Raw genomic sequence first — 56417 nt, 5'->3', positions numbered from 1 at the left:
TGCTGCGTACGGTCCGGGAGGTGCGGGATCGCACCGGCGCGCCGGTGCTGTGCATGACCTACTGGAATCCCGTGGACCGGTACGGGGCCGAACGCTTCGCCGCGGACCTCGCGGCTGCCGGTGGCGCGGGCTGCATCCTGCCGGACCTGCCGGTCGAGGAATCCCTCGCCTGGCGTACGGCGGCGAAGGCGCACGGCCTGGCGACGGTCTTCGTGGTCGCGCCGAGCAGTCAGAACGAGCGTCTTGCGACCATCACGGCGGCCGGATCCGGTTTCGTCTACGCCGCTTCGCTCATGGGTGTGACCGGTGCCCGGGCCAAGGTGGGCGCTCAGGCGGCGGATCTCGTCCGCCGTGCCCGCCTTCTGACCGACCTGCCGGTCTGTGTGGGCCTGGGTGTCTCGGACGCCGAACAGGCCGCCGAGGTGGCCGCCTTCGCCGACGGTGTCATCGTCGGCTCGGCGTTCGTCCAGTGCCTGCTGGACGCAGGCACGGACACGGCGGCGGGACTCAAGGCACTTCGCGAGCTCGCGGGCGAGCTCGCGACGGGGATGCGTCGCCGCTGACGGCGCACCCGTTCCCGGCCTCACCGGCAGGGGCAGACCAGGTCCGGGCCGAGCCCGGGCCGTGACTCCTCGGCGGTGATCTGCGGGAGTGCGAACCGCCAGAACCGGTCGACCACCGCTGGGGAGAGCCAGCCGGGCTGACGTCGGCCGAGTACCTCGAGGCCCGTGGTCGCCGCCGCGATGGAGAGAGCGGCGTCCTGCGGGTCGAGCCCCGGCGTCAGCAACCCCTCGGCCTCGGCCTGCGCCAGGAGCCGGCGAATGCATGCGAACCATTCACGGCGAAGGTCGAGGCCGGCTCGCTGTGGCGTCTCACAATTCAGTCGGAATCCCGCACGAGCGACGACGTTGTCCCGTATTTCCCCGGCCAGCGCCAGGGAAATGTCGAGCAGTCGCTGCATGGCATTCATACTCGGCTTCTGCGCGGCGAGCGCCACGCGCCGCAGGGTGACGGCGGCGGTCGTCTCGACCGTTAAGGCCATGGCGGACTTGCTCGCGAAGTGGAAAGTCAGCGCCCCCCGCGTGACTCCCGCCCCGGCACTGATGTCTGCCAGTTTCGCCTGGTCGTAGCCCTGCTCGTCGAACGCCTCGGCAGCCGCTCGGACCAGCGACTCGCGGGTCCGGACGGCGCGTTGCTGTTTCATGTCGCGGCTCCTCGAATCGAACGGGATCTGCTGCAAACGTGCTGCGGTCGAACCTAGTGCTCCGCTCTTACGAACGGGAGGTCCACAGAAAGAGGTTGGAGAGAAAGATCCGCTGGACAGGCGCGCGGTTGATTCCCCCGACGCGGTCGTGCTTCCATGGATTCGGTTTCCAATTCCGCCCCGGAAGCCTCCGCCGGCCCGGGATTCACTTCCGAATTCCGTCGCCCGCTCAGGAGTCGTCGTTGCCGGGTTCCGCCCGCCACCCTCCTGATCCCCGACTCCCGCAGCCGCGCTGTCTCCCCCGGACGCGCGGCTGCGGGCCAGGAGTCCCCGGAGGCCGGGCGATGCGTTGAGGCCCCCCGGCCCGACCGCAAGAATCTGAACTGCTGGTACGTAAAAGTGGCCCGCACTCCGGCGGATCTGCGCCCTCCATGCCACCCTGACGCCTGTCTCCAACCCGCTGCAGGGATGCCATCTGCCTGCATACTTCGTTGCACATAGGTCCCCTGAGGCCGCGTCAGGCAGTGGCTTCGGCATCGAACAATCGGTGCCAACAGGTAGCTAGCGTACGTGCACGCTGGTATGTTTGTTGGCGAGAGCGAAAGAGGATCAGCAGAAGTACGGCCCTCTTCCGCCCTTCTTCTGTCGACCCATCGCGCCACCACGCGTCAAGGCCTGTGCCCAGGAGGTCCCGTGGAGCCCGAAGATAGAGCCGAGGAAGCGGGGCTCGAATGATCACCCCCGAAGTACAGCTGCTGCGGTGGCCCGCCCAGCAGGACCTGCGCGAGGAGTACCGCTCCCTCGGCGTCCCCCGAATCCTGGTGGTCGAGGCCGGCCTTGGGGCGCCGATCTGCGACGACATCTACGAGGACTGGGTGCGGCAACCGATTCCGACCCACGACCTTCAGGCACGCGCCGACGCGCTGGCCGAGCGCTTCCGCCGCAACCACCTGCCGCAGCTCGACGAGAACGGAGTGCTGCGCCTTGGGGAGGACTCCGTGATGCTCTCCCCGTTACAGGCCGAGCTGCTGTCGATGCTCGTCACGCGCTTCGGGCAGGTCGTTCCGCGTGAGGCGCTCCGGTTCCGGCTCGGCCAGGAGGAGGGGTCCATGACCCGCAACGCCCTCGACCTGCACATGATGCGTATCCGCCAGCGCATCAGCCCGCTGGGGCTGTCCGTCCGTACGGTGTGGGGCCGCGGGTACATCCTCGACGCCGGCCAGGACCTGGAGTAGCGCACCAGGTCCTCACCGGCCACGGCGCGGAGGGGATCCACGGACGCCGCCGGCTCTGAGGAAAATGCGTACCCTGCGGTACCTTATTTCCGGTGGCCTGTGACATTCGGCGGACGAAGGAGGCGCGATGGGGAAGCAGGAGCGTGGCACCCGCACACGCCAGACCATCCTCACCGCCGCGGCGGAGGTCTTCGAACAGCGCGGCTACGAGGCCACGACGGTCACCGAGATCCTGCGCAACACCAATGTGACCAAGGGTGCCCTGTACTTCCACTTCTCCGGCAAGGAGGAGCTGGCCCAGGGCCTGCTACAGGAGCAGGACGAGGCCGCCCTGGTGCCCGAAAGGGCCTGCAGGACCCAGCAGCTGGTGGACACTCTGCTGGTCTACGCGCACCGGCTGCAGACCGATGCGCTGGTCCGTGCCCGTGCGCGGCTGGCCATGGACCAGGTGTCACCCGCGCTGGACCGCCGGGAACCATACCTGCGGTGGCGCACCATCATGCTCCGTCTGCTGGAGCAGGCGCAGGCCCAGGGCGAGCTGCTGGCGACCGTCGACCCGGCTGGAACCGCCGAGGTGCTGGTCGGGGGCTTCACCGGCGTGCAGTCGATGTCACTGATCCTCACCAGCTACGAGGACCTGATGACCCGTACCTGTGCGCTGCTCAGGCACCTGCTTCCGAGCATCGCGACGGCCCCGGTCCTGGTGTCCCTCGACCTCTCGGGCACCCGCGGGGCAGAGGTTTTCGCCGAGACCCAGGACTGACCACCGCGTGAGTGTGCGGACCGCACGCGCACGCCCGTTCCGGCCGTGTGCCTGCTTCATCCCGCAGTCACGCAACCGCCTCTGAGAGCCAGTCGCCCGGCGCCATGCCCCTGAGCTTGTCGAGCACGGGTCCGTCGACGCCGTCGCCGCAGACGGGACACCCCTGCGGGTCGCGGTCCCATGTGGTGAGGCGCTCGAGACGGCCGGTCTCGTAGTGGATGTCGATCTGCTGTCCGAGCGCCAGTGGCTCGGCGTGCCGGGTGACCATGCGGACGGCTTCGGCGACGACCAGAGATGCGATCAGGGCCACGTGGGGGGCGAAAGCGGGAACGGCTGAGGCGTGGGCGGTGTCGATGCTCGCCGAAGCCTCCAGCCGGCTGAGATAGCGCGGGTCCATGCGCATGTGGTGGCGGTGGAGGCATTCGAGGCATCCGGTCGTCCCGGGAAGGACAGAGAACATCCCCCCGCTGGTGATGAAGGAGCCACCGCAGACGTAGGGCACGCCTTCGGCCACACAGCCCGCGTTGAGGTATCGCTGTGTCAGCAAGGGACGTTCGTCGATGGCGCCAATCGCGATGTCGGCTCCGTGCACGAGCTCGGCCACCTCGTCCGCGGACCGGATCTGCTGCTGCACCGCGGTGAAGGGGACATGGGGGTTGGTCTCGGCCGCAAGGCGCGCGGCCACCTCCGTCCGCAGCGCCCCGACGTCGCTCTCCTTGTGCAGGAACTGCCGGTTCAGGTCGGTCCGCTCGACCCGGCCGTGGTCCACTGCCGTGATGCTGCCGAATCCGGTCGCGAGCAGCAGCGGAAGAGCGAGGGATCCCTCGCCGCCGAGGCCGAACAGGACCACGCGTGCGTCACGCAGCCGGTCCTGCTCCGCGCCTCGTCGCTCGGAGGCCGTGGCGTAGGAGCTGAGGTAGTCGACGTTCCCGAGGTAGCGATCCAGTTCGCCGCGCTCGTCGTAGGGCGTGGCGATCGCGTCCTCCAGGACGCCTTGCCGGTCGAGGTACTGCACCGCGTCGATGACGCCCTCGACCGTGAGCTCCGGGAAGGATTCGCAGACCCGTCGGATCACCTCGTTCAGTGGCGATTCGCCGTTGAGCGCGGCCACGAGGGTCCAAAGGTGCTGTTTCGGGTCGGTCACTTCCATGGACGGCCCGAATCGGGCGCCGATGCGGAACTGGATGTCGTCGATCCGGGTAACCGGGTAGATCCTCTTGACGCGGACTCTCGAATCCAGTGACAGCATTTCTGGGCTTCCTTACGCAGGGAGTGAAGAGGTGTGCGGCCCCGGCGTCCCTGTTCCTGGCCGGCCATTCGGTTACCGCTCGGTATTCGGCCGGGTGGGGTCCGAATACCGGAATGCGGCTCACCGGCTAAGGTCGGCAGGACGGCTCCGGTTTCTCAGGTGTCCTCCAGGCTCCAGCCCGCCAGCCAGGCTGTGCCCGTGATGGTCCGCCGCCCGAGTTCCCGTGCCCTGGCCCGCGCCGCTTCCGCCTCGTCGGCCAGGAGGAACGCGACGACGTCAACGCGTCCGGGATGCGACCTGATCCGCAGGTGCTCCACTCGGTCGGTCGTCTCGGCCTGGGCCCACATCGCCTGGGCGAGTTGGTCGGGATCCGGCTGCTCACCGGCGGGGCCGGACAGGTGCAGGGTGATCATGTGCATAGGTGCTCTCCGTAGCGGCCACTAGTCGAGGGAGGTCCGTCCCTGCCCCCACTGAGGCTGAGAGTGAGAGCACAACGCGCGGACTATCTCGGCGCTGCGCCCCACCCCAGACCGGTGCCGGGGGACGAGGTGTCGCTGGCGGTTGTTCCGCTGGCCGGAGCCGCCGCTGAGACGGGACCTGCACAGAGCACGGTCGCAATACCGAGCGCTGCGAGGAGGTTCAGGACAATGCAGATTTTCTTGGGCACGACAGACTCCCCCGAGACTGGATGGGAACAGGGATTTCGGAGTCTTCATCCCGTTTGGGAGGCGACTTCGAAGTGATCCCTAGCCTGTCCGCCGTTGCCGAACGGTGTCACCGGGTTCTGGCTGTCACCATGTGGCCTGACACCTTGGGGACAGGACTTGACGAAGTCTCCTGTCGTTTCGTTGAGCGTCTTGACGAGATCTTGACGCGTCCACTCCCGAAACCCTTGATCGAGTTGCCTATTCGTGTAAAAATCGCTGCACAGCGGGGTAGGTGTGCCCCCATCAGGGGGAGCTGATGCTGCAGTTCTTGGGGCTGTCTGCCCGCGCCGAGGCCGTCTACCGCAGCATGCTCGGCCATCCCGACCACGGCGTCGCGGATCTGGCGGCGGACACCGGACTCCCCGAGGACGACATCCGATGCGCGCTCGACGAACTGGGCGATCTGGAACTGCTGAGACCCTCGTCGCGTGCCGGAGGGGGCGTCAGACCGGTCAGCCCCGAGGTGGGCCTGGCCGCGCTGCTCGCCGCCGCAGAAGCAGATGCCGCCGCTCGGCAGGCGCAGATCGAAGCGACCCGGGCCGAGATCGCCGCCATCGCGGCCCAGCACGAGCGCACGCGCGACTGGGACGGCGCGCTCCGGCTGGAAGGGATCGACGCCGTCCGCAGCAGGCTGGAGGAAATCCAGCGCCTGACCGAGACCGAGATCCTCTCGCTGAACCCCGGTGGCGCCGACCGGCCCGACGCCCGTGACGCCTCCGGTCCCCTGAACGAGCAGGCGCTCAAGCGGGGCGTGGTGATCCGTTCGGTGTCCCGCGAAAGCTTCCGCAACGACCCCGACACCCTGGCCTACGCCGAGTGGTTGACCAGGCTCGGCGGCCAGATGCGCACGGTCCCCTCCGTCCCTATCCCGCTGATCGTCGTCGACCGCAAGCTCGCCATCCTGCCCCTGGACGTCAGTGATCCGCGCATCGGCGCGCTCGAGGTCCACAGTCCGTCCGTGGTCGCCGTCGTTCATGCACTGTTCGAGAGTGTCTGGGCCGTCGCCACACCCTTCGGCGAGACCGCCCCGATCGACGAGCACGGGTGCAACCCGATGGAGAGGGCTCTGCTCGACCTGATCAGCACCGGGTGCACCGACGACGCGGCGGCCCGGAAACTCGGAGTCTCGCTGCGCACCGTGCGCAGGATCATGTCCGGCCTGATGTTCCGCCTGGACGCCTCGAGTCGATTCCAGGCCGGCATCAACGCGGCGAAGCGCGGATGGCTCTAAGCCCTGCCCCGCGAGGCATTCATTGCTGATCATTAATTTCGCACTCTGCATTGTGTATGTACGACAGGAAGGTCCGCTCGCATGGCGCGAGATCTGCCTTCCCGGACTGTGTAATTCTAAAATCGGCGCTAACCTGACGCCATGTCGCGAGATGACTTGAGCAAAGAGATCATCATTCAGGCCGCTATTGAGCTGCTGGACGCCGAAGGATTGGAAGGCTTGTCCATGCGCCGCCTCGGCGACCGGCTCGATGCCGCCGCCACAGCCATGTATTGGTATGTCACGAGCAAGAGTCATCTTCTCATACTGGCGAGCAACGAGGTATGGGGCGAGGTGGTACTCCCCGATCTTGATCGGGTCGATTGGCGAACGGCGGCGGCAGACATGGCCGGCGGCCTCCACCGCATGGTCAGCCAGCATCCCTGGCTCGTGACCGCCTTCGCATCCCAGCCTGTCTACGGAGAGAACAAGGCCCGCCACGACGACCGCATTCTCGCGGTCTACGAGAAGGCCGGATTCGTCGGCGCGGAGGTCGACGACGCAGCGACCACGGTCTTCATGTTCGTTCTCGGCCATGCTCTCGGCGGATCCACCTCCGATTCCCTGAATCGTCAGCTCAGTCGCGGGAGTGGAAACTCCCAGTCTCGGGTCCAGCAATCGTTGGAGGAAGCCAAAGAAGTCGCTCTGCGTTTTCCCCGGCTGCGGGAACGCTTGGAAGGGGCCACCGAGACCGGCTACGGGTCTGCGCCCGGGCGTAGCTTCGAGTTCGGCCTCAGGGCGGTCCTGGACGGACTCGAGCACAGAATCAGAACCCGACCGCTCCCACCGTCGAACCACGCCGTCCCGGTGGCTCTGAACACTCTCCAAGCCTGCACTCCCTGCCCTTGAGGGTGCCGTTTGCCTGCACTCCATCGACGTTAGGCCGGACCGCTATCGGCCAGTTATCGAAGTTCCAAATAATAGCCTGCGCGTGTCAGGGATACCCGTTCTGGTCTGCGAGAATCCGGAAACTGAGGGGGTAGCGGCCCCCGGGTCCAAGGGGGACGCGTGCGAGCGGGGACGCGCGCCAGTCGCTGGTGACCACCGTCGTCCTGCACACATGACGCCATGCCACGGCCGACCAGTTCCTCTTGCTGAACCTGCAGGTCCAGCAGCGCATCTGACGCCAGATCGAGTACACAGGCGCACGCCGATGCGCCGCCATGGCCCTTGTCCGGGCTGCCCGCCCCGGCAGGCAGCGCTTCCCACCATCACTCGTGAGAACGGATCAGTCATGTCTTCTTTCAGAAGCGCAGGGCCCGTTGACGCCACCATCCATCTTGGGGCCGGCAGCGCGGAGATCACCGTGTCGAACCAGGGCGAGACCTCCGTCGAAGTCCGCCCGTCCACCGCCGGGAACGCGGACGACATCCGTGTTGCCGAGGCAACTCAGGTCAAGTACGCCGGCGGCCGGCTGACGGTCAGGACACCGCTCTTCGATCTGCGTGGCTCTGTCTCGCTCAAAGTCTCGCTCCCCCAAGGTTCCAGGCTTGAGGCGGACGTGACGGCGGGCCACTTGACCAGCACCGGCGTCCTTGGGGACTGCGAGGTCCGCACCGGCACCGGAAACGTCCGCATCGCCCAGGGCAACGCCGTCCGGGTCCTGACCCAGCACGGGAACATAGACGTCGGCCGGGCCCTGGGCCAGGTGGAGGTCAGCGCCGGATCGGGCCACCTGCGGATCGACTCGGTGGACGGCAACGCCCGGCTGACGAACACCAACGGTGACACTCAGGTCGGACTCGCCGCCGGCGACGTTGAGGTGCAGGGAACCAACGGGAACATCACCATCGGCCGTGCCGGGGCCTGCGTCGTGGCGACGACCTCCAGCGGGCACGTGAAGGTCAGGGAAGTGGTCCGCGGCACCATCGACCTGCGCAGTAACCTCGGCAATCTTGAGATCGGCGTCCGCGAGGGCAGCTCTGCCCATTTGGACGTGCACACGCAGTTGGGGAGAATCCACAACGCTCTCGAAGGCCTGGACCTCCCGGACTCGGACCTGAACGACGTTCGGATCACCGGGTCGACGAACCTCGGCGACGTCATGGTCCAGCGGGCGCCCAGCGGCTCCTGACCGGACGCCCCCTGCCGCGACACGGCCCTGTGTCCTGTCCTGGCAACAGGACAGGACACAGGGCCGTCCTTCACTGGCTCCCTCAGCAACAGTGAGTGGAAGGATGCCGTTCGGTTTTCCTCTCGCTGGCCCGTTCAGCAACAGTCAGGCTGCTCGGCCAGGCGGGCGGACAAGTCACGCAGTGCGTTGCCGCAGCTCCACCACATTGGACTTGGAGCCGGCCCCGGTCACCTTCGGGCCGACGCCGTAGTAGCGGATGTTGCCGATGCGGGTGATCTCCTGAAGCCAGCCTTCGACGGCGAGCTCTCGCACGTCCCGGGCGAACTGGGACCGGTTCATGCCGAGGTAGGCAGCGATCTTCATCGCCGGGCTCATCACTGCACCGTAGTCCGGGTGCACCTCCACCAGCAGGTAGAAGTTCATGATCCGCAACTGGGGAGCAGACATGCTGAGCCATTCGCCGACCCGGTCAGGGGGCAAGGCCAGCTCGGCCAAGGAGCGGAAAGTGAAGTCATCGTTCATCAGGATGCCCTTCGCTCCTGGATCGTCGGAAGGTTCGGCGGCGGTGCGGCCTGCGCATCCCTGCGCTGCTGTTCACCGCCGGCCCTGCTGGCGAGATGCGGCGTCGGCTTGTAGTAGACGATCCGTCCGTGCCGCTCGGCCTCGACGAGCAGATCCAGCTTGGCGAGCTTGCGGATGGAGCCCGCGACGGTCCGCGGGGTGACTCCCAGGAACTGGGCGATCTCCGCGCGCATCCACCGCAGCGGACCAGTGGAACGCTTTCCGTGGGCTGCCACGACATGCAGCAGGAGGATGTCCCGATCAGTTGGCGTGAGCCCTGACCTCTTGTCGAGCAGCTTCAGCCACAACCCGTCGCTCTGCGGGGTGTAGGCCCCGTCGAAGAGGTACGTCTCCTGGAGCGCCCTGAAGGTCGTGGTCACCTCCACGAGCTCTCCGGTGTCCGCGTTCACCAGCTGCGCGGTCTGCGGCTTCATCTTGCCCATCGCCACCTCCTTTCTGTGGCTCGTACAGCAACAGGTTCGAGCGAGGGTTTCACATCGCTGGCTCACGCAGCAACAGTCCGTGCATCAGTGGGGTGGAGCCCGCTTCCCCCGTTGGCGTCAGCCCCAACGGACCTCCGCACAAGGACTAATACAAATGCTGGCACGAAGCGGGTCGTGGGGGCGAGGAGGAAGGGTCTCTTGGATCCTCAGACTGGCTCGTGGAGCAACAGTGACCTGTTGTCAGCATCCTCTCGAGCGGTCGTTGATTTCCCCTTAAGCGGCTGCTTCCTTCCTCTCAACGGGTCTGTGACTTCCCGTCACCGGCCCCGTAGGAGAACACGTACGGCTGTTGATCGCCCCTTGAGTTGCCCTTGGTTCCTCATAGACCCAGGCGCCCCAAGGGCTTTCCAGCACCCCCTCTTGTACCCGTAAGGGAGGTGCCGGGTGGTCGTCGTTCCGGGTCTGATCCTGGTCCTGGACTGACCTGTCTTTCGCCGCGATCCTCTGTCAGTTCTCGTGAGCCACACGCGAGGGCAGGCGACGGCGATCGGGGGGTTGCTCCTCAGCCCCCTTCGACAGCAACCCGCTGCATCTGGGCACGGTGCTGTGCCGGGCCGCCCTCGGCCCGGCACGGCGCCGTGCGTGGCGTAAGGGGGTCTGGGGGAAGCCGCAAGGCTCCCCCAGGTAGGGCGGGTCCAGCGCCGCCTGGGCGCTGGCGGGGGTCCGGGGGCGGCGCCCCCGGGAGGGTGCGAGTACGCTCGGCCCGCACCACCTGTTGCGGGGAGAGCGAGGGGGCCGGTCCGCCGAGCGGACACGCAGCTCAGCGCTCGACCGGTCACGAACTCGCGCCGCAGACCGCGGTCATGACCAGGTCCCATCATCGAACGGGGGGTCGCACACTGCGGTGGTCGTCGTAAGCCTGCGGTTTCCGGGCGTGGATTACGCGCTTTCGAAGCTGTCGGCAGCGTCGCGTTGGCTTTCCAGCCCGGCGAGGACGGCGCGCAGGCCGAACGCGAAGGTGTCGTCCGGCGCCGCGCCGTAGTCGGCGGCGGCCGTTTCCAGGCGCGCGCGCAACCGCGGGAAGGAGGAAGCGACCTCGCGGGCCTTCGCCATGCCTTCACGCATCGACTGGGCGGCGTTGTCGCCCTCACGGTCGAGCTTGCGGGTGAGGGAGGCAGCGGCGGCCGTCCCAACGGCGTTTCCGAGCACGAAGGTGAAGACGGCGGCCGCCGCCTGGTCTGCGCGCGCGCCGGTGAATCCTGCCGCCTCGTAGAGGGCGAGGTTGTGGTCGTCGTGCCGGGCCTTTCCGGGGCCGGCCATCAGCAAGGAGCCGAATGCCTGCACGAGCCAGGGGTGGCGGGTGAGCATCGCGTGTAGGCCGTCTGCCATGTCGGTGGCGGCCGGCCGCCAGTCGTCGGGGCTGCATCGTTGCAGGTCGGGCAGTGCGATCTCGTTCCACACGTGGTCCCCGGCCAGTGCGATGAGGTCGTCCTTGCTGCCCACGTGCCAGTAGACGGCGGTGGCCGCGGCGCCCAGCCGCTTGCCCAGGGCGCGCATGTTCAGGCCTTCCATGCCTTCGGCGTCCAGTAGTTCGACGGCGGCGTGGACGATCTGTTCGCGGGTCAGGGTGTCGCGGGGCATGCGCTCAACATAGCGGACTTGAACATAGTTCAGGAAGGGACTTGCACTGTGTTCAAGTACTGCCGTACCGTTCTACTTGAACACAGTGCAAGTGCAGTCTCCGCAGGGGCGCCGCGCGACCGAGCTCGACGCCGCACACATAGCGCGAACAGGGGAACGGAATGTCCCAGGACAAGCTGTCCGATGTCGTCCAGGCCACGGCCGCCAAGTTCGGCATCCCGGGCGTCGCCGTCGGCATCTGGGCCGACGGCCAGGAGATCTTCGCCGCCCACGGTATGACCAGCCTCGACAACCCACTGCCCGTCGACCAGCACACGCTGTTCCAGATCGGCTCGATCACCAAGTCGTTCACCGCGACCGCGCTGATGCGCCTGGTCGCGGACGGGCGGGTCGAGCTGGAGGCGCCGGTGCGCCGATACGTGCCCGAGCTCGAACTGGCAGACGAGCAGGCCGCTACGGAGATCACCGTCTTGAACCTGCTCAACCACACCGCTGGGCTGGAGTGGAACCTCCTCGTCGACACCGGTGACGGGGACGACGCCCTGGCCCAGTTCGTGGCGAAGTTCCCCGAGCTGAGGCAGATCGCGCCCCCCGGGACCCGGTCCTCCTACAGCCAGGCGGGATACAACCTGGTCGGGCGAATCCTGGAGAAGGTCACGGGTCTGACGTACGAGCAGGCCGTCTCCGCTCTCGTACTCGAGCCCGCGGGCCTGTCCAACAGCTTCTTCGCCCCCGAGGACGTCCGCGCCCGCCGGTTCGCGGAAGGGCACAACCGCGCTGAGGACGGGACGCTCTCCGTCGCACAGGAATGGCAGGTGCCACGCTGTCAGAACCCGGGCGGGGGCCTGAACTCCACGGTGTCGGACCTGCTTCGCTGGGCCCAGGTCCACCTCGCCGACGGTCGCACACCGAGCGGTGCCCAGGTGCTGCCCGCCGAGGCGGTGCGGCACATGCGGGTCCCGACCGTCGCGCTGCAGGCCAGCTCGCTCGGCGACGCTTTGGGCATCTGCTGGTTCCTGCGCGACGTGGACGGCGTTCACACGTTCGGGCACGGCGGGTCGGCGAACGGCCAGTTCGCCGAGTTCCTCATCGTGCCCGACCGGAACTTCGCCATCGTCGTGACGTCCAATGCCGGCCCGGACGGCACCACGTGCAACCAGGCCATCGTCCGCTGGGCGCTGGAGAACTACCTTGGCATTCTCGACCGGGACCCCGAGCCGATCCCGTACGACGCGGCGCGCGCCCAGGAGATCGTGGGCGGGTACGACATCGATGTCATGACGCTCACCATCGCGACGGACGGGAACGGGCTGACACTCGCGGCCGCGATCAAGCCGGAGATCCGTGCGGCCTCGACGGACGAGATGCCCGCGGACTACGAGCCGGCCGCCATGGGCTTGCTCCCCGGCGACGGGGACGAGTACATCATCACCGAGGGCGGCCTCACGGGGCAGCGCGGCTTCTTCAGCCGCGACGAGAACGGCGCGGTCGTCGCGATCGACCTGGCCGGGCGGGTGTTCAACCGGGTGCCGGCTGCCTCCGAATGACGGGTGTGGCGGCGCCGCGCGGGTGCAACACCCGCACGAGCGTGAATCGCCCCCGCTGAGGCAGCGGTAGCTTCGTCGAACATCCCAACCAGGAGGCCGAGTGAACACCCGCAAGCCCGAAACCATCCACACCGACCGGCTGTCGTTAATTCCCCTGCGGGTCGAGCACGCCGACGAGATGGCCACGGTGCTGTCCGACCCCGAACTGCACACCTTCACCGGCGGCGCCCCGGACACGGCCCAGGCTTTGCGCGTCCGCTACGAACGCTGGACGGCCGGCTCAGCCCGCCCCACCGAATCCTGGTGCAACTGGGTGATCCGGCTCCGCGAGACGGCCTGTCTGACCGGCTACGTCCAGGCCACGATCATCGAGGACGACCGGGGAGCCACCGCGGAGATCGCATGGGTCGTGGGAACTGCCTGGCAGCGGCGAGGCATCGCCACCGAGGCGGCCCAAGGACTCGTCAACTGGCTCAGGGAACAGCCGGTGCACACCGTCAGCGCCCACATCCACCCGGACAACAAGGCATCCGCCGCCGTGGCCGCCGCAGCCGGCCTCGCTCCCACCGACCAATGGCACGACGGGGAGATCAGATGGCAACTGACGGTCAGCTGACCACGCACCGCCACGAACCTTGACGAGGCGGGGACGGCAAGAAGGGAAAGCCGCCTCGGCCCGGCCGGGCCTGTCGGAAGGGCACACCCCTTCTGCTCCACGGCGAGCGTCGCCCGTCAGGCGACCTCGCCCTGGCCGCCAACGAGTGGAAGACCGCGCTCGGCATGCAAGCCCTCCCGAGCCCGATGCCGCCAGGTCAATACCCCCGGTGCCCCGGTCAGCGGACGTCGAAGTCGCCCTCGTCCCATTCGAAGTCCTGGGCGACGAAGCCTCCGTACGGGCCGCCGTTGAAGTAGTCGGCCAACGCCTGGCCGATGACGACGCGGACCTCATCCTCGTTGTCGGCCAGGGCCAGGGCGGCGGCCTGCTCGCCGGTCAAGGTGACGTGGACGTCGCGGGAGCGGACCGCGTCCGAACCGCGGATGTTGAAGGTGGTGGCCCGGCCGACGCGCGCGGTGTGGCCGGAGAAGGCGCCAAGCTGTGCCAGCTGCCTGGCCTTGCGCCCGCGGCCGCGGTCGGTGGTCTGCACGCGGACCGCGTCGTTGGCCAGCCGGTCGGCCGAGGTGGTCGGGCGCGGGAGCGGTGGCCGGCCCTGGCGGGCTCGGGCGGCGTTCTCCTTCTCCCAGCGCCGCTCGGCGGCGCGGGAAAGCTCCGGGGGTGTGCGGGTCCCCTTGATCCAGCGTTCCACCGTGCGCTGGCTGACGCCGTAGGCGACGGCCATGGCCCTGGTGGAGCCGCCGAACATCTTGTCCCTCACCTGCGCGGCCTGCGTGGTGGTGTGCACCGGGGCCTTGCGTGAAGGGAACAGCGCCTCGCGGACCCGGCCGAACATGCCCCTGCCCGCCATCAGAACTCACCGTCTTCCGCGATGCCGCCCTCGGCCTGGGCGAGAAGGCCGCCGTCGGTGCCGTACTGGTGGACCAGACGGGACGGATGCTCACGGCGCTCCATCACCGCCACCGCCGCAGCCAGCGGGAAGGAGGACTCGTGCTTGTGAGAGCCGGGGGCGATACCCAGGCGCAGCGCGCCGGGCACTGGGGAGCCGTCCTCCTTGACCGGCAGCAGCTCGATCGGTGACGGGGCGTCGGCGGCGTAGAGGTAGGAGTCGACGTTGACCGCGATCGGGGCCCGGCCGGTCAGCTGGAGCGTCTTGCGCAGCCGGCGGTGCGCGGCGATGCGGGCGGCGGCGATGATGTGGAACCGGATCTCCGGCCGGTACGCCCAGGAGGCGGCGACCTTCTCCAGCCACGTCTGGTCGTCCAGGTGGCGTGCGGAGTCGGCCCACTTGCCGATCCCGCCCTTGTAGACGTTCTTGTACAGCCCGGCCAGCGTCAGCGCGTCAGCCAACTCGGGGTCGGAGCCGATGTCCTTGTGGAGGGCGTAGATGGCGAGGAACGCCTCGGGGCCGAGGCCGTCGACCAGGCCGAGGACGGCGTAGGCGCGCTTGTACCCCGCCCGTACGCGGCCCGTCCACTCCTTCAACATCGGCGCCGTGTGCACGGACAGGTAGGCATCGGTGATCGTGCCCGGGTTGAAGCCGTAGGTGCTGGCCATGTAGGCGACGGTGGGGGTGGCGTACCAGCCCGGTCCGGTCGGCGGCATCCCGTGGAACGTCGCCGGGTGCGGCAGCAACTCGTCCACGGGCGTGGCGGTGAAATCGCACCACCACAGTCCGGCGATCTTCTCGTCCCACACCGGCTGCTTTACCAGCTTGAGCGGGCCGACCGGCAGGCGCAGGGACTCGGTGACGGACAGATAGGAGGCGCACACGTCGACCGCGACCGCGAACGGCTTCTTCGCCTCGTCCTCGGTGAGCGGCCGGGCCCACCACTTGTAGTCCTCCTCCTCACACACCACCCCACCCTGGGACAGCAGCTGACGGGTCAGCGGGTGCCGCGCCCCGGCCGCCGGCGCGACGCACAGGTCGCCCGCCGGGAGCGCGCCGTCGCGCAGATGCGAGGTCCACTCCCCCGTCGTCTCGTCCCGCACCCACTCGATCCGGGGACGGACCGCGTCCAGGAGCAGCATCGCGGTCGACGCCGTGCTCGCGCCCGGGGCGACGCCCAGGTCCGCGGTGAAGGCGCGGATCCGGCGCGCCAAAGTGAGCCCGTCCAAGCTGCCGTCGGGTCCGGTGGCGAGTGGCGCGGCCAGGGCGCTGGTGGCCTGCTGACGGGCGTCGCCCTGCCCCAGCCAGGGCGCGACCAGCACGCCCAGCGAAGTGCGGGGGCCGCCGGCCGAGCCCTTGCGGCGGAACGCGCGGAACGTCGGGCCGATCTGGTCGGAGACCTCCATCCCGACGCTCGCGGCAGCCTTCGCGAGCCTGACCTGCAGCGCCGTCAGGGCCCTGTCCGTGGACGGCAGCGTGGTCGGCAGGCCGAGCTGGGCGAGCGCGCCGGCGGTCAGCACCACCATGCCGTCGCCGCCCCGGCCCGCGGCGTGGAGCCGCTCGATCCGCAGCGGCAGGCCGGTGCCCAACCAGGTGAACAGGTCGGTCAACTTCGGTCCGGCCGGAGCCGGGACCTGCGGCACGTCCAGCACCCAGCCGTCCGCCGCGACGTCCAGGGCGACCGCGGGCCACCACCGAGCAGCGGACTCGCCGGGGCGTTGCGTGGCTGGCCGACCGCTGGTGCGGGCCGGAGTAGGACGCCGGGAGGGCGTATCGGCCCGCGTGTTGGGGCGGGGCGGCTGCGCGTGAGCGGGGGCGGGAGCTGCGACAGGCGCAGCCGGGGGCTGGGGTGCGGCCGTGACGACCGGGACGGGCCGCATCGGGTCGGCGGCGCGGTCTGGAGCGGAAGTCGCCGTCGACGCGGGGGCCGGGGCGGGCGACTCCGCGGGGGCTGGCGTGGCGGAGTAGCGCTGGGCCAGGCCCTCCAACAGTCGCCGGTAGGCGGTCAGTCGGTCGCCGGTCGGCTCGGTGCGGCCGGCTTCCCAGGACTCCAATGTCGCGGTGCGGGTGCCCAGAGCCTGTGCCACTGCGGCGACAGTCAGCCCTGCGGCCTCCCGCAGGCGAACTCGCTCGGTAGGGACGGGCAGTACGGTCCCGGTCTTCACGGCGGCCAGCAGCGCGTCGACGCCGGCGAACATGTCGTCGTCGCTACCGGGCATCAGGCTCCCCTTCTGGCATGGTGGTCGCGGGCAGCCGGTTCACGGCCTCCAGGGCGGCGATGGCGTCGCCGATCGCCACTTGGGCGCGACGCAGTCGCTCCAGCAGCTCCTCGCCTGTCGGCTGCGGCAGTGCCGCCACGAAGGTGCCCTCGCCTTGGGAAATCCGGAGCACGCCTTCGTCGCGCAGATCGTTGGTCGCCCTGCGGACGGTGTTCAGAGAGGCCCCATAACACTCCCTGAGTGCGCCCAGATCGGGGAGTTGCTCCCCAACCGCCCACTCGCCGGCGGCGATCCGCCGGCGGAGGTCGGTGTAGATGTCCCGATACAACGCCATGGAGCCAAGACTAGCACTCTATCGCAATCTATTGCAAGTCATGAATGTATCGGGCCGTGCACGCCAAACGGAAGCCTTCTCGCCTCCGTGACTTTGCACGGTAGATGGCCACGCTCCAGGGTTGATGGCCAAGGCTTCCAAGCTGCCTGCCCGGCCTGAGCACCTCACCCGGCCAGCACCCGACACTGCCCGGAGTCCCGGTTCCCGCCTGTCGCGGCGGTACCACGTACCACGTGGAATGGGGCCGTTCCTTAGCCCACCGATGCCATCATGAACGTCGTGACGTATGACATAGCCGTCGCGGACAGCGGTAATACCCGGGCGCTCGGCGCCCCGTGGAACCGGTGGAAGGTCGAGGGTTGTGTCGCGTGGAATGTTCGCCATCAGGCCAGCACCGCCTGCACCGAGGGCCGGATCGTCGCCAGGGCATCGAGCTCACGGGCGATCCTGGTCAGTTCGGCGACCGGACCGGGTCCTGCGGTTCGCAGAAAGCGTCCCAGGGCCGACAGGGCCAAGGAGTCCCCGACTTGGTGTCGCAAGCGCATGGCGTCTACAACCGACCTCGCCCGGCCGTACACCTGGACTGTCTCACCAGGGGCGACCTCAAACGGTTCGACACCAATCATGAAGGTCTCCGCCGCGTACTGAGAGACGACCGTGGGCGGATAGGAGATCTTCGGGCGGTGCGAGCCACGAGGCACCGCGATATGGACAGCCGAGGGGACGTCGTCGATCAGATCGTGCAACGCCAGAGCGGACTCGCCGCACACCACCGCCGACGGGGCACGACGCGCGACAGCCACCAAGTCGAGATGAGCGGCCTCAGGGGCGGACGCGAGACGATAGACGCCTCTGGACAGCTCCTCGATCTCGCCGTCGGCAACCAGCGTCGCGAGATCCCTTGATGCCAGCCCAGCCCTGCGTGCCTGGGCGGTCGTGAATGTCGGCGGCAGGGCGCTCAACCGTGATTCGAGCCTGCCAGACGCATCCATGTATCAAATTCTACCCACCTCCAAGCAACATGGGTAGGAATCGATACATCGCAGTGCTTGGGTGCACCCTGACCGGTTCCCCAGACGGCCTCCTCGCCCCCGCCGGCGCCGGCGCCGGCGCCGGCGCCGGCGCGCCGTCCGCCTCTGACGGTCGCGCGCTCACCACCACCAGAGGCGACGTCAGGGTGCGGTTGTGGGACCCAGTCACCGGCCAGCCCCACGGCAAACCCCTGATCGGCCACAGCAACAGCATTCGGTCGGTGATGTTCTCCCCCGACAGCCGCCTGCTCGCCACCGCGAGCAGCGACGGGACGGCGCGACTATGGCCCCTTGCCACTCAACCCCATCCGGGTCGCCGCGGCTCAGGCCCTGCCCGGCCGTCCACGACGACGCCGACGACCGCGGCCGGCCCCCTGGGGCCCCCGGCGCGGCCCCGCCTGCACCTCGTCACTGGCGCGGGGGCCGGTGTGAGCGCCAGGTGGCGAACAGGCCCATGCCCACGCTGGTGACGGCGGTGAAAGCGCCGGGGCCGGCCAGGGTGAACACGGCGGCGGCCAGGGCGATCAGGACCAGCAGGGCCACCAGGTCCAGCACCCGCTCGTGGGTCGGGGCCGGCGGGACGGGGTTGGCCGGGCGGACGGCAGTGTCGTCCGAGATCCGGGGGGCTGGCGACGGCGCGACGGTCGCGGCAGCGGAAGCCGCCGCGGTCTGCTGGGTGGGGTCGTTGGTGTCCATGCCCACCAGTGCAGCCCCGATCCGGCGGCGACCCACCACCACACGAACGATCCCGCGCGAGACCGATCGGCACTGGCCAGGACCGTACGCCACAGCGGATCGGCCGAACAACGCTCGCATCCGATGCTGTTCGGCCGTTTTCGGTGCCTGCCGTTCTCGGGGCTTCTACGGTGATCCTCACACACTGTCAGGGGGACACTCGTGGCCGACCCGACCACCGACCCGCAGCAGCCGGTCCCGGCCAGCTATGCGCAGGAGCTCGCCGTCTTCGCGGGGGAACTGCGCCAGCTGCGGATCACCTGCGGCAACCCTTCGCTGCGCGAGGTGGAGAAGGCCGCGCCGAAAGCGCGGCCGCTGTCGGCCTCCGCAGTCAGCGAGGCCCTGGCGGGCAAACGCCTGCCACGCCTGGACTTCCTGATCGCCCTGGTCCAGACCCTGCTCATGCTTGAGGACGGCCACCCCGTAAGCCGTGACGACGCACGGGTGAAGCAGTTCCGCACCCGCTGGCAGGAACTCGAACGCTCACGCGTCGACGCCCGCCTAATGCCTGTGCCGCGCCCCCGGCTCGTACCCGACGCCACCGAGCCGCGTCGGACCGACCCCGACGAAGAACACGCCCCTCGGCAGCCCGATCCCCTGTCCCCCATGCCGGATCCCACGTTGGGGACGTATTCGGCGAACCGCATCCTGAAGGCCCACTCCGACGAGGTCCTTTCGGTGGCGTTTTCCCCCGACGGGCACCTCCTCGCCACCGCCGGCAACGACGGGACGGTGCGGCTGTGGAACCCGGCCACCGGCCAACCCGCTCGCAAACCCCTCATCGGCCACAACGGCATCGTCCGGTCGGTGGCGTTCTCCCCCGACGGGCACCTGCTCGCCGCCACCGCAGGCAACACCGGAGTTCGGCTGTGGGACCCAGCCACAGGCCAAGCCGTCGGCCAACCCCTCATCTGCCACATCGGCCCCGTCTGGTCGGTGGCGTTCTCCCCCGACGGGCACCTGCTCGCCACCGCCGGCAGCGAAGGCACGCGGCTGTGGGACCCCGTCACCGGCCACGCCCACGGCCAACCCCTCAACGGCCACACCGGTCCAGTCTGGTCGGCGGCCTTCTCGCCCGACGGGCACCTCCTCGCCACCACGAGCCATGACCTCACGGTGCGGTTGTGGGACGCCGTCACCGGCCAACCCCACGGCCAACCCCTCAACGGCCACACCCACCCCGTCTGGTCGGCGGCCTTTTCCCCGCACGGGCACCTGCTCGCCACCGCCGGCAGCGAAGGCACGCGGCTGTGGGACCCCGTCACCGGCCAACCCGTCAGCGAACCCCTCAACGGCCACACCGGCCCCGTCTACGCGGTGGCGTTCTCCCCCGACGGGCACCTGCTCGCCACCGCCGGCAGCGACGGCACGGTGCGGGTGTGGGACCCGGCCACCGGCCAACCCGTTGGCGAAGCCCTAACCGGCCACACCGGCGGCGTCCGCTCGGTGGCCTTCTCCCCCGACGCCCGCCTCCTCGCCACCGCCGGCGACGACCACACGGTGCGGCTGTGGCGACGGGAGACGGGTGCCGTACCCGAGCCCGGGGCTCTTATCCAGGGCACCGAGGGCTCCGCCGTCTCTGAGGATTTCGCCTCGTTGCAGAAGGAACGCGACGGGCTTGTACTTCAGGTCGCGCGCCTGCACGCCGCGGCAGAGCTGACGCAGGATCGTATAGAAGCGCTGGTCAGTTCCCTGTATACGAGGCTGCCGTCGTACGGGCTCCCCCTCATCGGCCACATCGGCACCGTCTTCTCGGTGGCGTTCTCCCCCGACGGCCGCCTCCTCGCCACCGCCGGCAACGACTGCACGGTACGGCTGTGGGACCCGGCCACCGGCCGACCCCACAGCCAGCCCCTCACCGGACACACCAACAGTGTCTGGTCGGTGGCGTTCTCCCCCGACAACCGCCTCCTCGCCACCGCCGGCGCCGACTGCACGGTACGGTTGTGGGACCCGGCCACCGGACAACCCATCCGCGAACCCCTCACTGGCCACTCCGGCACCGTCTTCTCGGTGGCGTTCTCCCCCGACAACCGCCTCCTCGCCGCCGCCGTAGGCGACGGCACGGTGTGGCTGTGGGACCCGGTCACCGGACAACCCACCCGTGAACCCCTCAGCGGCCACTACGGTGGCGTCGCGTCGCTGGCGTTCTCCCCCGACGGCCGCCTCCTCGCCACCGCAGGTGCCGACGGCGCCGAGGGCACGGTGCGGCTATGGAACCCGGCGACCGGCCGACCCCACGGTCAACCCCTCAGCCGCCACATCGGTGGCGTCTGGTCGGTGGCGTTCTCCCCCGACGGCCGCCTCCTCGCCACTGCAGGCGCCGACGGCACGGTGTGGCTGTGTGACCCAGCCACCGGCCAACCCATCCGCGAACCCCTCACCGGCCACTCCGGCGGCGCCCCATCAGTGGCGTTCTCCCCCGACAACCGCCTCCTCGCCGTCGCAAGCAGGGACGGGACGGCGGCCTTCGCCTCCGACGGTCGCGCGCTCACTACCACCGATGGCGACGTCAGGGTGCGGTTGTGGGACCCGGTCACCGGCCACCCCCACGGCAAAGCCCTGATCGGCCACAGCAACAGCGTCCGGTCAGTGGTGTTCTCCCCCGACAACCGCCTGCTCGCCACAGCGAGCATGGACGGGACGGCGCGACTATGGCCGCTTGCCACCCTGCTGCCCGACCCCAGCGTGGCGACGACCCTCTGACCTGAGCCAGGCGGGACACCAAGTCAACCTGCGCGCGATCACCTTGACCATGATGGGGACGGTCGAAATTGGGTCTGGCAGGAGTTCCGTGAAGGATCTTGGATCCGCCGCTTGACCTGATGCCGTCCACTCGGGGGGCGCCTGGTTGGATGTGCGCATGGTGGACTGGTCGACCCTTGACGACGCGTGCGGCTCCGCGGAGCACGTGCCCGGTCTCTTGGACCGCTTCGAGGCCGATCCGAGCGGTGTGTGGTCCGAGCTGATGGATCACTTGTGCCCGCAGCTGGACACCGCTTTCACCGCCAGCTTCGCAGCTCTCCCGCGACTGTCCGAGATGGCGGCAGCGTGCAGCACAGACGATCAGGGCTGGGTGCTGCTGGCAGCCGGAGCGATCGCAGCTTGCTCTCCCAGCCTGTCGGAGGCCGACAGCCCGCTGACGGTCTTCGCCACGTCGATCGCAGTGCTGCGTGATCTCGCTGATCGTCGCCTGAGCCAGTCGGCCGAGCCCGAGGAGTACGTGAACCTGCTTCAGGCCCTTCTCTCCTTCGAAGGAGTCGAGGTCTGGGATCGCTGCCTGGACGGTCTGCACACCGGGGAGTACGAAGTCGCTTGCCCCTACTGCGGCGTGAACGTCCTCCTCGTCATCGGGCAGGACGACGGCTTCTGCACCAGCGACGAAGACGCCTTGAACGAGGCACAGAAGACGCCCCTGCGACCGGCGCAGACGCAGGACTTGGAGGGGCTTTCGCGCAGGTTGTTCACCCGGGCCACGGCGGACGGGCAGGCGAGTGTGGCCCGCGGCGTCCGTTACGTGTTCGGACGGGCCGACTGTCCTGACTGCCGGACCGATTTCTCGGTGCCTGAGCGAGTGACAGCCGGCTGGATTCCGTGACCAGCCAGGGGCTGCGCACCGGTGAGGATCCGGGTCCGCAGTAGTCGGAAGGTGGCCCGTCCGTACATTGCTCGCTTGAGGGTCTTGATCCGGTTGACGTGCCCTTCGACCTTGCCCGAGCTCCATTCGAGGGTGAGGCCAGCGGTGACGGCGTCGAGGTCCTGGCGCAGGAAGCCGGCGAACGAGCTCATCGGTGCGGGGGCGTCTTGTTCGGCCTGGCGGATCCAGTCCGGCAGGAGTCGCCCGCGACGGTTGACGACCAAGTCACGGAAGACCCTCGCGAGGTCGCAGACACGGGCGATGTCTGGGCAGGCGATCTTGACGTCGAGCAGGCGCTCTTCGTCCCGTTCGCTGAGTGTCTCGCGAGGTCGCATGATCCAGGAGGTGATGCGGCGGGGGCTGGGGATCTCTGCGCGGACGGGTTCGGCGGTGCCGGTGCGGAGCTTGGCCAGGTAAGCGTTGAGAGTCGAGTAACCGCCGTGGTAGCCGCGAGCGCAGATCTCGGTGAACAGCTGCCGGCTGGTGGTGCATTCGGCGACGAAGCGGCTGTTCAGGTACGGCTTGAAAGGGTCCAGGACGCCGTTGGGGCTGCGGTCGCAGGCTCGGGCCAGGAGTTCGTCCAGGCTGGTCTCCCTGAAATGTCGGATCGTCTTGCGATCCAGGCCGAGTTGGCGGGCGATCGCGCTGATCGTCCATTTCTCGTCCAGCAGTCGGTGCACATCCGCATAGCGGTCGCGGGTGCGCTCGACGATCGGGGTGCGGGGCAGTTGAAGCGGCGGCAGATCGATGGCCGGCGGTTCGGGCGGCTCGTGCTGTTCGATGCTCTTGCGCAGGCAGGAGCGGTGCTGGTGGCAGGTCTTCTCGACTGCGGCGGCCAGGTTCTGCAAGAGGTGCCAACGGTCGGCGACCTCGGTGGCATGCGGTGCGGCTTCCTTGATCGCCTTCGTGTAGGCGGTGGCCCGGTCCCGGCAGACGACCTCAACCCCGGGGTGGCTCCGCAGCCAGTCCGCGAACGTCTCCGAGGTGCGGTCGGGCAGCACGTCTACGACACGGCCGGCCTCGATGTCCACGAGCACAGTGCCGTAGGTCTTGCCCCTGCGGAACGCGAACTCGTCGACGCCCAGAACGCGGGGGGCCTGCTGTTGGACCTCCGGTGCCAGCAGGAGTCCCAGCAACTGGGTGCGGCTGGCCTGCAGATTGATCCTCCGGCAGAGGCGTTCCCCCGGGCGACCTCCGAGCTCGGTGGCGATCGCCTGCAGCCACAGCTTCAACCCGAGGGCGGACCGGCGGTGGCGCTCGCTCAGGCCCTGGACCTGCTCGACGAAAGTCAGCCGACGACACTGACGACGGTCGCAGAAGAAGCGCCGCACGCAAAGGCGTATCGTCAGCCGCCTGCCGATCAAGGGCCGTTCAGCGAGAGTGCGCCAGTACCAGGAGTGGACGCGCTTCGCGCGGACGGAGCAATCCGGGCACGGGGGCGGATCGCCCCGAGCCGTCATCTCCGCGGTGACCAGATCAGCGCAGATGCTCAGCTGCTTCAGCTCAACAACGGCTCCGTGAAACAGCACCTGCTCGATGGCACCAGGCTCCATGAGGAGGTGATCCCATAAGGAAACGATCCTGCATGCACGGCCCTGACCTGGCGTTTCACGGAACTCCTGTCAGACCCTCGAAATTGACCGGGGATGCTGGTCGCCTCAGTTCGTCCGATGGGCAACGAAGTGGGGAATCTGGGGAGCGGGCAGCGACGGGTTGAGGGCCTGGCGACCGAAAGTCGCCAGGCCCTGGTGGTCTTTGACGGAGCAGTTGGACCCTCGCCGCGCCAGTGTCAGACCCGGATGGCAGGCTGCGTGCGGTCCCGTGTCTTTGGAGAGCCGGCTGGTGTGTGGAACGAAGGGGATGTCTGGCAGCTTCGCCGGGCGGAAGAGGTCGTCGGCGAGATCGTCATCGAGGAGGGCGACTTCCCCTGGCTGTCCGGGCGCTTCGTTCCGGCAGGGGGATTCGCCGACGTTAAGCCGCTGTTCGACCGTGAACTCGCGCTCGTCGAGGAGGAAGACCTCGACGAGTGGGATGCGGTGTTCCGCGAGATCAGGGAGACGTTCCAGTTGGTTGCCCCTGCTGGCCCGGTTGCGGAGTTCTTGCTGCATATCGACGGTGATCGAGCTTGGTTCCGCTGGAGCGACGAGCCGTTCGAGTGACCACCGACCTGCGGGTCATGGGGTCCGCCGCAGCGGGACGACGTCGGTGCGGTGACGGGGCGTGGTCGGCCGAGCGGCCTCTGGGGTGGCCAGCAGCGCGACGATCGTGATCGGCTGCTGGCAGTGCGGGCAGTTCCGTGTCGCGGTCGGCTCCAGCGGGTCGCGGACCTGCGTGGGCTGACGCTGGGCCGGGCACTTCGGTGCCCGGGCGAGCCCGTTTGAGGCCCGCTACCGCGGGCTCGCCGCGGAGATCGAGCAGGCGGGCGTCTCCGCTCTCGGCGCCGACCTGCTGCTCGCCCGCGGCTTCCACTACGCCGTGACGGACCACGCGGACGTCGAGCAGGCTGTGGCCGAGCTCCAGCGGCGCACCGCCGGCTGGGACTTCGCCTACCTCGCGGACATCGGCGCTTTCATGGCTGACCTGCCGCGGGCCAATGGTGCGCAGCCGGTGCGCTGTCTCGACGGCGAGGACATCATCCGGCAGCGCTGGCGCCACCTCGTCCTGGCTCGCCGGGCGTACCTGCAGGGCCGGTGACGGAGGTTCAGCCGACGGCCCTCTCGGGCGCCTGGATGGGGGTGGCCCAGGACGATCACGCCGCGCGGCCCCGGGCCTGCTCGCGAAGGTTGCGTCTGGCGGTCGCCGCGCCGCTCCGCACGCTTCCTCGCTCGCTCCCTGCCCACTCAGTTCCTGACGAACGAAATGGGGAGGGAGGGAGCAACTCTGGTCGAAATTTCGGAATTCCACCACTGACTGGATAACGTGCACGAACAAGTCCAGCAGGGGTAATTTTCTGCGCCGCTTTGCTGGATTGACTATTGATCCGGTCGCCATCTCTACGGAGGAACCATGCCAATCCGGCCTACGAGCCGCATTGCCATCAGTGTGTTGCTGGGGAGCGCGGTGTCCCTCGCGGCCGCAGCCGGCACTGCGAGTGCGGCACCGCGGTGCCCTGGCGCCAGCGGCATCGCGAAGCTGGGCACGGCCATGAACTTGCCAGCAGGCGCTCCGGGCGGCTGGACCGACACCCCGCTGGAGGTCACCCTGCCCAGGGCCGGCACCTACGAACTCGACGCGGACGTCCGCGGACGTCTCATCGGCAACGCGCCGTTCAACTCCTACATCGTCGCGCGACTGTGGGATGCCACCTCCGGCGCCGAGGTGCCGCAGAGCGAACGGCTCGTCTATCAGATCATCGACAACCGTACGGACAACGCACTGGATGGTGGCAACGCCACCGCACCGATCAGCGAGCTGATCAAGGTCACCGGCCCGACCACGATCCGGCTGCAGGCCGAGGCCGTCAACTCCTACGGGGCGGCCAGCACCTCACAGATCTACTCCGACAGCGTCGGTTACACCGCGCTCAGCTACGACAGAGTCGGCCCCTGACGGCAGTAAGTTCGTGTGCGATCTTGCCATGCCCCGGTCTGAGCTCTCCGCCCGCGCCGTCGTGCCCTGCAGTCCGGTGCAGCGCGGGCCCAGTCAGGAGTGTCACCATGTCAGAAATTAGAGCCATCGGCCTCCGCGGCCTGAGGCGGTTCTCTGCCGCCGTGCTCGCGCTTCCCCTCGCCGCCACCTGCCTCGTGGGCGCCACCGTGCCCGCGCAGGCCCACAGTCCGAGCGCCGGGCCACCCGTCATGGTCTCGATGGGGGACAGCTACATCTCCGGTGAGGGTGGACGCTGGGCCGGAAACAGTGACACGTCCAGCGGCAGCCGGGCGGGCACCGACCGCGCCTGGACGGGCAACGGCTACGACCCGGAGCGCGTCTACGGAGCGAGCTACCGCAACGGCTGCGACCGCTCCGACTCGGCAGAGATCCGCAGCGCCTTCGGCCCCAGCCGCGCGCTGAACATCGCCTGTTCGGGCGCGAGCACGATCAACATCTTCCGGACAAGCCACGGCGGCAAAGCCTTCAAGCGCGAGGCGCCCCAGGCCGACCAGCTGGCGCAAATTGCCGCCCGCTACGACGTTAGGGTGATCGCCCTGTCGATCGGCGGCAACGACCTCGACTTCAAGGACGTCATCGAGACCTGCGTCTGGCACTACGAATACCTCGAGACGCCCTGCCAACCGGGCCAGCAGCGGGAGATCGACGAGAAGATCGACAAGGTGATGGGGAACGTCGGCAAAGCGATCGACGAGATCCACGCCGTGATGTCCGCCGCCGGCCGCGCACCCTCCAGCTACCGGTTCGTGCTGCAGTCCTACCCCTCCCCGATCCCGCGCGCTTCCGACTACCGGTACCCGCAGAGCGGTTGGGACCGTACCTTGCTGGGCGGCTGCCCGCTGCGCGACGACGACTCGCACTGGGCCCGGTTCCAGCTCGTCCCGCAGATCGCCCGGCACCTCGCCCAGGTCGCGGCAAGCCGCGGAGTGCAGTTCCTCGACCTGCGGGACTTCCTGCAGGCCCACGAGGTGTGCACCAAGCACGCACGGCTCGCCACACCCGGCCAGGGGCCGTCCCCGGCCACCAGCGAATGGACCCGCTTCCTCGCAGGGGTGGACCAGCCTTCGCTGCAGGAGTCCTTCCACCCCAACTACTACGGCCAGCTCGGCCTCGGGCGCTGTCTCTCCCTGGTCACCGGCCAGCCCGCCACCCAGAACTACGCCTGCGAGAGCACCCCAGACAGGGACGCCGCCGGCGTGTACCTGCGACGCATCTCCTGAGCCCAGTCCGCAAGCGGGAGCGGTCTGGCCACCTGTTACAGGCCGGCCAGGTCGATGGCCACGATGCCCGTGAAGCGTGAGTAGGCGTCGGGGTCGGTCGTGATGATCACCGAGTCGTACCGGTCGTGCGCCCGCGGCCCGGAGGCTTGAACGACATGGACTGCGTGCCCGAGGCCCCAAGGAGCCCCGGCGGCAGCGAGCTGCTCGACGTGGTGGAATGCCGTGAAGTCGAGCGGCGCGAAGTCGAGGCCCTCCAGGGCGCCGAGATCGTTCGCCACCAGGCCGGCCTGCTTGTCACCCAGTGCTGAGACCAGGCAGAGCAGTGGGATGACGACCCGGTCCCGCGGGTCTATCGGGGCGCTGGCCGCGATGCCCAGCAGCGTCGGATGGCGCGTAGCCAGTGGGGCCGTGGTGTGGTCCAGGACGATCACGCGGCGCGGCCCCGGGCCTGCTCGCGGAGCTGGTCGAGCTTGCTGCGGGTCGCGGCGATGCCCTCCGGGGTGAGCTCGACACCGAACCGTTCGCGGACGGTGGCGATGTTGCGCTGCACCGCGGCCTCGCGCTCGGACTTGGTCTGCAGCGAGGCTGCGAGCTCCTCGACCAGCGCGCGCGTCGAGATGCCGCGTTCCTCGGCAACCTCGCGCAGATGGTCGCGCACCTCTTCGCTGATCTTGATGGTCGTGTCAGCCATGGTGGGAGAATACCAGCGAATACCTTTCTGGGCCAAGGTCAAGACGAAGGCGACGACAGCGGAAGCCATGCCGACGACCCCGGGTGCGGCCCTGCCGTCAAACCGACGGCAGCCCCACCTTGCAGTCGACGCAGAGCGTTCCGCGGGCCTTGTCTCCGTACCGAACGATCGGCGCGCCGCGGCGCCCGCACGGACCGATGTCCATCGGCGAGCACCCCAACGCCGCAGCCAGCTCCAGACGCTCACTGCCGTCCAGATCGCAGGCCTGCCCCGCCGGCTTCCCCGTCGCGGCGGTGGCGGACAAGGTGATCACGGGTCGAAATGACTCGCCCGTGTCCCGTGGAGGCTGCTTCTCCCCGGGGACGAAGGCCTCCGTTCGGTCGCGGATGCACTCGACATCGCGGGGACCGATGGCGCGACGGTCCCGTTGACGCGGGACGCTGGCCCGGATCACCTGCTCGGATTCCAGGAACTCACCGCCGCTGTCGACGTAGGTGCGGCGGTTCTTCTCAGAGGTCCAGAACCAACGCGTGATGCGCCCGAACCGCTCCACCACGGACACCCAGGTGCCGGCAGCGATGTCCCTGACGAGATCGTCGAGCTGCCGCGCGGCGATCTTCCAGGTCGGGTGGTACTGGCCGCAGCGTCCGGTGCGCTGGACCGGGCAGATGGAGGAACTCCGCCGGTCGCACTTCTCCATGATCAGCTCATAGATGCCCCCGCGGACCTCCAGGCGCTGAGCCTCGCGGATGTACTGCGCCGGCAGATCCTTGTCGGTTCGCGCCCACGCCGCCTGGTCGATCAACTCGTGGTACGGGTCGGTCACATGCCACACCGGCAGGATCCCGTTGTCCCGCCGCGCCCGGTCGCGACGGCGAATCGCTAACGCCGAGCTCTTCTGCAGTTGGGGCTCGAAGCCGAACTCGCGGCCGTCGGCCCCGATGATGCGGACGTCGGAGCGAGCCTTGCCGTCGGGCGTGCGCGCCTCGATCTCTGCGGCGAAGCCGCCCGCCTCGGCCGCATGGGCGATGCGCTCCTTTCGGTGACTGTCGGCGCCGTAGTCATGGACGGTCACCGGCTCTGCGACCGGGAACGGTCGTGACCGCCATGGCGGCCTGACTGCAACGACTAGACGTCTTCGAAGGGCCATGTCAGCAGGGCGGGGTCGGTGATCACTGGTTGGGGTGAAGGCATGCGCGGGAGCGGCGATATCGATCCTGCCGCAGCTAGCTTCGTCCTACTTGCCCCAATTAGGAGATAGGTGCAACTTGCGGATTCCTGTACTCGTGAGGACCGCCCTGTGCGGCGGAGTGCTGCTCGCCCTCACCGCCGCGACCAGTCCCCAAGCGAGCCCGACTCCGGCAGCTCCCGGCGCCGACACCATCACCGTGACCACCACTACCGCCCAGGCGTTCACCGGCTGGTTCGGCGTCACGCCCGAGAAGTTGAGCACGGTCGCCGATTGGCCCAAGAACGTCCACGGGCCGGCCCAGCACGACCAGTGGACCGCCCTTGAAGTGGAGAGCAGCCGGTCCGACGCGGACATCGACAGCATCGACTACAGCACCGACGCCGCCGGGTACCAGACCCCGCACGCCGGCGACGTCCTCCAACTCGGCTTCACGCCGACCACCTCCACCCCCCGCGAGATCGACGTAACGTACCCCGGCGGCAGCACCGGCCTGGACGCGGTCGCAGCCCAGCTCGAGAAGCAGTTCCACATCCCCTCCACCACTCCGTTGATGGACGGGCTGGCCGCGCAAGGCACGTTCGTGGTCCGGCTGACCGAGACGGTGGGCGACCAGGTCATCCACACCCGCACGCTGCTGCCCTGGCCCTCCGCCGGCCAGACCATGACCCAGGCCACCGTCGTCGAACAGTTCCCGAGCAGTGACCAGGCTCCGGTGGCACGCATCTCCGCGACTCGCGCCGGTGCCGGCTCCGCGGGGATCGGATCGGCGCTCCAGGCCCAGATCGACACCTACAACGAGCAATGCCAGCAGTTCGGCGGCCCCCTGTGCAAGGTGAACTGGAAGGACGCCTATGACCGCTCCATGAACATCGCGCAGGACATCGACGGCAGCGCGGAGTTCCGCGCGACGGCACCCGCCCGGCCGGCCGCGGGCAAGGCCATGCCTGAAGCAGATGTGACCCGCCTGGTCAGCACCAGCGAGGACTTCCTGGAGAAGAGCACCAAGACCTCCGGCGTCAAGAAGGCCCTCAAGGCCATCAACAACCAGAAGATGATCAGCTGGGGCTCGCTGCTGAGCAACGCCCTGGCCAATTCCCACACCTGGAGCGACAAGAACGCCACCAACCTCGACAAGGCCTACGCGGTCGTCGGCGGCGTCCCCGTGCTCGGCGAGGTCATCGGCATCGCCAGCGGCATCGACAAGCAGGACGCCGAATCCATCGCGGTCAACACGCTCTCCCTGGTCGGCATCGTCGCCGCCACGGTCTGCCCGCCGCTGGGCGCCACTGTCGAGTTCGTCATGATCGGCTACACCGCGATCAAACTCATGCTCTCGTGGTTCACCGTCGAAACCATCCCCACCCCGTCCGGCAGCGCCCTACCCGACGACTACGTCAGCTCCGCAGGCGGCGTCATCGTCCGCTGGGCCACCACCCGCGACGAGCGACGCACCGTCCTGGATCCCGGCGGCACCACCACCAACGCCATCACCGCCTTCGACACCGACGACGCACGCCACACCCTGTTCTCGAACCTGCGCGCCGACACCGGCGCCTACAAACTCGTCAAGATGACCGCCTACGAGAACGTGCACAACGGCCGCAAGCTCGCCGACTTCACCTGCGAACCCGACTCCATCACCCCGGGCAGGGTGTTCTGCGGCCGACCCACCAGTCAGGTCCTGATGGGCAGCGGCAGCAAGGGCGTACGCCTCGAACTGCAGTACAAGGCGCAGCCCGGCGCCTGCTACCAGAGCGGCTGCACCACCAAGGAACAGAAGTTCACCGCCGTCACCCACAACGCCGGCAGCGCCAACCTCGACGACCACGAACTCACCCTGCAGGTCACCGGCTGAGCCCACCCCCACCAGTACCGCGGGTCCGGTCCCACCCCAGCGGACCGGATCCGTGACGGGGCCGCGGGCGGCGATCTGGTCTTGAGGTTGATCGTCGCCTCGTCAGTTGCCAGTCGTACTGGGTCCGCAGGGGCTGGCCCTGCGGGCGCTGATAGTGCAGCGTGCGCGGAGGATGGCCGCTTGATCGCGGCCTCGCGCCTGCGAAGTGACCGTTCGACGGTGACCAACGGGCGACTGGGCTGTACCGCAACGTCTTGCCAGACACCCGATGAGCTGGTTGGGCGAGGGATCTGTCACGATCCCCTGTCGATGAGTGGGGCTGTGACAGGCCGTTGCCTCGCTGGTAGGGCGCCCAGGCACCGCCGGCTCCCTGGCGCGGAGCCACCGTCAGTCCGGAAGCTCACCGATCACCGTTACCGCCTCTCCGGCCGCATGAGCGTTCGCGATACGGGTGGCGAGCCGGCACACGTAGTACGGGGCCGCGCGGTCGCAGGCGTCCACCTGCGCGACCTCGGTGTTGTGCCCGCTGCCCACATTGATCCACCACCCGACCGGCACAGGCTCCGTGATGGTCAGAATCCAGGTGTGGTGGCGTGGATCGGTCTCGGTCTCCTCGGGGAACGGATGCACATCGCTAACGAGCCTGGCTGTCATGACCTCAAGGTATCCAGCACCACCGCGCTGGGTGCATACCCCACGCCGGGCAGCCGAGGCCGTGCGCCTGTGTCCGCCCTGGCCGCGGCAGCGCCCGCACATCGGCCGGTCCACGCCTCAGTGCCAGGCTCACAGCCCCAGCCGCAGCCAGGGCCCGAAGCCATCACCGGCAGGCGGCTCTCTCGTCATGAAGCAGCAGCTGCTCACGTATCTGGTGACGCACCGGCCCAGGGGCTCGCGTCCGCGGTGCCCGCGCACGCGCGAGACCGCCGAGGGCGATGAGCCGGAGCTCCCGATCGTCGTGCTCCTAGCCCAGTCGGCTACGCCGGACCGGACCGAGGGCCCGCTGGTGACGAAGCCGTCAGGATTCGGTTTCGCCCGGCGCGTGTCGGCTGTATACGCACTGTCCGGCCAGCCACGTGGCGTCGACGAGGATGTCGGCGATGCGCGCCGGATCGACGGTGCGCGGGTCCCCGTCCAGGACAACGAAGTCGGCGTACTTCCCGACCTCGATGGAGCCGGTGATGTCGTCGGCGAACAGCTGCCAGGCGGCGTCGATGGTCTGCGCCCGCAGAGCCTGGTCGACAGTGATCCGTTCTTCGGGCGCCAGGACCCGACCCGACTTCGACAGCCGCGTCACCGCCTCGGTGATGTTCCGCAGCGGCTCGACCGGCGTGACCGGGGCGTCGTTGTGGAAGGAGATCCGCAGACCCGCCTTCAGGGCCGAGCCGGCGTTCGCGTAGTGGGCGCCGTGCTCGGGTCCGAACAGGTCGTCGACGAGGACGTCGCCCCAGTAGTACAGGTGGTCGACGAAGATCGTGGCGGTGATGCCGAGGGCCGCGGCTCGCTCGAACTGGTCCGGGCGCATGGTTCCGACGTGGTCCAGGCGCAGCCGGTGGTCGTCCCGCGGATACGCGGCGAGTAGCTTCCCCCACACGTCCAGGACCATGTCCACGGCTTCGTCGCCGTGGGCATGGCAGGCCAGCTGCCAGCCGGCCGGGAAGTACGCCTCGCCGATCGCCTTCAGCTGCTCGGGCGTGTAGTTGGCCCGGCCGCGGTGGTTCGGCTCCAGGCCCAGGGCCCGGGTGGTGTCGTTGGTGAGGTAGGGGAAGGAGGTGGCGATGTTCCCGACCCAGGGCGAGCCGTCGGCCCAGGTCTTGATGCCGACCTGCTTGACGAGGTCGTCGCCGTTGTCGGGGGTGATGTCCGATCCCATCTTCGGCCCGGACATCTCGTACATCCGCACTCTGACGGTCGGGCTGCTGGCGGCCAGCGCCGGTCGCAGCTTGGCGTCGAAGGCCATGTCCGAGCACGTCGTGACCCCGGCCTTGTTCAGCCGTGCGTACTCGGCGTTCAGCACTGCCGGCCATTCGCCGGGCTTCGGCATGAACGGATGCAGGCACGCCCCGACGGCCCGGGCTTCGTACGCGGCGCCGTCGAGGGAGCCATCGGCGGTGCGGCCGAAGCGTGCGCCAGCGGGATCCGGCGTGTCCTTCGACAGCCCGAGCCATGTCGCCGCGGCGCTGTTGAAGAAGGCCAGGTGCCCGGAGTTGTGCATGATTACCAGGGGCGTGTCGGGCGCCACCGAGTCCAGCCAGGCCAGATTCGGGGTCGGGAGTCCCTTCTGCAGCAGCGGGTCCCAGCCGTAGCAGCAGGTTCCACCTCCGCCGCGCTTGGCGACCGCGGCCTTGATAGCCGCCACCACGTCGTCGGCGGCGGGGATCGTCGCGGGCCGGATGTCGTCGACGGCCGGTCCGAGTACGAAGGCTTCCTCGGTGACGTGGCCGTGTGGCTCGACGAAACCGGGCATCAGGCACCGGCCGCCCAGGTCGACGATCCGGGTCGAGCGGTCGGTCAGCGGTTCGATCTCGGCGCCGGTGCCGACCGCCACGATGCGGCCGTCCCGCACCGCGACCGCCTCGGCCAGCGGCTGATCGGGATTCATCGTGAGCACGACGCCGGAAGTGAACACGACGTCGGCGAACCTTGGGGAGGACTCAGACTCTGCTGCCATGGCGTCAGTGTCCGCGCGGGCGCCCCGACCCGGCCACCGGTACAGGCCCATTCGGAGGTACGCCCCGGTTCGTCGTCCAGCCCGGAGCACTACCGGCTTCCCCGGCCTCCTGCCCTTGCCGCCGCCTGCTCCAACGCCAGGATGCGCAACGTGTCCGCCTTGAGGATCCTGCCGCACGCAATTGAGACAACGCAGGGCGAAGGGCGAGGCAGAGGTCCTGCTCAGCAATTTACTCACCGTACTCTCGCTTCACGAGCAGAGCGCTCTGTGTCCAGGTCGAAGTCTGGCTGTACGAGCCTCAGCGTCATTGCGTCCCAGTGCCGTCACCGCGCCGATCAGCGCAGCCAGAGTGTGGTGGGAACGCCGATCCGCGGCGCCCATGACAGCCAGAACGTTGAGTCGTCGATGAGTGTCTCGCCGACATCGAAGACCACGGATCGGATCTGCATCGCATCCTGCGATCCCGTCGTTCGATATTCCGCCACGGTACCTTCGCACGTGTCGCACCTGGCTTCACCTGCGGCGACGTACTACGGTGACGACCGTGCCCCCGGCCAAGCCCCTCGGCCTCGCGCGCGCCACCGCGCTGGTGCGCCGTCCGAAGCTGTGGCTGTTCCCCTCCGTCCTGGCCACGCTGGTCGCGCTGTCCCTGGCGCTGCTCTACATGGGCGGCATCCTGAACCCGAACGGCAACCTCCACCACCTGCCGATCGCCCTGGTCAACGCCGACACCGGCGCCCCACCGCCCGGCCAGCAGCAGAACCTGGGCACGCAGGTGGCGCAGGCGGTGGTCGCGGGCTCGCCGTCGGGCTCGGTGCAGTGGAACAGGGTCAGCCCAGCGGAGGCGCCGGGCATGCTGGCCTCGGGCAAGGTCTACGGGGCGCTGGTGATCCCGCCGGACTTCACCGCCTCGGTCGGGGCGCTCACCACGACGCAGGCCTCGGTGCGCCCGACCATCACGGTCCTGACCAACCCGGGGCTGGGCAGCTTGGGCTCGTCGCTGGCGTCCCAGATCAACCAGTTCGCGGCCCACCAGGCGTCGCTGGCCATCGGCAAGCAGCTGACCGCGGCGGTGCCTGGCGCCGACCCCACCACGCGCCTGCTGCTGGCCGACCCGGTGGCGGTGACCACGCAGGTGGGCCACTCCATCGGCCAGTACAGCGGCCTGGGCCTGACCGCGTTCTACTACACCTTGCTGCTGATCCTGGCCGGCTTCGTCGGAGGCAACCTGATCAGCTCCGGCGTGGACAGCGCGCTCGGCTACGCCGACAGCGAGCTAGGCCCCTGGCACACCCGCCGCCTTACGGTCCCGATCGACCGAACCCAGACCCTGCTGCTGAAGATGCTGATGACTGCCGGCATCACGGTGCTCACCACCTCGACGGTGATGCTGGCCTGCATTGCCATCCTGGGCATGGGAGCCTCGCACATCCCGCTGCTGTGGATCTTCTCCTACTGCGCGTGCCTCGCGATCGGCCTCGGCGTCCAGGCCATCAACGCGGCGTTCGGTGGCATCGGCCAGCTGGTGTCGATGTTCGTCTTCATCGCCCTGGCCCTACCGTCCTCCGGTGCAACCGTCCCGCTGCAGGCGACGCCGACCGTCTACCGCTTCCTCGGGACGTTCGAACCCGCGCGGCAGCTCAGCGGCGGCGTGCGCTCGATCCTGTACTTCGACGCCCGCGCCGACGCCGGCCTTTACCGCGCCTGGGCCATGATCGCCATCGGGGCCGTGCTCGCGCTGATCTTCGGCTTCGCGATGACGCAGTACTACGACCGCAAGGGGCTGAGGCGGCTGACGCCGCAACCGATGTCGGAGGCGGGGACCGGGATGGCGGCGGGAGCCGAAGCTGGGAGCTAGGCGGCCCCGGCGCAGCGCGTCCCGGTCGTCCCCGTCGTCCTGGCCCTTGGCGTCGGCGCGGCGCGACGGCCAGCTCCGCACAGAGTTGCGCCAGGGATTCCAGCACCAACCTTGACGGTCTTCGCGTCGGGCTTGAGCGGGGCGACGCGGCTCTTGAAGTGCTTCGGCCCGTGTCGCCGTAGGCGCCCGCGATCTCCACGAAGTCCGCCGGCAGGGAGACCGACCAAGACTTGCCGATCTCCTCGATCAGCGGGCCCTCCGCCTGCCGCACTGGTGCACCCAGCACCGGCACGAAGTCGCTCACGGTCTTCATCTCGTCTCCGCCCACGCGACCTGCCGAACGGCCACAACCTACGGCACCGCTTTCGAAGCCACTCGCCCTGGGCACGACGGAGAGCAACAGCTCCGGCTCCCCACACCGTTGTCCCTTCAAGCAACTGAGGAAGCTGGGCAACCCAGGCGGCATTCAATGAGCGCCTTCGCCCCCTGCTCGGCCTAGCCTGAAGAAGTGAAAGGTGTATTGGTCGCTGTCGCGATGGCGGGCACCTTGGCCGCAGTCGCGGCCTGCTCGTCCAGTGTCACCTCCCAGTCGGTCAAGGCTCCGACTCGCACCGTGACTGCGACTGTCACCCACCAGGCCGCGCCCGCCCCGAGCGCCACCGCCACCGCATCGCCTGCGCACATCTCGGCCCCGCCGACGAGCGAGCACCCGGTACAGCCGACCGTGACCGCTACCACCACCCCACCCCACGCCGCGCCGAGCTCGCAGGGTCCCTCACCCTCGGCGGCGACCCACGTTGTGATTTACGGGTGCGATGGGCAGCCGGTCGGCCAGCCCGCAGAGTTCGTTCTGGCCTGCGGCGACGGGGGCGTGGCCCTGCAGAGCCTGAACTGGTCCGGCTGGGGAGGATCCACCGCGACCGCCACCGGCCAGCTACGAGAGAACACGTGCGTTCCGAACTGCGCCGTCGGTGGCTCTACGTCAAATTCCGCCACCGTGACGGTCAGCGGCCTCACCGGCGGCCGCTACACGAGCATGCACATCAGCGCGCCAGGTGCCCGCAACCCGATCTTGGACTACGGGCTCCGCTTGAACGGTCCGGTCATCCAGTAGCCAAGAAGCTCCGCCCAGCCAGATCCCGCCACGGTCACACAGGGTTCGTCGAACGGGGCAGCTTACCCTGGTATCCGAGGGACATTGAGATCGCCTTCAACCCGACCGGTCCTGCTCACCCCGATCCTGCAGATGAAGGTCAAGACCAGACCCGCACAGCAGCCTGCCTAAGCCGAGCGCAGCGACATCTGAACGCCGACCCCGGGCCCCACTGAGCATCTAACGGAGCTCCTAGCCAGCCAGTGATCTTGGTCGACACCGTTCATAGCAGGGAGCTCCGTTGCTTTTCAGGGCCCTTGGCGCACGAGTCTCAAGTCCTCACTACGCGGCATTGCGGCTATCCCTGGGCCGTACCACCCAGGCGGCGCTCGCCGCCGGGGAGTCGGCGCAGGGTCGGGCGCCATCGCCCCGGCCCTGCGCGCCGACCTCACCGGGTTCCCCTGGACCGGGTGACTGCCGCGCCGGACGAACTGCGCTGTCCCTGGTCGCGTTGACGATGTCGAACGGGACCGTCACGCACGGGGGCTGAACGGCCGCCCTCGACGAGGTCGCCCGGCGGTCAGGAGGGTGTGGCCGCCGTGCTGACCGCGCCCAGGGTGCTGTTCGCCAGCCACTGGGACCAGGAGCGGTTCCAGTCGCCGTAACCGTTGCCGGTGGCCACCACTGGCTTGGCGGAGGAGCCGACGACCGTGACGACGTCGCCGACCATCACCATGTTGTAGAAGCGCTTGGCGGTGCCGTCGTCGGCCAGGCCGATGCAGCCGTGGGTGACGTTCTGCTTGCCCGCGTAGATGTCGGCGCGGGCGTTCTGGTGCAGGTAGGTGCCGGACTCGGTCAGGTGCGAGGCCCAGTAGTAGTAGTCGTGGTAGGCGTCGCCGAGGCCGACGGTCTGTGAGTTCATGTAGACGGCCGGGGACTTGTCCATCACCACCATGGTGCCCTCCCAGGTGTCCAGGCCGGGTCGCCCGGCGGTGACAGGGATGTGGCTGGTGGTCCCGTCGTCGACCACGGTCATCTGGTGCGTGGAGAGGTCGACGGTGGCGATCAGTGAGCGGGCGACGGTGAAGTGCCGGCTCTCGTGCGAGCCAAGGGCGACTGTGACGGTAGTGCCCGGGGCCCAGTACGCCGCCGGCCGGAAGTCCACCCGCCGACCGGGGCCCAGGGTGCGGTCGGTGATCCAGCTCCAGGCGCCGGTGACGCCGCTGGAGGTGGTCACCCGCAGCCAGGACTCGACGGCGCGCCGCTGGTCGTCGGAGACCGGACGGTCGAAGGTCACCGAGACCGGCAGGCCGACACCGACCTTGGCGCCATCGTCGAAGTTGAGGCGCGCCGAGGCGAGTACGGCCGGCTCCGGGCCGCGCGGGGCAGCCGCGGAGGGCGAGCCGCTCGCGCTCGACGTCCCGCCGCCGCTGGGCGTCGCGGTCCCGGCGGACGGATTGGGCGTGGCCGTGGCGGGTGCGGCGGCCTGCGTGGCGCTGTTCGTGCCGCAGCCCGCGACGCCGAGGACGCAAGCCGCGGCTAGCAGCCCGACCCCCAGCAGGTGGGCACGGCTCCGGGCTGGGCGGCGAGGTGACGACGAGACGGCGAGCATGGCGGTTCCCCCTGAAGGCAGTTCGGTAGTACCCGCTAGAACGCCGCAGGGGGATCATCAGGTTGTCTGCCGTTTGCAACAACTGTGTCTCGCGGTACCGCACTGCTGCCGAGGGCGAACCCGTCATGCAGAACGTGACAGCAGTGCGCTTGGCCGCAGGGCCGCTCACACCGCGGCGAACAGCCCGCCCAGCGGGGCCGGGGTCTGCTCCGGGGGGCCTCGACCGGCGCCCGGCCGTAGTGGATCTTGCCCTCGCCGTTCAGGGATCCCTGAGGTGGTCGAGGGCGACGACCTCACGTACAGCGTCTGCGACGGCGCGGAAGTCCTTGCGCAGGATCGCACCGTGATTGCTGGGGACTTTCGCACTGATTTGGATGTTCGGGTTGCGTTCGGTCACCGCGGGGAGGCTGGTGCGTATCTGTTCGTGTCCGCCCTGGCTGCCGAAGGACTCACCCGAAGCGACCACATACCGGGCGGGGACGGTGATGTGGTCAAGGACGGGACCCAGTGTGTGCGCGCGGGCGAGCTCGCCGAGCTCGATGTTGCTGTTGGCCATCTGTTCAGCAGTCATCCGCGGCGTCAGGCCCGTCGGGCGCAGGAGCGGCATGAACCAGGCCCACCGTCGAAAGGCTTTCCGGATGCCCTGTTCCATGTCTTCGGTCAGCCAGTCGTACGGCTGTGCGCCGTCGACCAGGATGGCGCCGATGGCGCGGTCCGGATTGCGGCTGGCCCAGTGGGCGGCGACGAACGCTCCGTAGGACCAGCCCACGACCAGCGCCCGGTCCACGCCGCGGGCGGCGAGGACGGCGTCGACGTCTCGGACGGCGGCCTCGAATGAGTAGTCCGCTGAACGTCGGGACTTTCTGCCGCGGGCTCGTTCGTCGTAGGTGATGTGCCGCCACCGTGGGCCGAGGTCGGCGATGACGTGTCGCCAGTATCGCTGGGTGGCGAACTGGCCGTTGAGGTAGATCACGGGGATGCCGGAGCCGCCGGTGTCGGTGACGGCGAGGGCCGTGTCGTCGATCGACACCATGCCGGTCCACTTGGAGTCGGTTGAGGGAGCACGGTTGTGTGTCATGTGTTCCGCCTGGCTGTGTGGGTGACGGCCTTGTTTGCGAGTTCCGTTCCGAGAGCGGATGTTCAGCAGCTTCGGCTGCACCCTGGGTCTCGCGGATTCGGGGTGCCTGGGCCTGCGGGCCTGGCGTGCCTGGCGTGCCTGGTGGAGGACGCCGCGATCGGCCGATACGGGAGGATGTGCACGCTGAGGCGCAAAGACCGGTTGCAGGGAAAGAGTTCGGGATGGCGGGGGAACTGTGGGTTTCGGCGTTCTCGCTCGCGGGTGTGGCGCTGGGCGGGGCGCTGACGGCGTTCACCCAGCGTGCCGCCCAGCGGTCGGCCGACCGGGCCGAGGAGCGGCGACGGTCGGCCGCGACGGCTGAGACGCGCCGGGCCGAACAGGTCCAGGCGATCCAGGAGTTCCTTGCCTGTGCCCAGCTCGCCGAGCGGGCTGCCTACTCCCGGCCGGAACCGTGGGGTGCCGACGAGGACGGCTGGATGACCGAGGCACAGGCAGTCATGACCAAGCTTTGGACGGCTGACCGCGGGGTCGTCCTGCTGTGCGACCCAGCTCTGGAGGCCCCCGCCCGTGCTTACGGACGCGCGCTCAACCAGGCGGTTTGGCGGGAGACCGGCGATGTGGAAGTCAACGAGCACCTGGAAGAGCACAAGGACGCCTTCATGATCGCCGCCCGGTCGAGTCTGGCCCGCACATGACCGGTCGCCTGTTACACCGTTTGGCGTGGGGCGGCAGTGCTACTTGTCAGCTGTGCCGGGCTGCGCGCTGATGGATTCCTGGTAGACATCCGCGTAGGTGCGTGTGTCCTGGATCAGGCCGTCGCAGAACGCGGCGACGTCGCTGCCGATGAGCTCCAGGACTCCTTTACCCGCGGCGACGCCCTCTTCGAAGAAGTCGACGATTCCGGGGAGCAGGGGCCCGTCGGGCAGGTCGACGGGTCCGACCTTGAACAGGTACTTCTGCATCTCCTTGTAGACGATCCGATAGTCCGCAGGGAGGGCCTTGACCCGGGCCGTGTGCGCTCGCCACTGCTTCTTGCCTTCGATGATGTCCTGGATGCCCACGTCAGCCTCCCAGCCGGCTCAGTTTCCTTGCGACGTTCCTGTTCAACTGCTCACGCCAGCGGTCGCGATAGGTTCGGGCCCCGTGCCCGCCGGTCAGCGCCGTGCAGAAGCCCTGGACGTCGTCGCCGAGCACTTCCTGGACGCTCTGCCCTTCTGCCGCGGTCTCTTCGAGCAGCCCGAGGGCGGCGTCGAGGATCGGCATCAGGCTGCGGCCGGTGAAGTCCCCTTGGGGGATGAGGTAGTGCTTGATCTGGTCCCACGCCGCCCGGTAGTCGTCCGGCAGGGTTTCGGCCCGGGCTTCGAACGCCTTCCATTCCCTGGTGAGGTCGCTGCCGGTGATGGTCTCCCAGAAGTTCATCGCCCGCCCTCCTTGAGCTTGTCGATGCGTGATGAGAGGTACTGCCACTTCGCCCAGAACTTGTTGAGTTCCTCGCGTCCGGCCTCGTTGAGCGCGTAGAACTTTCGCGGTGGCCCGACCCCGGAGGGCCGCTTGCTCACCTGGACGAGTCGGTTGCGTTCCAGGCGCAGCAGGATCGTGTAGACCGTCCCCTCGACGACGTCGGCGAAGCCGAGTTCGTTCAGCTGGCGGGTGATGGCGTACCCGTAGGTCTCCTCGCTGGCGATGATCTGGAGCACGCATCCTTCGAGCGTGCCCTTCAGCATCTCCGTCAGATCCTCCACCGCTACTCCTCCTCCAACCACTCGGTACTGTGTGGTACCGAGTACTGCTACACAGTATCACTGAGTAGCTGGGGTGCCAACGCGGCGAGCACTGACCCGGCCTTGCGACCGACGGCGGACCTGGGCACCGGCCGCATCAACGTGCTGGTCTTCCCCAAGCTCTGGTCCAGCCTCAAGCCCCAGATCTCCCAGGGAACGACCGCCATTTCGCTGGCCTGCTCGACCTACGCGCAGACCGGACAGCTCCCCCGCATCTTCGAGACCAGCAGCTCGCCAGCGCTGACCGCCCACGCGGTCCGGCCCGCCCACATGAGCGGGCCGGACCACCTGTAGCGTCCTCGCATCCATTCGAAGGAGCACACGGATGAAAGGCACAGCCTCCGCGCCGCACCCGCTGCCCCGCACGCTCACCCCGCCCACCCCAGACCGGAAGGAGCCGACGACGTGAGCACAGACGACCGACACGGGCAGGCCGCGCCGCTGGACCTGATCCTCGGCCCGGAACACGCCGCCGCCGTCCTCACCCGCATCGCCACCACGCTGCAGCAGCAGGACCTGCTGCCCGAACCCGTCGCGCTACGCCTGGCCTGCGAGCGCGCCACCGACGGCGACCCACTCGTGCTGGCCGCCCCCGGCCAGGTGTGGGAGCTGCGCGACGGCGTCGACATCGACGACGCCCCGGCCCGGCGCCTCGCGGTCCACCTGCGCCTGGAGGGCCCGCCGATGGTGGTCGTCGGCGACCCGGACGACCCCACCGGCGACGGCGAGCTCGGCGAGCTGCTGATCGAGGTCCTGGAGATGTACCGGCTGGCCTCCTGGGACACCCGCTTCCTGGCCCCTCACCCAGGCTGAGCGCCTTGACGGGCATGGACGCCTCTCGGCCCGCAGCTGTGCCACACCCGAAGCATGCCCGGTCGCCTGGGCGGAGACGAGCTCGGCACCCTAGTCGACCTCTCCCCCGCCGACCTGCCCGTGCAAGGGGAGCCCGACGAGATCGACGGCAGGTGCAGGCGCAGGTCGAGATCGGCGGCTGCGTCGGCCGAACCGGCCCCAAGCCCCGGCGGGCAGGCGCACTGAGCGGAGGCAGACGGCCTCGCCGCTGCGGACCGCCGCCGCCCCCGAGGCATCCGCGCCCCACAGCGTCGATCCCTTCTCGCCGACGGGCAGCGAGGTACGGAGCGCCTAGGGAGACCATCCGAGACCGGCCGCAGCGTTGAGAACCTTGTCTGCGACGTTGTGCTTCCCCCACAGGGCAGCGTCGTGCACGTCTGAGTGCCCGGCACCCTTGAGCGGCAGATCGTAGGCGCCCTTGAAGGCCTTGCTGCGCCGGCGGAGGAAGTGCCTGCAGCGGTCGGCGAGAAGCACGGGGTCATGCCTGGCCCGGACGGAGACCACCACGCCGACCCTCTGTGCGATGGACCGGGATTCGGCGTTGCTCCAGCGGTAGTCAGGGCATGCGAGAGCCACCATGAGCCCGAGCCTCAGATCGCGATGGGCCACCGCCCACTGCAGCACCGTGCCACCGTGGCTGTGGGCGAATGCCGCGTTCAAATTGGTCGCTCCGCACTCGGAATCCATCCACCAGCGCAGGGCCTTGCCGGCCACCTCACGCTGGTAGTCGTCGAAGTCGCCGGACCATTCAAAGGGCTGGTCACCGGCGTAGAGACCAGTGCCAAGCGGGTGCCCTGACAGGTACGTGTGGAAGGCGCCGCTGGAGGGGCGCCACCACTCCTTGGTCTTCCCCTTGTTCGCCCAGGTGCCGTGGACGATCAGCGAGTTACCTCCGCTGGCGGGCTCCTCCCCTTCGGCAGAGGTGGCGCTCTCCTGCTCTTCCTCCTCCTCGGTCTCGGCGGCGTCCGCCGACGGTTGCGCGGCCGAGGACTCCCGCGCTTGCCGGATCCCGGTCAGGGCGTTGTCGGCAACCAGCCGAATGTCCTCGCTGTTGGAGGTGAGACCCAGGTCGAGCGTGTTGCTGATTGCGGGCTCGGCGCCGGTCCGCTCGCTTCGTCGTTGGCTCCCTTCGCTCTGCAACCAGGTCAGCTCTGAAGCCGCGACGACTCTCAGCAGTTGGTGCTCCGTGGTGGATTGAAGCGCTACCCGCAAGAGAGCCACCGCAGCGACCTGGCGGTCGCTTTCGAGATCTTGGCCTGCTCGCAGTACCTGCCAGAGATCTGCTCGCACGCCGGCGTGTTGATATGTGCCGGCGCTCAGGCCAGTCACGATCCCCGGGTCGGCACCAAGGCGTCTGGCCACATACTCGGCGCACTCGGGCATGCTGATGACGCGGGTTCCGAGCTCGGCAACCACGGGAACCTCCAGCTCCCCCACAACGCTGGCGCCTCGTAGGCCATCCGGCTCCAGCAGGTATCGATGGCCGCTCAGTTGCGCCCCGATGTAGATCATCTGCAGTGCCTGAGAGACGGACGGCGTTTCCGTGACAGCAGGCTCCGAGAAGGCGGCAAATCCAGGGAGCGGCTGCACCAGGTCTTCGCTCATGGAACCTCTCGTCCCCAAGAACGCCGGCGTCAGATCGTTCACCGCGCGAATCGGTAGAAGATGTCACCCGGATCGTCGATCCTCGCCAGCCCCGCGGCTGCCGCCCGCGGCAGCACGCGCTCCCATGGGCCCGCTTTGGTGCCGGAGTTTTAGCGCCTGTCCCCTGGCGCACCCCGCGCCTTACCCGCCGTACCGATAGCGGTATCGTTCAACGATTTGTTGAAGCCAGCCCTCCCAAGCCCAGCCCTGCGCCCGGCCACCGTGGGCCGGGCGCGCCCATGAAAGGAATCCCATGGCCGACATCACCACCGCGGCAGTCCTCTACCGCAAGGAAGGCGGCGGCCCGCACCCGGTCACCGCCGCAGACTTCGCCACCGCTGCGCTCACCCTTACCCCGGCGCACAGCAGCGCCGTGAACTTGCTCCAGTACCACGTGCTCATCGGATCCGGTTTGTACGAGGCCGCTGCTGTGGGCCGAGCCATCCTCGGAGCGGAGCCCGTCAACCCCCAGAACGTGGAGGTGGCCGCGCGCGCGGTCGGGCTGCCCACGTTCGGACGGCTGCGGTACACGACCGAAGGCAAGGTCTTCACGCCGACCGTGGAGCAGCGGGCCGACCTGACGTACTGACCCCACCGTCATCCCGGTGCCCTGCCCGTTCCGTGCGGCCGGGCGCTCCCACGACCAAGGAGACCCAAGCCCAACTATGACGAATCCCACCCGCAGCCCGCTGTGCGTCGATGTGCTCCGCGACGACAACCTGCTGCCCGCCGGGACCGTGCTCCGCCTCGACGGCACCACCGACATGATCGATGTCGACCGCCCCGACCTGTTCTCGCTGTGGTTGGAGGAGAACCCCTACCACGCCACCGCGGTGTGGCTGCCCGGCCCCCGGGGTGCCTATGTGCTGCGCTGGGGCGGCGCTCAGATCATCCCCGGCATCACGCCGGAGATGCACTCCCTGTCGGGCCTCGCGGCCAGCATTTACGCACTGGCGATGCCGGAACACGCCGAACGACGCAAGCAGCGCGGCAGCGGCTTCAACGGCCCGCAGATGTGGCGCGTCAGCAACGGCGCGAGCCTGGCGGACATCGCTGCCGCCCATGACCGCAACTACCTGCCCCGTTGAGACTCCCGTCGCTCAACACCCCGCCCGGCCCACGGTGTCCGGGCTCAGCCATGACCACCGACAGGACCCCCACCTTGGGCACCCAAGACGAGCGTGTTGATCAGCCGTCTCTCTTCGCAGGTTTCCAGCAGGACCCCGGTCGGGGCCGGCCCACGTGGTGGCTGCCCAAGCCGCAGGCGCAGCCGTGCGGCTGGCAGCCGCCGGTCATCCCCCGCAGCACCTGGTTCGACCGCCTGCCGACAGCCGGGAAGGCCGGGGTGGTGATTGGTGCGGCGTTTGGGGTAGTGGTGCTCGGCGGCGGCGTCCTGGCCAGTTGCTCCGCCACGTTCAGCGGTGTGCCGGGCGTGGGCGCGAAGGTGACCGACTGCCTCAGCGACGGAAACGGCACCGACGAGTTCACGGCCACGGTGACAAACGGCACCAACGATCCGCAGAACGTGAACTTGCGGTTCAACGGTGTCGCCGTGGACGACCCGAGCGACCCCGGCTTGCAGCTGATGGTGTCGCTGGACCCCAACAGCTCCACTCAGGTGAGCGGCAGCGTCAACGACGGCGATACGGCCGCCAGCCCCGAGCAGGCCATCCGCCGACTCGCCTGGGCGGAGGCGATCACCTTCGGATCGGTCGCCGCCGCCTGCCGGATCTTGCCTGCCACCGAAGGTCACAGCGGGCCGATCACCATGCGACTCGGCCTCTCAATCCCAGACACGTGGGGACAATCGGGCCTCCCGGAGAGCTCCACATCGCGTCCAAGGAGGCCTGACCGCAGCAATTGGACGTGCCGAAGGCCGCCGTCGAGCATCCAATGGCTCGCAGTTGACCGCGCCACGGTTGCGCAAAGCCGTTGATAGGCGGGCCACTCGGGTCGGTCCGCGACCACTTGGAGAGGCCCGAGCACTTCGCCTCTCCGGGTTCTCAGGCGCCATCTCTGTTGGCTCGTGACGCCCCGGATCACGTGGTCCTGCGCCGCGTATGGGCGTGGAAGATGCGGGATTGTGGCCCCGCCCAGAGGCGCTTCCGAAGCCTTCCCGACAGCTTCTCGGGCGAGCCCTGTGGCCCATGTCAGGACGTGCAACCGCACTGGGGAACTACCTCGTTGTCTGCGCTGGCGTGAGGGTCGGTGAGCGCGGAGTCCGGAGTCAGCCCCCCGAGTTCTCCCATGGCCCGTCACCTTCGCTCTCGCGCAAATCTTGCCTTTGACATGGAGATATAACGATGAGTGCGACGATGGATGCTTCGATGCTCCGAGCCACGGGGAAGGCTCGGGAGCAGCTTCCCCTCGCTCGGTATAACGATAGATGTTTCTAGGACTAGAGCTTTGCATAAGTTGATACAGAGATCGATAGGTGCAGCGGTGAAGCTAGGTAGTCATGCATCGTCAGACATTGCTTTACGTGTCTTCTTACTTCAAACGTTAGACATACCGCGCACTGCATCTATAGCTGTACCGCTATAACTTACGATGCACCTTGCCATAGGACTAGCTGACTGCTTAGCGATGGATCTGCCCACCTGCCCACCTGCGCAGCCAGCTGTTCAGCTCCGTGTTGACCGACCGGCCTGCTCATAGGTCTGACGGTCGATCTGCCCGTCTTGCCGCCTGCCCCTCTGCCGACGTCCCTGCCGATGCCGCTGACGATCCGCCTTGCTGCCAGACGGCCTATTCAGCTGACCCACGAACTGACAGCCCATTGGACTGCCCGTCAGGCGATCGGCCGCGCAATCGAGCTGCTCGTCCCACCGACGAACCTGCTTCCCGCTGATCTGACTCCCGCCCCGCCTTGCTAGCTCCCTGCCGAGCGGCCTGCCTGGCTACCTTGCTGGCTGACGCACTGCTCGACACGCTGACGGCTCACTTGACCAACCGACGCGCCCACGGTCTACGCGCCTGCCTGACGAACCGCTCCTGGATGCCACTGTCGCGCGAACCGCTGTGCGGCCGGACTTCCTGTCGGCCTCGTCCTGCAGCAGCCTGACGGCCGATGGACCGACCCGGCTGCCTAGCGGCTCACCGGCTGCTCCGCCCATCTGCCGCTCGAACGAGCCGACCGACTGCCGGTCGGGCTTGGTTCCTGTCTTCTCATCGCTCCCACTGGCGATGTGACGCCCGACCGGACGGCCTCGCCATGTACGCCCCTGGCTGCCCGCTCACCGGGCTGTCCTTCGAACGACCCTGCGATCCACCCGACTGACGGTCCGCCCGTCGCGCCGTCAGCCTGCTTGCCCGCCTGCGCCCGCAGCAGACCGCTGCTTCGACCACCGCCCCTGCGACCGACGGGCACACACCGGCCCGCGGGACGACGGAGAGCGCCACTCAGCGGCGGGCGCGAGCACGGCGCGCCGACGAGAGAACTTTTCAAAGAAGCGGTCCAAGCCGCGCAGGCGGTGTCCGGCCGCTTCTCCCTTGCGGGAAGTGGGCACTTCAACGTCCTGTCAATGGAACAACATTGAGCCCGCAGGGCACCTAGCCTGAGCCCGTTCGCAGGGACCTTTCGGGTGTCTTCGGCCTTGGGGAGGCGCAGGAATTGCGCGAGGCGTCCCACCTAACGGTGGCCCCACCTGTTATCTTCATGCCTGAAAAATCGACTGACAAGAGAACAATGATCTCGCGAGTGCGGCCAACCTGGCAGCACTCAAGTGCGACAAAACCGGACAAGAAACAGCCGGTGGCGGATCGTTCGGGTGTGGATTGTTCTTGCGTCGGCCGAGCCAGGGGTATGGGAGGAGCGCAGGTCATGAGAGTCATCACGGTGGCGAACCAGAAGGGTGGGGTCGGCAAGACCACCACCACCGTGAACATGGCCGCCGGCTTGGCGCTGATGGGCAAGCGGGTCCTCATCGTGGATCTCGACCCCCAGGCGCAGGCCGGGACCGCGGTGGGGGTGAACCTGCCGATCTCCGAGTCGGGGCGCTCGCTGGGCTGGGCGCTGCAGGCGCGGTTGCAGGGCATCGAGCTGGACCTCAATGACCTGATCTTCGATCGCAGCCACCTGATGGGTGAGTTCCAGGAGTACGGCGGGGCGCTGCACCTGCTGGCGTGCAATGAGGGCTCGATGAGCACGGCGCAGAACCTGGTCGGGGCCGAGGGGTACAAGGCGACGCCGATACTTCGCCGCATGCTGGCGACGGTGGCCGACCAGTACGACTACGCGATCGTGGATGTGCCGCCGGCGATCAACGCGCTGGCAGCCGTGGGCTGGGCGGCGGGCGACTGGATCGTGACGCTGTGCTATCCGGAGTACGCCACGGTCAAGGGTGCGGTCACGCTGGCGGGTTCGGTGAAGTTCGTCAGCAAGAACACCGAGGGGGAGTGCAACCCGCAGTACCTCGGTGTGATCTTGAACAAGACCAGCCCGCCGTCGAAGTGGAAGGAGCAGGAGATCGAGGTGCGTTCCGGTGTCGTGGACGCCGGCCTGCTGCCCTTCGTCGCGGACATCCGGACCAGTGAGTTCATCTCGAAGGCCTACGGGATGGGTATCCCGGCCGTGCTGACGCACACCAACCATGCCCCAGGCCAGCAGTACGCCGCCTTGCTGCAGGAGATGCTGGTACGGATGGACAGCGCCGTGGACCAGTGGCGGATCGCCCCGGCGCCAGCCCCGGCGACGGAGGAGATCGGTGTCTGAGCGTCGTCCCAAGAAGCGCCCCAACGTCTTCGCGAACGTCGTCGCGAACGCCGACGAGGTGGTCGCGGCCTCCTTCATCGCGTCCGGGCCCGCCCCGGGCGCCCGGGAGGCCGCGAGCGCGGGATCGACCTTCGCCGCCGCGGAAGTTGACACGGCGGCCGCCGCGCCGCCTGTGCGGGCCCCCGCCCCGGAGCGCGCCCCGGGCGAGCAGGACGGGGGCGGGCAGGACACGGGGCCGAGTCTCGCTCCCGTGGTTGCAGTGGCGGCCCCGGCGGTCCTCGAGGAGCCCGCGGCGCAGCCAGTGGCGAAGCCGGCCCCCGTCGCGGCCGTGACCGTCCCCGAGGCGACGGTCGCAACGGTCGCACCGGTCGCACCGGTTGCGCCGAGGCCGCAAACCGCGCCGCCCGTACCCGAGTTGTCCCCGGAGCCCAGCCGCGTCGCCCCAGTCACCGCGCCCCGCGCGCCGGCGCCGGCAGAGGAGCTTCCCTCGCCCGCCATCGCGGAGGCCCCGGCGGCCGCGATGGCGCCGCAGGCCGCAGATGCGCCGGCCGTGCCGGCCGTGGTGGAACCCGCGCCCAAGGTGGCCCCTCGGAGACGGCCGCCGTCCGCGGTGCGCCGCAGCGCGGGCCAGACGCACTGGTCCCACCAGGCGGTGCTGGAGAGCTTCGCCAGTGCCACGATCCAGTCCCGCAGTTGGAAGCTGCACGGCTTCCGGATCGTGCCAGAGATACTCACCTTGCTGAAGACCCGGATCAACGCGGACCGGCGCAGCACCGGCAACCCGAAGCTGGCCATCAGCCACTATCTCGACGCGGTGCTTCGCCACACCCCGACGGACGTGGAGGAGCAGATCGCTCTCGCCCAGGAGTTCCTGACGGCGCGTATGGGCATCGTGGAGGCCGGGAAGCAGTCGACGTACCGTGTGGGGCCACAGGCCTCAGCGTGGGTGTCGGACATGAACGTGGGCCTGCAGGAGGCCGACTACGGGCGCAAGGGCATCTACGTGGTGTCGGCGTCGATCGAGTCGTTCCTGGGCGCGCTGGACGGCGGCGGCGCGTTGCAGCGTCCGGAGCTCCCCGGCCGCTGATCCCGTGCTGAGAGCCCAGGCCGGTGGCCTGGGCATATACCGATGGGTGCAGTCATCGATAGATCGATGGCTGCACCCATCGGTGTTTTTGTCCATGCAGTGATGAGTGCAGCGCTAAACCTTGCGGCCTAACGAACTGACTGACTGTCGATCCCTCTATCGGCCGAACGGACCAACTCGCCAACTGTCTCCTTGGCGATAGAACAAGCAGTGTCGCCAAGAGAGCTCAGACCCCGCCAAAATACGGACATTCAGCGGCATGGCCTCCTCAATCAGGTGGGTGATTCTCTCGTGCCGAGAGAAGAATTAGGGGTGTTCTGCGGTACTGTGACGCTGCAACACCTGTGACCTGAGGGAAGGAGCGCGATGGCCGCCACACTGTCCGCCTACGCCGTGGCCAATGCGGCCCACGTCAGCCAGTCCTGGGCCTGGAAGGCCCGCGACGCCGGCATCATCCACGCCCCGTACACCGAGGAGGACGTCATCGCCCTCCAGGTCTACGCCTGCGTGGCCCAGCTCGTCTGGCCCGGCGAGCGCCGCGTGCGCAGCGAGAAGCACGGCCTGGAGCTGTGGCAGTCCCTCGCCGTCAACGCCGCCCGCGAGGCCATGAGCGATCCGCTCACCAGCGCGGAGACGGTCCTGTGGGTCCTGCAGGACGCCGCGCTGCTCGCGACGACAGCGGGGGAGCGCGCCGCCCTCGAACTGGACCAGCTACGCGGCCGCACCGCATTCCGGCTGCCCCTGGGGGAGTGGATCGCCCAGGTCCCGCAGACCCTCGCCCAGTTGCCCACGTCCCGGCCGCGCAAGCCGCGACCGCCCATGACCGCCGCCTGAACCCGGGCCGGCCACGCATGACCCCCTAGAACCAGCCCCTTAACCACCGCCCCGAGGAGGCGCCCGCCCCACAACCGCATACCGCCGGACCCACTGACCAGCCCATCTACGCCGGTCAGCCGGTTTGTTATTGCCTCTTTCCCTCTCTGCCGCGCCAGGAGTCGCGTTGAGCGCCAGCCGCAGGGCTAGTTCAGTGCTGCCCGAACCCAAGACCGACGTACACCTCCCATCGGACCGCTCCGCCTTCCCGCTGGTCCTGGACCCCGCCCTGCACGAGGTCGGCAGCACCGACTCGCGCCAGCTGCGCCACCCGGCCGACTTCCTGCACGCCGTCAACTGGGCCGTCGCGCAAGGACTCCACCCGCGCGCCACCGCCACCACCGTCACGGTCGCCCAGAAGCTGGCCGCGAAGATCAACCGCGACGGTCACATGGCTTACGCCCGCGAGCGCCTGGCCGCAGAGCTGAACCTCAGCCTGAGCACCGTCCGCAACCACACCCGCGTCCTGCGCGAACTGGGTCTGCTGGTCTGGGTCGAGCACGGCACTCGCCGCAACATCCTGCGCACCAAGAACCCCACCGGGCGGCCCGCCGGCTACAAGGCGACCGCGACCATCTTCGCCGCCGTCGCGCCCCCGTACTGGGATCGCGCAATGGGCCGCACCACCACCGGCCACGGCTACACCGCCCGCCTGATCGCTGTCGACGCCCTCGGCCGCGCCTACGAAACCGCCCTGTCCCAGCTCACCCGGACCACGAGTGCCGCAGCGGTACGCGAGCGGCGTTGCCCCCCTTCTGTCAGTGGTTTCTCAAGTAGTGAGAAGTTTCGGCACAAGGGTGGAAATAACTACACGCGCACGCGCGAGACCACCCCCTCCCCCCAACCGAACCACGCCCGCCGCTGGACCGCGGTCACACCCACCAAGCTCGCCCACCTGATCGCTGCCGCCGAGCAGATCAAGTCCAGCGTCCCGTGGCTAGCCAAGGCCTGCCCGCGACGCCTCGCCTTCCAGCTGCGCGACCGGCTGCTCAACGCCACCTCCATCCAGCCGCTGGTCAACGAACTGCGCACCCTCGGCGCTCTGCAGGCTGTGCACCGTCCCCTGGGCTTCCTCGCAGCGCACCTGAGCCGCCCCGCCCAGCGCACCGACCTACCCGTGGACTGGGTCCCCGTGCGTGGCGCAGCCAAAGCCCCTGTCGACCTGCCACGCTTTGAGGAAGAAGCCGCGCGGATTCCGGACTTCGGTGGTGACCGACTTCTCGAGGAGCGCTGGGACGCCTACTGCGCGCAGCGCGCGTTCGCCGAGGCCCTCGATCGTTGGCGGGACCTCGACCAGCAGCGGCTCGCATCCGACCACCTCGTCCCGGTCTATCCAGTTATCGACATCGCCGTCGATGACACCGGATCCCGGTGGGCGGGGATGGTGAAAGGCCGGCATCGCGCACACGCCGGCGCGTTCGCCCGCAGTGCGACACTGCGGGCGCAAATGCGAGCCCAGTGGGCAGCCGTTCGGTCCCCCGCGCCGGAAGGGCCGGGAGCGGGCGGCAGAGCTCGGGTGGGATGACGCGGCGCGCTAGAGGTCAGCGGCTGGTCGGCCTACGCACCCTGAAAGGGCGACAAGCTCGCGCAGACCCCTGCGAGGGACAGCGAGACACCACTTGCCGCCTGGCAAAGCCGCCCCCGTATGATCACGCGACGCTCGCCCCGACTAGGGACTTCATGGGAGACCTACGTGCTTCTGTTTGTGCCGACCACTAAGAGCCAAGTCCTACGACTTGGTGTCGTATGCGCCGTCGGGCTGTGCATTGCGCTCGTTCTAGTCATCCACGGACCAAGCCATCCCACCCGGTCGGCTGCGCCGACCTGTGCCAGTCAGGTTGACACTGCAAGTTCGACCGACTGCCTTGCCGAGATCAACGCATGGTGCAAGACCAACAAGCCGACCGAGGATCCGAACCAGTGCAGCCTAGAGGTCCTCAACGAAGCGGCACCGTAGCCCTGAAGGCTGGCAGGCCGAACGCCCCCGGCCACCCATCGCGGGCACCGGGGCCATCGTGTTCAGCCAAGCATGGCGGCCGAACCGATGCTTTCGGGACGGGCACACCGCCGACCGTCAGCCCTATAGGGGAGTTGTTCAGTCCGTGTGCTGAGACGGCGTCAACAGAAGCTGATCCCTGGGACGCAGATCGACGGTGCCTCTGACGACGACCGTGTCCAGGAAGATTCGTTCGAGTTCAAGAGCGGCCTGCAAGTTGTTCACGGCAGCTCCGGTCAGAACACCCCGCAGCAGCCATCCAGGCCCGTCGCAGCCCACGAATCTGACCACCTCGAAGCGCCTGGTGCCATGCCTCACCACCGGGACGTGGGCGCGCAGTCCGATGCCGAGCTCGTGGAACTCCTGAGTCGCCGTGCCACCCTGCTCTTCGATGCTCGCTGCAAGCTCCGACCGCACTCCGTCCCAAAGGCCTTCTGGTTGTGACGCGCTCGCATCAGAACATGACTTGCAGCCACCCGACCCGGCAGCGGGCCTGCTGGGCGTAGCCGATCCCGACTACCTCACGTGAGCAGCTCGTGTTCCTCGTCGCCATCGCGTTGCACGACGCGACCCGCGGCGAGCCGAAGACCGACCCGGCCGTGCTGCGCCGCAACGTCATCTGTAGCAAGGCCTCCTGGTACGGGGTCAGCCGCCTTACGATCCGCAGGTACCTGCGTGGCCGCGGGCCGGCCCCTCGAGCGCGCCGGCTACCTGCAACGCGACCCCCACCGCCCCCGCGTCTACGTCCTCACCGACCTTATGGGCGGCGACGACACCGCGCTCGCGGCCGAGGAGGGCGAGCCGACCGCGCCGGTACTGGTGCCCTTGGTGGGGCAGATCGCGGCCGGCGTCCCCATCACCGCCGAAGAGCACGTCGAGGAGTTGCTCCCTGTCCCGCCGACGCTGTTGCCAGCGGCCGGCCCGTTCTTCGCACTCAAGGTGTGTGGGGACTCGATGACCGGCGCGCGGATCCTCGACGGCGACACCGTCGTCGTCCGCGCCACCCAGGCCGCCGACCACGGCGACATCGTCGCCGCCCTGGTCGACGAGACCGAAGCCACCGTCAAGCGGCTCCACCACGGCGGCCGCGGCGGCTCCTGGCTCGTGCCCGCCAACGGCAACTACGAGCCCATCCCGGCGAAGGGCGCCCTGATCCTCGGCACGGTCGTCGCCGTGCTGCGGAAGGTGTAGTCCTCAGCGGACGACCTGGCCCAGCCGGCGTCCGGCCTCCGCCTGCTTCGCGAGCGCCGCGATGAGATCGTCCCCGTTCTCCGACAGCACCGGCCCCTGATGGCTCTCGGGTGCAGGCTCGACCGCGATCTCAACAAGGGCACCGAGGCGTGCCGCGTCGAACAGCCCGTTCAGTTTCCGCAGCGGGGGCCGGCCGGGACGACGGCGGCCGCCGTGCCGACGCAAGGCGCGCTCGGATGGGCCGCAAGACACCGACGAGGCGCGCGGTGGAGCACGCCTGACGCTGGATCGAGCCGTCGCCGGCGGGAGGGGCCGACGGGCCACGAACGCAGGATGGCAGGCGAGGCGCGGCCCCGGCGCAACCGCGGTGACGTGAGGGTAACCCTTCCATAACCCATCGATAAGCCCGGCTCCTAATGTTTGTTCAGCATCCTCTTCGAGCTCAGAAAGACGGGATGTTCGACAATCAGTCAATGGAGGTTGGGCGTGTCGCAGGACCCAGCACAGGTATTCCAGTTCGCTCCCTACCTGTCAGCGTGGCAGGTTGACGGCGATATCCACGTGGGTGGGCTGCCTCCTCACGCCGCGGTGATCGAGGACTTCCCGGAATACTTGCCTGACTTCATCGCCTTCCTCAGCGGGGAGCGGACACTCGCCGAGGCGCAGCGCTGGCTCATGGACCGCGGCCTGGGTGCGGAGGATTCGGCCACCGTGACCGAGGAGCTCCGGGAGGCCGGATTCCTTGTCCGGGCGCTCCCTGATCCGGACTCCAGGTACTCCAGGCATCACCTCTACTTCCAGTCGCAGGGCATCGACCCGGCGGACGCCCAGCACAAGCTTTCGCAGTCCACTGTGGGCCTCATCGGAACGGGTGGGATCGGGAGCAACGTCGCAACGCTGCTCGCCGCGGCGGGCGTGGGGCACATGGTGATCTCCGACGGGGACACCGTGGAGTTGTCCAACCTGACCCGCCAGACCCTCTACTCCGAGGGGGCGGTGGGCCAACTCAAGGTCGAGGTGGCCGCGGCGAGGCTGCGAGAAATCAACTCGGAAGTGAAGGTGACGCCCGTTCCGCTCGGGTTCGACAACGCGGACCTGGTCTCGAACTACTTCGCTGACTGCGATTTCATCGTGCTCTCCGCCGATACGCCCCGTGAGATTCATGAATGGATCTCGTCAAAGGCGGTGGCGCTCGGGATCCCGTACTCCACGGCCGGGTACATCGAGGGGTACGCCGTGGTCGGGCCCCTGGTAGTCCCGGGTGAGACGGCGTGCTACGAATGCAGCCGGAACGAGCACGCCATCTTCGGCGAGTTGCGCGGTGACGCCTCCTCGCTCCGCCAGCTCAATCCCAAGCGGCAGGCTCCCAGCTTCGGCCCGTTGAACTTCTACGTCGCGTCCGTCCAGGTCAATGAGGCGATCCGGTACCTGACCGGGCTCCCGACCCGGACGATGGGCACCAGGCAGGCCATCGACTTCGCCACCTATGAGGCCACGGAGGAGCACTACCAGCGCAGGGCCGACTGCCCCACCTGCTCCTCGGCGGGGCCGGTGTCCGCGACGCCGGTTCCTGCGGCTTCGCTGGACCAGCTGCCGGCGATCGCGGAGCAGTACGCCGCGGAGCGGGCGGAGGCGTCCTTCAACTCGCTGCTCCTCGATCCGCTGATAGCCCGTCTCGTGTCCGCTGCCGGCGACGGCCAGCGGGCTCTGGACATCGGATGCGGGACCGGCGAGAACTCCAGGATGCTCGGCGCGCTCGGCTACGGGGTCACCGCTGTGGACATCGAGCCGGCGATGCTGCGGACCGCGAACGAGCGGACCGCGGACGCAGGGATCGAGTACCGCCTCGCCGGCATCGACGAGATCCCGCGCAGCCAGACCAACGACCTGGTGCTCTGCCTCAACGTCCTGGACTGGGTCGAGGACCTCGACGGCGCGATCGACGCCATCCGAGGCTCACTCAGGCCCGGTGGGCGGGCGATCATCGCCGTTCCCCATCCCTTCAAGGACAGCGGGGGCTGGCTGAAGAAGTGGGACGGACGCCGGTGGCGCTACGACGACTTCTCCGTCACCGGCCACTACTTCTCGGAAGGTCCGATAGCGAAGTCGCGTGAGGATGCGCACGGGGAGACGACCGTGGAGCGGACCGTCACCTTCAAGCGGACCGCGACCACCTACGTCAACGCGTTCCTCTCCGCCGGGTTTGCCCTGCTCGGATACCACGAGCCTGCGCCGACGGTCCAGGCCGACGCCCCCGAGATCCTGTTGGAGAAGTCGATGCGGGTCCCGTACTTCCTTCTGCTCGACCTGATGCTTCCGGAAACGAAGTAGTGGAGCGCTGAAATGCTAGACACAATCTACCTAGAAAAGCATGTGCCTGCGGACTTCTCCTTCAACAGTCGCGTGGCAGCGGTATTCGATGACATGGTCCAGCGCAGCGTGCCCGGCTACGACATCATGCAGGAGAGCCTGGACCGCATTGTTCGGAGCATTCCCGGCCCAGTGGGAACAGTCCTCGACCTCGGATGCGCGACGGGAACGTCCATGGAGGTCCTGGCCAGGAAGTTCCCCGGAACCCACCTCATCGGCTACGACAACTCCGCGCCCATGATCGAGCAGGCACGCCAGCGGCTGGCGCCATTCGAGCCGGAAACGAGGGTCGACCTCTACTGCGCGGATGTCTGCGAAGTGGTCGAGTTTCCGCCCGCCGATGTTGTGCTCCTCAATCTCACCCTCCAGTTCATCAGGCCGCTCCGGCGCAAGAGCATCCTGACCGCCCTGAGTCGGGCCGTCAGGCCCGGAGGGGTGCTCGTCCTCATGGAGAAGGTGATCGAAGACGACTCGTCCCTGACCCGGCGCCTCATTTCGATACACCATGAGTTCAAGCGCGAGCAGGGTTATTCGGACCTGGAGATAGCGCGCAAGCGCGAGGACATCGAAAACGTCCTCATTCCTCTCTCGGTCTCCGAGAACGAGGAACTGTTGCGCGACGCCGGGTTCAACGAGGTCGGCTGCGTGATCAAAGTCCTGAACTTTGCCCTCATCGCCGGCTTCAAGAGCGCAATCGAATTCTGAGGGAGGTGAACCAGATGCTGAAGATCGTCAAGAAGCCCGTCGTCAAGACGGACTCCATCATGGTCCACAACTGAGAAGCGGTCCGAGGCCAAGCACACTCCGAAAGGAGGTGAACCAGATGCTGAAGATCGTCAAGAAGCCCGTCGTCAAGACGGATTCCATCATGGTCCACAACT

General features: G+C 68.5%; 54 protein-coding genes and 1 pseudogene (1 of these 55 only partly in view). 30 read left to right on the top strand and 25 right to left on the bottom strand.

Features of this window, described 5'->3' with window-relative positions; translation table 11 throughout:
• On the top strand, positions 1–563 hold the 3' portion of the coding sequence (gene trpA / locus DN069_RS13915; protein WP_111501270.1) for a tryptophan synthase subunit alpha. The gene continues 253 nt to the left of window position 1, outside the view; the window shows 563 of its 816 coding nt (coding positions 254–816); its start codon lies beyond the left edge, outside the window; it ends in the stop codon at positions 561–563.
• Positions 564–583: 20 nt separating this feature from the next.
• Here trpA and DN069_RS40060 read toward each other — a convergent pair whose 3' ends face one another.
• Positions 584–1204, bottom strand: a complete 621-nt coding sequence (locus DN069_RS40060) for a ScbR family autoregulator-binding transcription factor (protein WP_165845499.1) — start codon at positions 1202–1204, stop codon at positions 584–586.
• A 731-nt stretch (positions 1205–1935) separates the two neighbouring features.
• On the opposite strand from DN069_RS40060, the gene DN069_RS13905 reads away from it, so the two are divergent.
• Both DN069_RS13905 and DN069_RS13900 read left to right on the top strand, forming a co-directional pair.
• Positions 1936–2439 carry a helix-turn-helix domain-containing protein gene (locus tag DN069_RS13905; RefSeq protein ID WP_111501268.1) on the top strand — a complete coding sequence of 168 codons (504 nt, stop codon included), beginning with the start codon at positions 1936–1938 and terminating at the stop codon, positions 2437–2439.
• A gap of 127 nt (positions 2440–2566) precedes the next feature.
• Entirely contained in the window at positions 2567–3202 is a 636-nt protein-coding gene (locus tag DN069_RS13900; RefSeq protein WP_111501267.1) for a ScbR family autoregulator-binding transcription factor, read from the top strand.
• Between the two features lie 67 nt (positions 3203–3269).
• On the opposite strand, the gene DN069_RS13895 is transcribed toward DN069_RS13900, so the two are convergent.
• Both DN069_RS13895 and DN069_RS13890 read right to left on the bottom strand, forming a co-directional pair.
• Positions 3270–4451 (bottom strand): HesA/MoeB/ThiF family protein, encoded by a 1182-nt coding sequence (locus tag DN069_RS13895; RefSeq protein ID WP_111501266.1) that lies wholly within the window; start codon positions 4449–4451, stop codon positions 3270–3272.
• Between the two features lie 155 nt (positions 4452–4606).
• Entirely contained in the window at positions 4607–4870 is a 264-nt protein-coding gene (locus DN069_RS13890; protein ID WP_111501265.1) for a hypothetical protein, read from the bottom strand.
• A 544-nt stretch (positions 4871–5414) separates the two neighbouring features.
• On the opposite strand from DN069_RS13890, the gene DN069_RS40055 reads away from it, so the two are divergent.
• The 3 genes from DN069_RS40055 (at position 5415) to DN069_RS13875 (ending at position 8502) form a co-directional block, all read left to right on the top strand.
• A complete protein-coding gene (locus DN069_RS40055) occupies positions 5415–6389 on the top strand; it encodes a helix-turn-helix domain-containing protein (RefSeq protein WP_165845493.1) in 975 nt (324 codons plus the stop codon).
• Positions 6390–6530: 141 nt separating this feature from the next.
• A complete protein-coding gene (locus DN069_RS13880; RefSeq protein ID WP_111501263.1) occupies positions 6531–7277 on the top strand; it encodes a TetR/AcrR family transcriptional regulator C-terminal domain-containing protein in 747 nt (248 codons plus the stop codon).
• A 211-nt stretch (positions 7278–7488) separates the two neighbouring features.
• Positions 7489–8502: a DUF4097 family beta strand repeat-containing protein gene (locus tag DN069_RS13875; RefSeq protein WP_111501262.1), complete on the top strand. Its 1014-nt coding sequence runs from the start codon at positions 7489–7491 to the stop codon at positions 8500–8502.
• Positions 8503–8676: 174 nt separating this feature from the next.
• Here DN069_RS13875 and DN069_RS13870 read toward each other — a convergent pair whose 3' ends face one another.
• The 3 genes from DN069_RS13870 to DN069_RS13860 all read right to left on the bottom strand — a co-directional run bounded on the left by DN069_RS13870 (position 8677) and on the right by DN069_RS13860 (position 11147).
• Complete coding sequence (locus DN069_RS13870; protein ID WP_111501261.1) at positions 8677–9024, bottom strand: hypothetical protein; 348 nt, start codon at positions 9022–9024, stop codon at positions 8677–8679.
• A complete protein-coding gene (locus DN069_RS13865) occupies positions 9024–9506 on the bottom strand; it encodes a helix-turn-helix domain-containing protein (protein ID WP_111501260.1) in 483 nt (160 codons plus the stop codon). Before DN069_RS13865 ends, DN069_RS13870 begins: the two co-directional genes overlap by 1 nt.
• A 939-nt stretch (positions 9507–10445) precedes the next feature.
• On the bottom strand, positions 10446–11147 hold the full coding sequence (locus DN069_RS13860) for a TetR/AcrR family transcriptional regulator (RefSeq protein ID WP_111501259.1): 702 nt from the start codon (positions 11145–11147) through the stop codon (positions 10446–10448).
• 161 nt (positions 11148–11308) lie between these two features.
• Here DN069_RS13860 and DN069_RS13855 point away from each other — a divergent pair, with 161 nt between their 5' ends.
• Complete coding sequence (locus tag DN069_RS13855) at positions 11309–12694, top strand: serine hydrolase domain-containing protein (protein ID WP_111501258.1); 1386 nt, start codon at positions 11309–11311, stop codon at positions 12692–12694.
• 100 nt (positions 12695–12794) lie between these two features.
• Positions 12795–13310 carry a GNAT family N-acetyltransferase gene (locus DN069_RS13850; protein ID WP_111501257.1) on the top strand — a complete coding sequence of 172 codons (516 nt, stop codon included), beginning with the start codon at positions 12795–12797 and terminating at the stop codon, positions 13308–13310.
• A 217-nt stretch (positions 13311–13527) separates the two neighbouring features.
• On the opposite strand, the gene DN069_RS13845 is transcribed toward DN069_RS13850, so the two are convergent.
• The 4 genes from DN069_RS13845 to DN069_RS13830 all read right to left on the bottom strand — a co-directional run bounded on the left by DN069_RS13845 (position 13528) and on the right by DN069_RS13830 (position 17741).
• Positions 13528–14157, bottom strand: a complete 630-nt coding sequence (locus DN069_RS13845) for a hypothetical protein (protein WP_133259919.1) — start codon at positions 14155–14157, stop codon at positions 13528–13530.
• On the bottom strand, positions 14157–16415 hold the full coding sequence (locus tag DN069_RS13840) for a helix-turn-helix domain-containing protein (protein WP_111501255.1): 2259 nt from the start codon (positions 16413–16415) through the stop codon (positions 14157–14159). Before DN069_RS13840 ends, DN069_RS13845 begins: the two co-directional genes overlap by 1 nt.
• The gene (locus DN069_RS13835; protein WP_111501254.1) at positions 16405–16749 is read right to left on the bottom strand and encodes a GntR family transcriptional regulator; all 345 of its coding nucleotides are present in this window, start codon (positions 16747–16749) and stop codon (positions 16405–16407) included. Before DN069_RS13835 ends, DN069_RS13840 begins: the two co-directional genes overlap by 11 nt.
• Before the next feature lie 383 nt (positions 16750–17132).
• The gene (locus DN069_RS13830; protein WP_111501253.1) at positions 17133–17741 is read right to left on the bottom strand and encodes a type IV toxin-antitoxin system AbiEi family antitoxin domain-containing protein; all 609 of its coding nucleotides are present in this window, start codon (positions 17739–17741) and stop codon (positions 17133–17135) included.
• On the opposite strand from DN069_RS13830, the gene DN069_RS42390 reads away from it, so the two are divergent.
• Positions 17690–18250, top strand: coding sequence for a WD40 repeat domain-containing protein (locus DN069_RS42390; protein ID WP_207892150.1), 561 nt, complete (start codon positions 17690–17692; stop codon positions 18248–18250). The genes DN069_RS13830 and DN069_RS42390 overlap by 52 nt on opposite strands.
• On the opposite strand, the gene DN069_RS13820 is transcribed toward DN069_RS42390, so the two are convergent.
• On the bottom strand, positions 18189–18476 hold the full coding sequence (locus DN069_RS13820; RefSeq protein WP_111501252.1) for a hypothetical protein: 288 nt from the start codon (positions 18474–18476) through the stop codon (positions 18189–18191). The genes DN069_RS42390 and DN069_RS13820 overlap by 62 nt on opposite strands.
• 201 nt (positions 18477–18677) lie before the next feature.
• Between DN069_RS13820 and DN069_RS13815 the strand changes: the two genes are divergently transcribed.
• Together DN069_RS13815 and DN069_RS39395 are read left to right on the top strand one after the other, a co-directional pair.
• A complete protein-coding gene (locus DN069_RS13815; RefSeq protein ID WP_111501251.1) occupies positions 18678–21221 on the top strand; it encodes a WD40 repeat domain-containing protein in 2544 nt (847 codons plus the stop codon).
• A 157-nt stretch (positions 21222–21378) separates the two neighbouring features.
• Complete coding sequence (locus DN069_RS39395) at positions 21379–22113, top strand: hypothetical protein (RefSeq protein WP_133259918.1); 735 nt, start codon at positions 21379–21381, stop codon at positions 22111–22113.
• On the opposite strand, the gene DN069_RS13810 is transcribed toward DN069_RS39395, so the two are convergent.
• A complete protein-coding gene (locus DN069_RS13810; protein WP_481557184.1) occupies positions 22029–23612 on the bottom strand; it encodes an ISL3 family transposase in 1584 nt (527 codons plus the stop codon). The genes DN069_RS39395 and DN069_RS13810 overlap by 85 nt on opposite strands.
• Before the next feature lie 339 nt (positions 23613–23951).
• Here DN069_RS13810 and DN069_RS42600 point away from each other — a divergent pair, with 339 nt between their 5' ends.
• The 4 genes from DN069_RS42600 to DN069_RS13790 all read left to right on the top strand — a co-directional run bounded on the left by DN069_RS42600 (position 23952) and on the right by DN069_RS13790 (position 26981).
• Positions 23952–24311, top strand: coding sequence for a hypothetical protein (locus DN069_RS42600; protein ID WP_424556283.1), 360 nt, complete (start codon positions 23952–23954; stop codon positions 24309–24311).
• 316 nt (positions 24312–24627) lie between these two features.
• The gene (locus DN069_RS13800) at positions 24628–24846 is read left to right on the top strand and encodes a hypothetical protein (RefSeq protein WP_111501248.1); all 219 of its coding nucleotides are present in this window, start codon (positions 24628–24630) and stop codon (positions 24844–24846) included.
• Between the two features lie 450 nt (positions 24847–25296).
• Positions 25297–25701, top strand: coding sequence for a hypothetical protein (locus DN069_RS13795; RefSeq protein WP_111501247.1), 405 nt, complete (start codon positions 25297–25299; stop codon positions 25699–25701).
• Between the two features lie 107 nt (positions 25702–25808).
• On the top strand, positions 25809–26981 hold the full coding sequence (locus tag DN069_RS13790; RefSeq protein ID WP_111501246.1) for a GDSL-type esterase/lipase family protein: 1173 nt from the start codon (positions 25809–25811) through the stop codon (positions 26979–26981).
• 35 nt (positions 26982–27016) lie between these two features.
• Here DN069_RS13790 and DN069_RS13785 read toward each other — a convergent pair whose 3' ends face one another.
• The 3 genes from DN069_RS13785 to DN069_RS13775 form a co-directional block, all read right to left on the bottom strand.
• The gene (locus tag DN069_RS13785; RefSeq protein WP_111501245.1) at positions 27017–27412 is read right to left on the bottom strand and encodes a PIN domain-containing protein; all 396 of its coding nucleotides are present in this window, start codon (positions 27410–27412) and stop codon (positions 27017–27019) included.
• Positions 27409–27672 (bottom strand): hypothetical protein, encoded by a 264-nt coding sequence (locus DN069_RS13780; RefSeq protein WP_111501244.1) that lies wholly within the window; start codon positions 27670–27672, stop codon positions 27409–27411. The genes DN069_RS13785 and DN069_RS13780 overlap by 4 nt, the downstream gene beginning before the upstream one ends.
• Before the next feature lie 97 nt (positions 27673–27769).
• Positions 27770–28747 (bottom strand): hypothetical protein, encoded by a 978-nt coding sequence (locus DN069_RS13775; RefSeq protein ID WP_111501243.1) that lies wholly within the window; start codon positions 28745–28747, stop codon positions 27770–27772.
• 211 nt (positions 28748–28958) lie between these two features.
• Here DN069_RS13775 and DN069_RS13770 point away from each other — a divergent pair, with 211 nt between their 5' ends.
• On the top strand, positions 28959–30719 hold the full coding sequence (locus DN069_RS13770; RefSeq protein WP_133259917.1) for a hypothetical protein: 1761 nt from the start codon (positions 28959–28961) through the stop codon (positions 30717–30719).
• A gap of 387 nt (positions 30720–31106) precedes the next feature.
• Here the strand turns inward: DN069_RS13770 and DN069_RS13765 are convergent, their stop codons facing one another.
• Entirely contained in the window at positions 31107–31373 is a 267-nt protein-coding gene (locus DN069_RS13765; protein WP_111501241.1) for a hypothetical protein, read from the bottom strand.
• Positions 31374–31734: 361 nt separating this feature from the next.
• A complete protein-coding gene (locus DN069_RS13760; RefSeq protein ID WP_111501299.1) occupies positions 31735–33387 on the bottom strand; it encodes an amidohydrolase in 1653 nt (550 codons plus the stop codon).
• 544 nt (positions 33388–33931) lie between these two features.
• On the opposite strand from DN069_RS13760, the gene DN069_RS13750 reads away from it, so the two are divergent.
• Positions 33932–35245: a YhgE/Pip domain-containing protein gene (locus DN069_RS13750; protein WP_243639195.1), complete on the top strand. Its 1314-nt coding sequence runs from the start codon at positions 33932–33934 to the stop codon at positions 35243–35245.
• A 1673-nt stretch (positions 35246–36918) separates the two neighbouring features.
• Here DN069_RS13750 and DN069_RS13740 read toward each other — a convergent pair.
• Both DN069_RS13740 and DN069_RS13735 read right to left on the bottom strand, forming a co-directional pair.
• A complete protein-coding gene (locus tag DN069_RS13740) occupies positions 36919–37950 on the bottom strand; it encodes a L,D-transpeptidase (RefSeq protein ID WP_207892149.1) in 1032 nt (343 codons plus the stop codon).
• A gap of 259 nt (positions 37951–38209) precedes the next feature.
• Positions 38210–39109 carry an alpha/beta fold hydrolase gene (locus DN069_RS13735; protein ID WP_243639194.1) on the bottom strand — a complete coding sequence of 300 codons (900 nt, stop codon included), beginning with the start codon at positions 39107–39109 and terminating at the stop codon, positions 38210–38212.
• 140 nt (positions 39110–39249) lie between these two features.
• Here DN069_RS13735 and DN069_RS13730 point away from each other — a divergent pair, with 140 nt between their 5' ends.
• Complete coding sequence (locus DN069_RS13730) at positions 39250–39723, top strand: hypothetical protein (RefSeq protein WP_111501238.1); 474 nt, start codon at positions 39250–39252, stop codon at positions 39721–39723.
• A gap of 39 nt (positions 39724–39762) precedes the next feature.
• On the opposite strand, the gene DN069_RS13725 is transcribed toward DN069_RS13730, so the two are convergent.
• From DN069_RS13725 to DN069_RS13715, 3 genes are read right to left on the bottom strand one after another with little or no spacing between them, the layout of a single operon-like run.
• The gene (locus DN069_RS13725) at positions 39763–40089 is read right to left on the bottom strand and encodes a DUF1048 domain-containing protein (protein WP_111501237.1); all 327 of its coding nucleotides are present in this window, start codon (positions 40087–40089) and stop codon (positions 39763–39765) included.
• Position 40090: 1 nt separating this feature from the next.
• Positions 40091–40447: a DUF1048 domain-containing protein gene (locus DN069_RS13720; RefSeq protein WP_111501236.1), complete on the bottom strand. Its 357-nt coding sequence runs from the start codon at positions 40445–40447 to the stop codon at positions 40091–40093.
• Positions 40444–40770: a PadR family transcriptional regulator gene (locus DN069_RS13715; RefSeq protein ID WP_111501235.1), complete on the bottom strand. Its 327-nt coding sequence runs from the start codon at positions 40768–40770 to the stop codon at positions 40444–40446. Before DN069_RS13715 ends, DN069_RS13720 begins: the two co-directional genes overlap by 4 nt.
• A gap of 102 nt (positions 40771–40872) precedes the next feature.
• Here DN069_RS13715 and DN069_RS13710 point away from each other — a divergent pair, with 102 nt between their 5' ends.
• Entirely contained in the window at positions 40873–41103 is a 231-nt protein-coding gene (locus DN069_RS13710) for a hypothetical protein (protein ID WP_111501234.1), read from the top strand.
• A 111-nt stretch (positions 41104–41214) separates the two neighbouring features.
• Positions 41215–41622, top strand: a complete 408-nt coding sequence (locus DN069_RS13705; RefSeq protein WP_111501233.1) for a hypothetical protein — start codon at positions 41215–41217, stop codon at positions 41620–41622.
• A gap of 330 nt (positions 41623–41952) precedes the next feature.
• Here the strand turns inward: DN069_RS13705 and DN069_RS13700 are convergent, their stop codons facing one another.
• Positions 41953–43266: a hypothetical protein gene (locus tag DN069_RS13700; protein ID WP_111501232.1), complete on the bottom strand. Its 1314-nt coding sequence runs from the start codon at positions 43264–43266 to the stop codon at positions 41953–41955.
• Between the two features lie 292 nt (positions 43267–43558).
• On the opposite strand from DN069_RS13700, the gene DN069_RS13695 reads away from it, so the two are divergent.
• From DN069_RS13695 to DN069_RS13665, 7 genes are all read left to right on the top strand, one after another.
• The gene (locus DN069_RS13695) at positions 43559–43894 is read left to right on the top strand and encodes a hypothetical protein (RefSeq protein ID WP_111501231.1); all 336 of its coding nucleotides are present in this window, start codon (positions 43559–43561) and stop codon (positions 43892–43894) included.
• A gap of 76 nt (positions 43895–43970) precedes the next feature.
• Positions 43971–44393 carry a hypothetical protein gene (locus DN069_RS13690; RefSeq protein WP_111501230.1) on the top strand — a complete coding sequence of 141 codons (423 nt, stop codon included), beginning with the start codon at positions 43971–43973 and terminating at the stop codon, positions 44391–44393.
• A gap of 50 nt (positions 44394–44443) precedes the next feature.
• Positions 44444–45241, top strand: a complete 798-nt coding sequence (locus DN069_RS13685; protein WP_111501229.1) for a hypothetical protein — start codon at positions 44444–44446, stop codon at positions 45239–45241.
• A 1887-nt stretch (positions 45242–47128) separates the two neighbouring features.
• Complete coding sequence (locus DN069_RS13680; protein WP_341538468.1) at positions 47129–48019, top strand: ParA family protein; 891 nt, start codon at positions 47129–47131, stop codon at positions 48017–48019.
• Positions 48012–49106 carry a hypothetical protein gene (locus tag DN069_RS41530; RefSeq protein WP_243639191.1) on the top strand — a complete coding sequence of 365 codons (1095 nt, stop codon included), beginning with the start codon at positions 48012–48014 and terminating at the stop codon, positions 49104–49106. Before DN069_RS13680 ends, DN069_RS41530 begins: the two co-directional genes overlap by 8 nt.
• Positions 49107–49472: 366 nt before the next feature.
• Positions 49473–49940 carry a hypothetical protein gene (locus DN069_RS13670; RefSeq protein ID WP_111501227.1) on the top strand — a complete coding sequence of 156 codons (468 nt, stop codon included), beginning with the start codon at positions 49473–49475 and terminating at the stop codon, positions 49938–49940.
• 193 nt (positions 49941–50133) lie between these two features.
• Complete coding sequence (locus DN069_RS13665) at positions 50134–51504, top strand: helix-turn-helix domain-containing protein (RefSeq protein ID WP_111501226.1); 1371 nt, start codon at positions 50134–50136, stop codon at positions 51502–51504.
• A gap of 570 nt (positions 51505–52074) precedes the next feature.
• Here DN069_RS13665 and DN069_RS13660 read toward each other — a convergent pair.
• Positions 52075–52413: pseudogene (locus DN069_RS13660) on the bottom strand (DUF3710 domain-containing protein); the annotation flags it as partial.
• 87 nt (positions 52414–52500) lie between these two features.
• On the opposite strand from DN069_RS13660, the gene lexA reads away from it, so the two are divergent.
• Positions 52501–53166: a transcriptional repressor LexA gene (gene lexA / locus DN069_RS13655; protein WP_111501224.1), complete on the top strand. Its 666-nt coding sequence runs from the start codon at positions 52501–52503 to the stop codon at positions 53164–53166.
• 3 nt (positions 53167–53169) lie between these two features.
• Here the strand turns inward: lexA and DN069_RS39390 are convergent, their stop codons facing one another.
• The gene (locus DN069_RS39390; protein WP_133259916.1) at positions 53170–53391 is read right to left on the bottom strand and encodes a hypothetical protein; all 222 of its coding nucleotides are present in this window, start codon (positions 53389–53391) and stop codon (positions 53170–53172) included.
• Positions 53392–53652: 261 nt separating this feature from the next.
• On the opposite strand from DN069_RS39390, the gene DN069_RS13650 reads away from it, so the two are divergent.
• Together DN069_RS13650 and cmoA are read left to right on the top strand one after the other, a co-directional pair.
• Complete coding sequence (locus DN069_RS13650) at positions 53653–55497, top strand: TOMM precursor leader peptide-binding protein (protein WP_111501223.1); 1845 nt, start codon at positions 53653–53655, stop codon at positions 55495–55497.
• 12 nt (positions 55498–55509) lie between these two features.
• Complete coding sequence (gene cmoA / locus DN069_RS13645; protein ID WP_111501222.1) at positions 55510–56241, top strand: carboxy-S-adenosyl-L-methionine synthase CmoA; 732 nt, start codon at positions 55510–55512, stop codon at positions 56239–56241.
• Positions 56242–56417: the final 176 nt, after the last annotated feature.

Source organism: Streptacidiphilus pinicola, assembly GCF_003258295.1.
GTDB lineage: Bacteria > Actinomycetota > Actinomycetes > Streptomycetales > Streptomycetaceae > Streptacidiphilus > Streptacidiphilus pinicola.
Note: the sequence above shows the minus strand (reverse complement) of the source record. Positions and strands in the feature narration are given on the sequence as shown.

Excerpts from the sequence above, each read along its gene's own strand:
- DN069_RS13860 (WP_111501259.1), bottom strand. The coding sequence starts at position 11,147 with ATGCCCCGCGACACCCTGACCCGCGAACAGATCGTCCACGCCGCCGTC.
- DN069_RS13680 (WP_341538468.1), top strand. The coding sequence starts at position 47,129 with ATGAGAGTCATCACGGTGGCGAACCAGAAGGGTGGGGTCGGCAAGACC.
- DN069_RS13870 (WP_111501261.1), bottom strand. The coding sequence starts at position 9,024 with ATGAACGATGACTTCACTTTCCGCTCCTTGGCCGAGCTGGCCTTGCCC.
- DN069_RS40060 (WP_165845499.1), bottom strand. The coding sequence starts at position 1,204 with ATGAAACAGCAACGCGCCGTCCGGACCCGCGAGTCGCTGGTCCGAGCG.
- DN069_RS13880 (WP_111501263.1), top strand. The coding sequence starts at position 6,531 with ATGTCGCGAGATGACTTGAGCAAAGAGATCATCATTCAGGCCGCTATT.
- DN069_RS13835 (WP_111501254.1), bottom strand. The coding sequence starts at position 16,749 with ATGGCGTTGTATCGGGACATCTACACCGACCTCCGCCGGCGGATCGCC.
- DN069_RS13695 (WP_111501231.1), top strand. The coding sequence starts at position 43,559 with ATGGCCGACATCACCACCGCGGCAGTCCTCTACCGCAAGGAAGGCGGC.
- DN069_RS13760 (WP_111501299.1), bottom strand. The coding sequence starts at position 33,387 with ATGGCAGCAGAGTCTGAGTCCTCCCCAAGGTTCGCCGACGTCGTGTTC.
- DN069_RS13720 (WP_111501236.1), bottom strand. The coding sequence starts at position 40,447 with ATGAACTTCTGGGAGACCATCACCGGCAGCGACCTCACCAGGGAATGG.
- DN069_RS40055 (WP_165845493.1), top strand. The coding sequence starts at position 5,415 with ATGCTGCAGTTCTTGGGGCTGTCTGCCCGCGCCGAGGCCGTCTACCGC.
- DN069_RS42390 (WP_207892150.1), top strand. The coding sequence starts at position 17,690 with ATGTCGGCGGCAGGGCGCTCAACCGTGATTCGAGCCTGCCAGACGCAT.
- DN069_RS13690 (WP_111501230.1), top strand. The coding sequence starts at position 43,971 with ATGACGAATCCCACCCGCAGCCCGCTGTGCGTCGATGTGCTCCGCGAC.
- DN069_RS13890 (WP_111501265.1), bottom strand. The coding sequence starts at position 4,870 with ATGCACATGATCACCCTGCACCTGTCCGGCCCCGCCGGTGAGCAGCCG.
- DN069_RS13830 (WP_111501253.1), bottom strand. The coding sequence starts at position 17,741 with ATGGATGCGTCTGGCAGGCTCGAATCACGGTTGAGCGCCCTGCCGCCG.
- DN069_RS13700 (WP_111501232.1), bottom strand. The coding sequence starts at position 43,266 with ATGAGCGAAGACCTGGTGCAGCCGCTCCCTGGATTTGCCGCCTTCTCG.
- DN069_RS42600 (WP_424556283.1), top strand. The coding sequence starts at position 23,952 with ATGGCAGGCTGCGTGCGGTCCCGTGTCTTTGGAGAGCCGGCTGGTGTG.
- DN069_RS13820 (WP_111501252.1), bottom strand. The coding sequence starts at position 18,476 with ATGGACACCAACGACCCCACCCAGCAGACCGCGGCGGCTTCCGCTGCC.
- DN069_RS13740 (WP_207892149.1), bottom strand. The coding sequence starts at position 37,950 with ATGCTCGCCGTCTCGTCGTCACCTCGCCGCCCAGCCCGGAGCCGTGCC.
- DN069_RS13670 (WP_111501227.1), top strand. The coding sequence starts at position 49,473 with ATGGCCGCCACACTGTCCGCCTACGCCGTGGCCAATGCGGCCCACGTC.
- DN069_RS13795 (WP_111501247.1), top strand. The coding sequence starts at position 25,297 with ATGAACTTGCCAGCAGGCGCTCCGGGCGGCTGGACCGACACCCCGCTG.
- DN069_RS13685 (WP_111501229.1), top strand. The coding sequence starts at position 44,444 with ATGACCACCGACAGGACCCCCACCTTGGGCACCCAAGACGAGCGTGTT.
- DN069_RS13895 (WP_111501266.1), bottom strand. The coding sequence starts at position 4,451 with ATGCTGTCACTGGATTCGAGAGTCCGCGTCAAGAGGATCTACCCGGTT.
- DN069_RS13855 (WP_111501258.1), top strand. The coding sequence starts at position 11,309 with ATGTCCCAGGACAAGCTGTCCGATGTCGTCCAGGCCACGGCCGCCAAG.
- DN069_RS13845 (WP_133259919.1), bottom strand. The coding sequence starts at position 14,157 with ATGGCGGGCAGGGGCATGTTCGGCCGGGTCCGCGAGGCGCTGTTCCCT.
- DN069_RS13840 (WP_111501255.1), bottom strand. The coding sequence starts at position 16,415 with ATGCCCGGTAGCGACGACGACATGTTCGCCGGCGTCGACGCGCTGCTG.
- DN069_RS13905 (WP_111501268.1), top strand. The coding sequence starts at position 1,936 with ATGATCACCCCCGAAGTACAGCTGCTGCGGTGGCCCGCCCAGCAGGAC.
- DN069_RS13765 (WP_111501241.1), bottom strand. The coding sequence starts at position 31,373 with ATGACAGCCAGGCTCGTTAGCGATGTGCATCCGTTCCCCGAGGAGACC.
- DN069_RS39395 (WP_133259918.1), top strand. The coding sequence starts at position 21,379 with ATGGTGGACTGGTCGACCCTTGACGACGCGTGCGGCTCCGCGGAGCAC.
- cmoA (WP_111501222.1), top strand. The coding sequence starts at position 55,510 with ATGCTAGACACAATCTACCTAGAAAAGCATGTGCCTGCGGACTTCTCC.
- DN069_RS13875 (WP_111501262.1), top strand. The coding sequence starts at position 7,489 with ATGACGCCATGCCACGGCCGACCAGTTCCTCTTGCTGAACCTGCAGGT.
- DN069_RS13730 (WP_111501238.1), top strand. The coding sequence starts at position 39,250 with ATGGCGGGGGAACTGTGGGTTTCGGCGTTCTCGCTCGCGGGTGTGGCG.
- DN069_RS13780 (WP_111501244.1), bottom strand. The coding sequence starts at position 27,672 with ATGGCTGACACGACCATCAAGATCAGCGAAGAGGTGCGCGACCATCTG.
- DN069_RS13900 (WP_111501267.1), top strand. The coding sequence starts at position 2,567 with ATGGGGAAGCAGGAGCGTGGCACCCGCACACGCCAGACCATCCTCACC.
- DN069_RS13810 (WP_481557184.1), bottom strand. The coding sequence starts at position 23,612 with ATGACGGCTCGGGGCGATCCGCCCCCGTGCCCGGATTGCTCCGTCCGC.
- DN069_RS13790 (WP_111501246.1), top strand. The coding sequence starts at position 25,809 with ATGTCAGAAATTAGAGCCATCGGCCTCCGCGGCCTGAGGCGGTTCTCT.
- DN069_RS13865 (WP_111501260.1), bottom strand. The coding sequence starts at position 9,506 with ATGGGCAAGATGAAGCCGCAGACCGCGCAGCTGGTGAACGCGGACACC.